This is a genomic window from Oculatella sp. FACHB-28 (genome assembly GCF_014696015.1).
In the GTDB taxonomy this organism is placed as follows: Bacteria; Cyanobacteriota; Cyanobacteriia; order Elainellales; family Elainellaceae; genus JAAUTN01.
The window spans coordinates 113,339-169,184 of the sequence record NZ_JACJPJ010000060.1; the positions used below are offsets into that span (position 1 = coordinate 113,339).

Below are 55,846 nucleotides of genomic sequence, written 5' to 3' on the forward strand. Positions count from 1 at the left end.
TTGACTGTCGTAGGAGTTGTTGCGGTTGTCTCCCAGGACGGCATAGGAATTGGCAGGAATTGTAACTGGACCCCAGATGTAAGCAGGTGGCTCGGCAATATAGTCTTCCTGAATCGGCTGGCTATTGATGTAAACGCTGCCCTCTCTCACTTCGATGGTTTCTCCAGGTAAACCAACGGCTCGGGCAATGAAGGGAACATCTGGATCAGCGGCACCTTCGGCAATCATGGTATCCGTGGGGCGAAACAGGATGATATCTCCCCGTTGAGGCTGCTCTGTTTCGTAAATGGATAGATCTGCAAAGATGCGATCGCCCACAGCGAGTGTCGGAGCCATTGACTCTGACGGAATGTAGAAGCTTTTAACCTTACTTGCACAAGCAGGAAGTAACCCCAGGCTCAGCGACAGACTTACCCAAGCAATGAGCCGACTTTTATTGAAGCGCGACAGCATAATTTGATTTGCAGCAACGTAGCTCCACGACGTTAGCTCGGTGAAGCGGGTGAGTCAAAGGGCTGGGGCAGTTTATCAACCTGGAAGTATTGGTAAAATTTTTCGGTCACCTGTAGCCAGTAGGATCGCCCGTCAGCCTGTCTTCGTTTGCGAACGAAGCCTAGTCCCACCAGTTCTGGAACGTGCTGATAAACTCCAGAGCCGCGCAGTTCGACCAGTTCGGTTTGGCTGATCGGTCCTTTTAGAGCGATCGCCGCCAGTGTCCGCAAAGCTCCTACTCCTAAGTCCAGCGGAATCAGACTTTGCACTAGATCGTGAAATGAATCACGTAGCTGTAGACAGTAGCCTTCTGAGGTTTCTACGACTTCCAGGGCGCTGTCTCGATGAGCATAGTCGGTGATTAGCTCGATCAGGGCTTCTTCGATCTCTTTGCGATCGCACCCTGCATATTCAACAAGTTTGGCGATTGGCAGGGGCTGAGCTTTGAGATAGAGAATCGCTTCGATTTTGCTGGCGAGACGAGGCATGAGGGAAAAGTTTTGAATTTTGAATTCTTACTACCCTACACGCTCGTGCAGCTTCGTTAACAGGTTTAATCTAGATTCCGTCCGGTTAGTTCAACGAAGATGTCTTCTAAGTTAGAGGGGCGGATCATCATGCCGGTTTTGTCGGGCTGCTGTTCGAGGTAGGTGTTGGCTTGATCCATGTCAGGAAAAAATTTGTATTCCCAGCGATCGCCAATCTGCTTCATCAGTAGTCCTTCACCGTGTTTTTGGCGCAGTTCTGGTAGGGTGCCGATTTCGATCAGTTTGCCGCTGTCCATGATGCCGATGCGATCGCACAAATACTCAACTTCTTCCATGTAGTGGGTGGTTAGCAGGATGGTCATGCCCTGTTGGTTGAGTCCTTTGATGATTTCCCAGAGGCGACGGCGGGTTTGGGGGTCGAGTCCGACGGTGGGTTCGTCTAGAAATAGGATTTGGGGCTGGTGTAGTAAGGCTCTAGCGATCTGAAGTCGTCGTTTCATGCCGCCGGATAGGGTTTTGACCAGGTCGTTGCTGCGATCGATTAACTCGACGTATTCTAGCCAGCGGTTGATTTCGTGTTGCCGTCGAGCGTTGGGAATGTGGTGCATTCGGGCATGAAATTCCATGTTTTCCCAAACAGTTAGGTCACCATCAACACTGGTTTGCTGAAGGACTACGCCAATCTGTTTTTTCACGCCGAAGGGATGTCGTACTACGTCACATCCAGCGACGACGATTTCTCCCTGGGTGGGTTGGGTGAGGGTGGTGAGCATTCGGATCGTTGTGGATTTGCCTGCTCCGTTGGGGCCAAGTAGTCCAAATATTTCGCCTGATGGGATGGTTAGGGTGAGGTCGTTGACAACGGAGGTGTTGTTGTAAACTTTGTGAACGCTCTGAAGACAAACCGCAGCGATCATAGGGGTTGAATGTAAAGCAATGCTAATTTCGGGCTATTTCAAACTTACATCAGCTTGATTGATATCGTTTGAATCTTGGCTTGAATATGTTTGCTAATTCTGTGTCTCAATTGAGATCTCTTTCAGGGGCTTTGCCCCCGAACCCCCACTGGGGGACGAAGCACGTCCCCCAGACCCCCTCTGCAAGGGTTTGAGGGTGGGTGGCATGACGCGCTTCGCATTGGTTAGGTGGCGAGGGTACTTCGATCGCTTTTGTTTACTGGGGACTGATTTGATTTTTGTGTAAGTGCAGGCATTTTGCCTGCACTTACACAAAAATCAGAATGTTCATTGGGGTAGGTTGGCGATTTCTACGGGTTCTACGGGGTCGGCTAGCTCGAAGCCGAAGACTCTGGAGTAGAAGTAGAGTTCGGTGTCGAGCGATCGCTTGATATTTTCGGCTTTTCTGAAACCATGTTGTTCACCCTCGAAGAGGACGTAGGCAACGGGGATGCCTTTGGCTTTGAGGGCTTCGACCATCTTTTCTGCCTGGTTGGGGGGCACGATTTTGTCTTCGTCGCCCTGGAAGAAGATGACGGGGCAGGAAAGCTGGTCGGTGTGGTGGATGGGCGATCGCTCTCGATATAGGTCTTGACGTTCGGGGTAAGGGCCAATCAGTCCGTCGAGGTAGCGGGATTCAAATTTGTGGGTGTCTTCTGCCAGGGCTGCGGCATCGCTGACGCCGTAGTAGCTGGCTCCGGCTTTGAAGGTGTCGCGAAAGGCAAGGACGGCAAGGGTGGTGTAGCCTCCGGCGCTGCCGCCATCAATGGTGAGGCGATCGCCATCGACTTCTCCTCGTTCGACTAAATATTTTGCGCCGTTGACGCAGTCATCGACATCGACGATGCCCCAGTTGCCTTTTAGCCGTTCTCGGTAGTCGCGTCCGTAGCCTGTGCTGCCGCCATAGTTGACATCGAGAATGGCAATGCCGCGACTTGTCCAGTACTGAATGCCGAGGTTGAAGGTGGCGGAGGTGGCAGCGGTAGGACCACCATGAATTTTGACGAGCAGCGGCGGACGTTCATCGGCGGGAGCCTGGCAGTCTCGATTTTTGGGTGGGTAGTAGAAGGCGTGGGCGGTTAGTCCGTTTTCGGTGGGAAACTCAACGGTTTCAGGGACGGAGAGGTAGCCCGGATCAACTTCGGTTTCGCTGGAGCGACGCAGGACTTCGGTTTGACCTGTTTTTAGATCAAGACGAGCAATTACGCCGGGGGTGGTTGGGGAGCCTGCACCAAAAACGGCTTGTCCGGCTCCAACCTGAATGCCGCCGATGCTGGCGAAGGGGGTTTCGATTTCGCTCAGTTCTAAGGATTGGGTGTTGAGACGGGCAAGGTGCTGAATGCCGTCTTCGGTGTAGGTGCAAATCAGGCTATCGTGGTCGAAGCCGTAGGTGAACATGCCAAAAACCCACTGAGGCAAGCCAAATTCGGCGGCCTTTTCGCACAGTGGCTCGACCTGCCCATTTTGCCAACGATACAAGTTCCACCAGTTGGTGCGATCGCTAATAAAGTAAAGTACTCCGTCGGGCGACCATTCGGGTTGAAAGACGGATTCGGTGAGTCCACCTGCGACTAGGTGGCGATCGCCCAATTCCCCAGTCTCTTTCACTTCAGCGACCCATAACTCTGTGCCATCCCAGGGCATGTTGGGATGATTCCAGGTCAACCAGGAAAGTTGTGTTCCGTCTGGGCTAAGGCGTGGTGATGAATAGAAGTCGTTGCCGGAAACCAGTACTTCTCCTGCTGTTGGAGAATCATTCGATAAACTGACTGCCACAACGGTATTAACGGCTTCTCGCTCTGAATTAGTGTGGTCTTCTCGAATGCAGATCAGGCGATTTCGCTGGCGATCGATTACGGCATCGGCGTAACGCAAATCGACTTCTGGCGTAAGCGGCTGCGGTTCACTGCCTACAGCCTGACGATAAAGCCGCTGGTCGGCAAAGTTAGAGAAATACGCCGTTTCGTCTGCCACAATGTATGACCCACCGCCATATTCATGCACACGAGTGCGGACATTAAACCCGGTTGGGGTAATGTCTGTTGTGGTGCCATCAGGAGTGCGGCGCACGACAACCGATCGCCCCCCTTCTAACGGGCGACCTTCACTCCAGTAAATACCATCACCATCTAGCCTGATTTCACCCAGTCGAACGGTTCCTTGCACAATCAGGTCGGAGGTGATGGGTGATTTCCAGGAGCCATAGGGGGCAAGTGAGTCAGTCATGGGTAACTATTAATAAGAAGATCTCTAGCTTGAGCATAAATGCTTCTTGCTAATCTGATCTAGTAAAGGGGCGATCGCCCCTTCACCCGCACTTCAGCCCACCCACTTGAAAGTCAACTAAAACCATAGCGACATGATGTCAGAAGTTTCTGTGTTGATGTCAGAAGTTTCTGTAACCATGTCGGAAGTTCTTGAGACCAAGTCAGAAACTTCTGTGACCAAGTCAGAAATTTTTACAGTGACAACGACTTAGAGTGTTAGACTCTGGCTAGCAATGCTGAGAAGGCTCTGCTTCGTTCTGCTCGTGTTTATCTATTGTGGGGATGTGGGGGCGATCGCCTTCAGCACGCTGGCATTGGAAAGCCCATAATAAGCTAGTAAAAATTCTGGAAAATCTAGATAGTTCCTCTGAGTAGAGGTTGAGATGCGAAGAATTACAGTTTGTCTAATTTCTTGAATTTTCCAGTTGAATTGAAGGTTTCCATCTAATTGCAAAATTTTCAATTGAATAGAAACAATCTAACCAATCAGGCATTATAAGGGTATTAGATTAAAAGAATTACTCTAAATGATATTGTTAAGTGGTTAAACTTGTAGTGTCATAACATCTTTACTAGATACTTCAATGTTTGATCCTGCAAACCCCAACACCATCCTTACTATTCAGGATAAGGATTTATTACTACTTCCAAGTGCTGAGGATGACCGATATGAATATAAGAGTAGTGCAACTAAAGACTCAGAACTTGCAGAGAAGATTGCCCAAGCAGCCTCAGGGTTTTGGAATAGTGGGGGTGGATTGTTTGTAGCAGGAGCAAACGGGCAAGGACAACCTGATGGTGGGTTATCTCTTAATGTAGGACGACAGGCAAGACGGGATTGGATTGATCAAGCAGTTTCACGAGTTACACCTCAAGGTTTTTATGTAGTGCACAGTGTTGAAGACAATGGGACTGGTTTGAATATCGCATCTGGAAATGCAGTGTTTCTGATCGGATTTGGTGAAAGCGAAGTCGGTCCTCACATGGCTCCTGATAAGCGTTACTATATCCGAGCTGGAGCACATACTATTCCAGCCAGCCACTTTCTCGTTGAAGCCATTCATGCTCGACGAGGGTTGAGAACCCCATTACTTCGGCATGTTGTTCGCCGTAAGCCAGGAAATAGTCGTGTGATCCAACTCGGTATTATTACCCTGAGCAATGTACCTGCAATCAATGTCTCTATTGAACTTAACCCATTGCCAACTTTGCTCCATGCATGGTCAGCTGAGAAGTTTCCCCTTCAGGTTCCTATTATTTCAGAGCAATTTCCTTTCTTCTTTGATATTCATCAAATGAGTATGGGTGAAAACGATCAACCATCCTTTTGTATGAGTTTGACCTTTTTTGATGTTGCAGAGCGAGAGTACAGCCAAGTTTTTGAAGTTGACGTTGACCGACAAATGGAACCGAATTTAAGTAGTGAAAGGGGGAATGAACGTATTGAAAAAGAACTTGGCGAAATTAAAAAAGCAGTTACCAAGGAGCTTGATGAAGTTAAAAAAGCAATTGGTAGGATTGCAGATACTATCAAGAATAAGCGATGAGGCAAAACCACCTAACAATGCGCTTAGAGTGAACTGTTAAAAGATTCTGTGAATTGTGAGAGTTAACTTATCGCTGCTTAAGCACACCATTAGACTGCGAGGTTATCTGTGAGGTTGGTACTTGAAGCTTGTTCGTTGGTTAGGCTTTAATTGCTTGTTGGGTAAACCATCTACTGTGTCCAGAATCAAATGATTGGCATTATGTAGTATAGCTATGGAAGGTTTCCCAAAGTTCTCTAACTCTGCTCAGAAGGGAAAACTAGGTGTCGCTCATGTTCCACGTTTATCTCCTCAGTGCGATCGCCAACCTCGCAGGATGCGTCATGACGCACCTTTGATTATGTATAGCCACAACTAGATCAAGCGTTAAACATTCAAACATTATTAATTGTTGCGTTTATTTAGCAGCAACGCATCTTACTCCGACTCAAGGAATTCAAAAGTAGTTTCTTGCCTAGATTATAATTTTTCTAGTCTGAGTTATTAGGAGGTTAAATGCTAGTAAGTGTTGAAGGAGTTTACCGCAATGGTCGTGTAGAACTCACAAAAAATCCTAACAATATACCTGAGGGAACTTCGGTAATTGTTACTTTTGTCAAATCAAATGAGATTGACCTTGAATCTCAAGGAATCGACAAAGAGCAAGCTAAGCTTCTGCGAGCAAATCTTGCTACCTTCTCTGAGGATTGGGATAGTCCTGAAATGGGTATTTATGACGACTACGATGCAGCCAAAGCCAACCTTTAAGCGAGGCGACATTGTTCTCGTACTCTTCCCTAATTCCAATTTGAGTTCTGCTAAAACGCGACCTGCCCTAATCGTGCAAGCGGATAACTTACAGACGGAACTCTCGCAAATCATCGTTGCTATGGTTACTAGCCAAATGTTTCGGGCAAGGCATCCCAGTCGCGTGACTATTTTGCTGAACTCTCCAGAAGGAAAACATTCAGGTTTGCTGACAGATTCAGTCGGGATGACAGATAACTTAGCAACGATAGTGCTTTCAGCAGTTCATCGTGTAATTGGTTCACTGCCAATGCAAAACATTGATGTGGCATTGAAACATACGCTGGGGTTGTAGTGCGATCGCCAACCCTTTAGGCCACGTTAATTCAGTCGGTTGGAAATGGAAGAACGGATACCGTCATTGGAAGTTTGGGAGCGGTGAGGTGAAGAGGTTGAGTGACGAGTTACGCTGCGCTAACGCATTCTGCGAGGTTGGCTTCGCTTTGAGTTGGATCTGTACAGAGAGTTTATCGGTCAGATGCGAATGTTAAGCTTGACCCAGGTACACCAGGAAAGTGAGCGCTATGACTTCTATCACAATTGACCTTTCAGATAGCCAATTCGGAAAGCTACAAGAGTTGGCAGAAGTGTATGGAATTGCGCTCGAAGTTCTATTGAAGGCAAGCTTGGAGGATTGGCTCAGTTCCCAAAAGAGCGAGTTCGTTGATGCGGCGAATTATGTGCTGACGAAGAATGCTGAACTGTATCGACGTTTAGCCTAATGCGCTATTTGACGTTAATTGAAGTGTTAGAACTCCATCGTAGAGTTATTGACCAGTCTGGTGGAGCATTAGGTATCCGAAATATGAGTTTATTGGAGTCACGATCGCGCAACCCCGAATGACCTTTGGTAGAGAAGAGTTATACCCAAGTTTGCTTGAGAAAGCAGCAACATTGGGATTTTCTATCATCATGAATCATCCGTTTGTTGATGGAAACAAGCGTACAGGTCATGCTGCAACGGAGACTTTGATTGTCCTAAATGGAATGGAAATTGACGCTTCTGTGGATGAACAAGAGAGTGTGGTGTTGGCGATCGCATCGGGCAAACTAGGGCGCGAGGCATTTGTAGAATGGTTACAACAAAACACAACCGCCCGCTAACAATTCATTGGGGCGGCGACCGAACTTCTGTCTTCATTACAATGATATTGGTCACTGCTCAAATTAATCGTTAGTGCGATCGCCATCTTGTAGCGTCATGACGCACCTGTGATCATATATAGACACAGCCAGATCAATCATTAAACATTCAAACATTATGAATTGGTGCGTTTACTTAGCAGCAACGCACCCTACTTTTACTAAGGACAAACAGCTAAGTTGATATCACAATAATTAAGAGACAAAATAATTATGGAATTCAATCCAAACAACAATGTTGTCAAACTCTGTCTTCAAGGTATGGGCATGGAAGAAAAAGGCAAACCTGAAGAAGCAAGTAAGCTATTTCTTCAAGCCTGGGACAAAGCGACAAACGACCTTGAAAGATTTATTTCAGCTCATTATGTAGCCCGACATCAAAAAAATATTTCCGATAAATTAAAATGGCTCGAAACGGCTTTGAAGTTTGCATTAAAAATAAATAACGACACTGTTAAGAGTGCTTTTCCTTCTCTATATTCAAACATTGCTAAATGCTATGAGGACTTAAGCGAACCTGACAAGGCAAAAAAGAATTATGAATTAGCAACTTCGTTTGAGGATAAACCTTCTGACAAAGGACCTTTTTATCATGGGACGAAAGCAGATCTGCAGGTTGGCGATTTGCTGACAGCGGGGGGCAATTCTAATTACAAACCTGAACTCAAAATGAATCACATTTATTTCACAGCCCTTGTTAATGGGGCGGGACTAGCTGCTGCATTAGCAAAAGGCGATGGACGTGAACGTGTTTATATCGTTGAACCGACAGGGAGTTTTGAAAATGACCCGAATGTTACAGACAAAAAATTTCCGGGCAATCCGACACGCTCATACCGCTCGCAAGCACCATTAAAAATCGTTGGCGAAGCAACTGATTGGGTAAGACAAACACCCGAGGAACTCCAAAAATGGCGTGAAAAGTTGGCCAATAACAAAGGAGAAATTATTAATTAACTTCTGAGATGCCCATACCCTGCTCATAAAACAACGAACCGCCAATCCTATAAGATGCATCAGCATAACGCCTCACTTAGTTAAATCAATACCCCTCCTCATCTGACAACTTCATTTTGGTTCAACCCCAAACTGTCAAACGCGAGGCATTTAAACATCGAGACGGCTTTGTCATTCTTGAGGATGTGACGATTGGTGTTTGTGATCCTTGTGGCAATCAATATTACTCAGCCGCGATTCTTCATGCAGTTCATGCCGTTACAACTGGCGCAAAAGCACCTGAGAGAACCGAACAAATTCCGGTTTCTCATTTAGAATCAGCGTAGCCAAAGCAGTGCGATCGCCAACCTTTTGGGATACGTTAATCCAATCGATTGGAGAATGGAAGAACGGATACCGTCATCGTGAAGTTTGGGAGTGGTGAGGTGAAGGGGTTGAGTCATGCGTTACGCTGCGCTAACGCATCTTACGAGGTTGGCGATCGCACTGGATTAAACCAACCACATTTGAGCGCAAGCAGGTGTGGTTGTTAGCATATTCTTAGCAACTAGTTCAACAGGTGTATGAAAATCAAAGCGATTATTCATCCAGCAGAAGAAGGTGGTTATTGGGCAGAAGTTCCCGCACTTCCCGGTTGTGTTACTGAAGGGGACACAATCGACGAGGTGATAGCAAATTTGAAAGATGCTATTGAAGGCTGGCTCGATGTTGCCAACAGTCGTAATGCAATCGAGTCAACCGATCAAGTTGTTGAAATTGCTGTATAAGTCCATTTCTGGCAAGCGGTTGTGCAAGATTGTGGAGCAAAAAGGCTGGGTTTTGCGGAAAATTACTGGCAGTCATCACTTTACGAAAACCCTGAAATAGAGCAATTTTTGTCAATCCCCGTTCACCGCAATCAAGATTTGAAAATTGGAACCTTGAGAGCTTTGATGAAAATAGCTCAGCTATCAGAAGAAGATTTAATTTGAGCGTAAATTGTTGAGGTACTCTAAGCGATCGCATAGAACTAATAAGTGCGATCGCCCCTCTTCATCCTTCAAACAATCCGCCGCCTCCTACCTTGACGAGATACCGCTTACTCCGGTATGCTGTCACGCTAAGGTTGTTATTTTTACTCACGGCAACCGCACTACCCTCAAAGACCTAGCGCCGCTCAAAGCTGTTGCGACCAGCAATGAGCGACTGACCCCCAAACTGTACTAGGCAGTCTGGCGGCTAATGGTGAATTTTAACACTCCCTTAGCCACCCCGACTTGTCATGTCAAAGAAAGCGTTGCTTATCCTTTAGAACATGAAAGGGGCTATCAACTCACTTTTTGTTCTCTCACTCACTGCAACGTGTGAACTGGTGCGGGGTGGCTAGGTTTTTGGGTTTCCTCAAAAAACCCTAAGGAGTCCCAACTCACGTCTCACTGTTTTCTAGATCCCAACGCTCCCACTGTTGAGAGAGTTTCTGCACCCCAAACCCCTGAGCGCGAACGCTTACGAATTCTAGTCATTGGCTCTCGTGATGGCGTAACCGAAACCATTTATGACCTGCATCGGCGCGGCTTTGCCGAAGTGGGACTGTGGAGTCCATTGTTACCTGCTCCCGGCTCTAGTGAGGTAATGAGTATCTTGACCCGCGATCGCCGACCAGGAGAGTAAGAAAAAGGGATAATGAGAGGGGCGATCGCCCCTCTCGCCTCACCAAGCTTTAGTGCGATCGCATTACTGTAGGGTGCGTTCCCAAATACGACGACTACTCCACCAATAAATGCCCAGGAACGCACCTTGTTTATGAATTCTTGCAGCAAATCATGGTTCAAGAACACTCGTGCATGGGCGATCGCCGAGAAGTTAGTAGACACTGATAAAATTAAAGAAGGGAAAAGTAGGTGGATTCTAATGGCTAAGAATACTGTGAAAGTAGATATTTCATTTGAATCACTGCTGCAAGCAATTTCATCACTTGAAATTGCTGAAAAGCATCAGCTCTGGGAACTTTTAGAAGCTGAGTTATTCCCTGATAATGAGGATTCTCCAGAAGATATCGCTGAAATTCAAGCTGCTCGAGCTGACTACAAATCTGGTGACTACACTACATTTGACTAATACGTAGCACAGCGAGCAAATCAATCGGCATGACTTACACCATAGTCGCGCCTAAGGCTGTGCAAAAACAGCTAGATGCTTTGCCTAACGACATTTACGAGCGTATTGCTATTAAGATCCAACAACTTGCTGAAAACCCACATCCTGATGGAGTGGTCAAAATGAAAGGTGCTAACGATCAGTACCGTATTCGTATTGGTGATTATTGCGTTCGTTATGAAATTGAGATAAAGAGTTAATTATTCTCTTATTACAATCCAAACATCGGAGAGATGTTTACAGGGAGTAATAGATTTGGTCTTACTCCTTTCCAGACACACTCAACTTTTAGCTGACAAGTTCTATTAGTCAAGCAGGTTCTTATACTTGGCAGTTAGTTCTCTCGTGCTCGACGAGGTCGATTTAACAACACTGATATTGATTTCGTTTAAAAACGAATTCATGTATAAAAGAACTGCATAGATAAAAACAGTAATGCCTATCATCTCTAAAAGCTCCTCAACAGTTATGATAATTTCTGCTGTAAAGCCTGACCCGTGGCAAATATTTGAGAGATGATGTACACAAGCTAACTCAATACCAAGAGCGCCCAAAACAAAAAGGCTACCGGCTATAAAAAACAAACGTTGAATTTTTACAGGAAGACGTAGAAAAAAATTGATGTACGCTAAAACGAAAATAGAGATAAGCACTGAATTCAAGATGTCCCAAGGACCGCTCTGCCAAGATTGTAAGTTTTCGCCTAAATTTTTATTGATAGTCTCATGAATGCTGAGCAATTCATCGAGAGATAAATATAGAAATAGTATCGATAGACCTCGCCAATGATTAGTAAAGCGGTCATTTTGTCGTTGTTTAGCTGAAGCAACTAGAAAAAGCAAAATCGAGGCTAGAAAAAGGATGAATGCAGCAAACAAAGTAGGTATGTTGTTTTCATAATCCACATTAAAGAGCCCTGTTAACCCCCAGAGCCTCCCTTTCCCAAGAAAGTATTTAGCAAATTGTCCAGCAATGCTGATTAAAGCAAGACTGGTTGCTGCAACAGCAAGGATTTGAGCAACTCGTTTTGGTTGAACTAAAACATTCATGGTGAGGTTTTGCCTAAAGTTCGAAATTTCGTCCAACCAGGAGAGGCTGTTAGACAGCTTTTGGAGAACGCTGACAGAGGGAGCTAATCCGTCAAAGCATTTATACGCTGATTTAGTTTAGAATCCCGGCAATCTAATGTTAACTTGTTCTTAAAATTTTATTAATGTCGCTAGCAATCGCGCTATAGGCACGCTAAGCCTATGCACAAACCTCTGACGAACAATCCATCCAACTGCTATCACTCTTCATTCCATCGATGCGATCGCTGGTCGCATAGGTTAGGTGAAGCAGAGCGGCACCGTTAAAATCTTGTAAGTGCCAGGCTCCGCTGCACCTCACCTAGGTGCGAGCGCCATCTCTATAGAATGTGTTCTCAAATACAACTACTCCAGCAACAAACTTCCAGCAACGCACCGTGTCCATGAATTCTTGCAGCAATTTACGGTCTGACAATACTCGTGTATGGCGATCGCCAAGAAGTTATCTGTTGGAATTCAAAGATTATCTATGATGGCAGGTGATGGGCAACCTTATTTACTCTAGCTGTCTTAAAGGTTATAAATATGGATTCAAATTTTTGGCTTCAGAAATGGCAAGACAACAACATTGGTTTCCACAAAAGTGAAGCTAACCTAGCACTCGTGAAACACGTTGGAGAGCTTTCCCTACCACACAGTAGCCGTATATTTGTGCCTTTATGCGGCAAAACTCTAGACATTGCTTGGTTGCTCTCCAAAGGCTATCGCGTAGCTGGCGCTGAATTGGTCGAACTAGCCATCGAGCAACTGTTTGAAGAACTCAAAGTGAGTCCAAAAATATCAAGAGTCGGAGAAGTAAGTCTGTATAGCGCTAAAGACATCGACATCTTTGTGGGCGATATCTTTGATGTATCTGGCAAAACCTTGGGCCCAGTAGATGCAATCTATGACAGAGCAGCTTTGATCGCTTTACCGGAAGAAGTGCGCAAGCGATATACCGCACACTTAATGGGGATTACGGATAAAGCGCCACAGTTATTAGTGACTTGCGAGTACGACCAAAGCCTGATGGAAGGACCTCCCTTTTCAATCAGCCAAGAAGAAGTAAACAAACACTACAGTGACAACTACAGTTTGTCTCTTATCTCAAGTACTGATGTTGTTGGTGGATTGAAAGGAAAATATGATGTGAAAGAGAGCGTCTGGCTGTTGCAGAATTAACTATGAGTATACTCATGTAGGTGAAAGCTAAATTGACGCACATTCCACCCAATGCAGTCCTCATCATCATTGATGTGCAAAAGGCGATCAATCATCCTAGCTGGGGAAGACGTAACAACGAGCAAGCTGAGGCAAATATTGCACAGTTGCTAATGGCTTGGCGTGAAACTCAGCGCCCAGTGGTTCATGTTCGTCACCTTTCAACCGAACCAGACTCAACTTATCGTCCAGGACAGGAAGGATGTGACTTCAAAGACGCTGTGCTTCCCAATGCAGGTGAAAAAATTGTTAGCAAACAGGTGAATTGCGCTTTTATTGGCACTGATTTAGAGCATTGGTTAAGAAACAGTGGCTATCAAACCTTAGTTGTGACAGGTGTGATCACAAACAACTCTGTTGAGACAACAGTTAGAGTAGCAGGCAATCTTGGCTTTGATACATACGTTGTTTCAGATGCCACAGCGACGTTTGACAAGATGGATCTAGAGCAGAAGTTGCACCCAGCCGAGCAGGTTCATGCCCTTTCCTTAGCTAACATGCATCAAGAATATGCAACAGTGATTGATACACAAACCCTGCTACAAAGCCTGTAGCTGTCGCAGCTCTAACCTCCACACAGCGGGCAAATAAGAGCCACTAGTATTGAATTTAAGGTCATCTACTGCTGCTAAGTTGAAACCGTTATCCCAATTTGATTTGAGTCGCATAGAGTAAATTCTGCAAACAACTGTAGGGGCGTTTTGCGAAACGCCCCTACCCGATCTGTTGCCTTATTTTAGAGAATTTGTATTACCGTATCGGCAATAACCGTCAGGCAACTCTTTGATAAAATTCCTCAAAACCATGCAGGATTGGTGGCGGAGCAGACTGAGACGTAACCCAGCGCAGACGCGGAATTTCACTGCTGTTGTAAACCCGGAATTCCCGCTCGACGGTTGCATTCTGGGTGCGAACAGCTTGATTCAACACAAGTGAACCCTTGGGGTCAGACTCAGAGCGATGGAAGGTGCCGGGGGGAATTCGCAAAATCTCCCGATTTGCTTCTAACCGGACAATGTGAAAGGGATGTTTCCACTCAAAGTTGACCAGGTAAAAGGTTCGTCCGCCTGTCAACGCCAGCAAATTATCTTCCTGATGGGGATGGAGATAAAACTGCCAGTGTCCAGTGGCACTGTTGTTTGGGCTAATGGCAGGCCCTTCATGAAAAACTAGATCTCGTGCATTAGAATTAGCAATCGTAATGTTAAAGAAACGAACGCTTGGAGTATCTCGAAACTTTTGGTAAGGCAGCAATTCAAACATAGGTTCAGTCTTGAAAAACCAGCGTGTTGGATGAGCTATTCATCAGCTTTTCATACCTTAACTTTGAGTCATGCTGTGGATCAAAACCGATAGCGGTTCGTGTCTATGCAGAATCTGAATAGATGGATTCATAGATGAATTCGATGAACATTGCCCATTTGCAAATTTTTTTGGCGGTTGTGGAATACGGTAATTTCTCTACAGCAGCTTTGAACCTGGACATTTCGCAGTCGGCAGTGAGTCGGGCGATCGCCTCCTTAGAAGAAGAACTGGGCGTTTCCCTGCTCTCACGCGGTCGCTTTGGCGCACGTCCGACCTTGATTGGCGATCGCGTCCTACACTACGCCCGCCAAATCGTGCAAGCGCGAGAAGACATCGAGCATGAAATTAATCTAGAAAAAGGGCTGCATGGTGGACGAGTTCGCATCGCCTCCTTTCGCAGCGCTGCCACTCACCTATTGCCGCCAAAAATTGCCCGCTTTAGTCATCGCTTTCCATCGGTGGAAGTAACACTCACAGAGGACGATCCAACCGGAGTTGAGCAAGCATTGCGAGAAGGGCAGGTCGATATCGGACTCGTCCCTCTTCCTCGTTCCGAAGAGTTTGATACCTGGGAAATCGCCAGAGACGAATACGTTGTGCTGTTACCCCAATCCCCAGAACCGCTGCCCAAAACACTAACTTGGGAGGAGTTATCAACGCACTCCTTCATCCTGTACAACTATGCCGAATGCACCTCAGCCGTCCGCGATCACTGGCTAGAGTGGGGACAGTCGCTCAAAGTTGCTTACGAAATTAAGGAAGATTCCACCATTGTCAGCATGGTAGCTCAGGGATTAGGCGCAGCAATTTTGCCTCGTTTAGCAGCTTTGCCGATTCCAGAAGGCGTTCAGGTCAGGTCGCTGCCCGTTCCCCTGGTCAGAATCATTGGCGCAGCTGTTCTCACTAATGTGCTGTTTTCGCCTGCTGTACTTACCTTCCTGGATGTGCTAAAAGGGACAGGGATGTTTGCAGGCAAGCGTGATACACCTGAAGTTAGGCAAGGTCTGACTTAAGACGAGCAAGCTTTGCCTATCTTATTACTCATCAAATGAGCACAAGTTAATACTCTTTAGATCGTCCTACTGGTACTTCAAGCAAGAAGTTGGGTTTCGTTGCACTTCACCCAACCTACGCAAATGACAGATGATACCGTAGGTTGGGTGGAGCAGAGCGGAACCCAACGCCTTAGACCTGCTGCGCTATTACGTTTGTCTTGCGTTATCACCTACAGTGAGCAACTGGACTTGGAGTGGGCGATCGCTGAATCAATCGAGCAATTAGAACATTAAATCGCCAGGTAAAAATCACAGAGGCACTAAGCAAGCCCAGAGCTAACCCCCACCACAATCCAACACCATCTAAATTGAGCTGAAAGCCTAGCACGTAGCCGCTGATTAACCCTACAACCCAGTAGGAGAAAATGCCAATTAGCATTGGCGTGCGAGTATCTTTTAAGCCGCGCAGCGCGCCTGCGGCAATGATCTGAATTCCGTCTATAAGCTGAAACATTGCCGCAACGCCCAGCAGCGCTTTTGCTACTTGCACCACAGCGGCGTTTGCCGGGTCGCGAACGTCAATGTAAACCGAGGTAATCGCTTCCGGGAAAATCCAAAAGGCGATCGCCATCAGGCTCATAAACGTACCGCCCAATCCTAGACCTACGTAAGCGGCTAGCCGTGCTCCTTGCGGGTCACCCTGCCCAACCAGTTGTCCAACTCGTACGGTCGTAGCATAGGAAACTCCCAGCGGAATCATAAACGTTAAAGCGGCGGTTTGCAGAGCAATTTGGTGTGCTGCCAGAGTCGTTGTACCCAGATGTCCCATCAAAAAAGCAGTAATAGCAAACAGCCCGGTTTCAACCCCAAACAGCACACCAATTGGCCAACCTGTCTGCACCAATTCCCAAAAAACAGCGCCTTCAAACCGGACACGGTGGAAAACTTGATAGACCGCAAAAAACCGCTGGCTCAAAATAAAGCTAACCAGCGCGATGAACATACCCCAAAGAGAAATGCTGCTAGCCCAACCAATTCCCGCTAAACCTAACGCTGGAAAGCCGAGTTTGCCAAACATCAGCACATAGTTGCCGATACCGTTGAAGACTAGCCCACAGAGCATGATCACCATCACAGAACGGGGACGTGAAAGCGCAGCAACAAAGTTTTTGAGGCTAGCAAAAGCGATCGCCGGAAAGAATCCCCACATTACTGCTCTTAAGTAAGACCCCGCCAAAATCGCGTTGTCTGGCTCCTGTCCCAGAGTCAGCAAAAGCGAATCTCCATTCCAGATCAGCAACATACAGGGAAGCGACAGCACCAGCGATAGCCATATTCCTTGTTGGGCAATTCGTCCGATCGCCTTGGTATTACCCGCCCCGTAAGCTTCTGCAACCAGTGGACCTACTGCCGAGACAACCCCGGTACAGATCAGCAGCAAAGTAGAAAAAACAACTGCTCCCAAACCGCCTGCGGCCAAAGTTTGGCTGCCCAGCAAACCCATCATCACCGTATCGATAAAGGCAGTCCCCGCCTGAGATAGCTGCGCTGCGGCGAGAGGCACTGACAGCAGCAAACAGGCCCAAAGTTCAGATAGAATTCTTGATTTTGAATAGACGGTGAGTGCATTGCGACCCATAGCCATTCTTTGATTCACCCCTTCCATGCACTACCACTCACCGTCAAGCCAATCCCTAGTGTCTTCTGACATGACATCCCAAGGACTTGAATAACGGCGATCTGTTAAATAAATTACATTTTGTAATGGCGATCGCACCTCCTCCACTTGCATCACCTGAATGGAGGAGGTTCAATCCCCGATCACTCACTTAAAGCTGAGCCGCTCGCACAGCCGCACCCACCAACCCCACATGGGGATCGAGAATGATGTGAATCGGCACTTTTTTTAGCAATGGGCTGACCCGCCCCTTATCCAAAAAGGCTTTGAGGAAGGTGCCATCTTGCATCAAGCTGAGGTTTTTAGCAGCAATTCCGCCTGCTAAATAGAGCCCACCATTGGGTAACAGTTTCAAGGCCATATTGCCTGCCTCTGCCCCATAAGCAGCAACAAAAATTTCCATCGTTTGAACGGAGAGGCGATCGCTTCCTTCCAGAGCTGCCATCGAAATCGCCGCTGCCGGATCGACCGTCTTTTCACTCAGACCTTTTTCGCCCTCCCATTTGCGAATCACATCGCCAACCTCTGGAGATTCTTCAGCGTAGTGGCGATCGCGCAAAAACTGATAGATCGAAACAATTCCCTGACCAGACACCACGCGCTCAACCGAAATTCGTCGGATATCGTGCTTATCCAACAGATACTTCAACAGTTGAAACTCCAGTTCAGAGCGAGGAGCAAAATCTGCATGACCGCCTTCGGAAGGGTAGACGTGATAGCCATCTGGCTGCTTCAGCAAAAAGCCTTCTCCCAAACCCGTTCCCGCCCCTAAAACGGCAATCGGTGCATCTGCTACAGGCTCAACTTCCTGAAGCGTATGCAAATCTGATTCCTCTAAGCCCAAAATGCCGTAGCCAACTGCAACAAAGTCATTAATTAAGGTGATATTGGCGATCGCCAACTCTTTCTCTAGCCGTCTAGCATCGAGTGACCAAGTCAGGTTAGTCAGGGCAGACGTATCGTTAACTACGGGACCAGCGATCGCAAAACAAGCTTTTTCGGGGTTAGGCTCCTCTCCCAACACCTGCTGCGCCGTACTCAAGAACTTGCGTACCATCGGCGCTAAATCAGGAAACTCTGGGCTGGAATAGCGGGCTTCATAAAGAGTATGCAGTTTTGTGGTTGCCGTTATCGCACCAGCCTGCGCTACCAACCGCAAGATAGTTTTAGTGCCGCCAATATCCCCTGCCAGTAGTTGTGTCATGTTTTCAGAACTTACCCATTGTCAATAACAGTTTAATTTCCGCTGTCTCTCACAGTCTCGTTCTTGAGGCAGTTCTTCAGCAAATTTACAGGGGATTTGCAGCCGTTAAATCAGATGTAGCGAATATTTTGCTCAGTTCGGCTGAGGTGAGAGATATCACCGCTCAACTCCATCAGCCATTCATCCCCCTGCTTGACCAGCTTGAACAGTCCGCAAAGTGGGCAACTGACATGAACGGGGTCTTCTAACAACCCTCTAGTTGCCCCCAAGACAGAAGCTCCATGTCCTACCAGCAGCAGGTTTTGTGGAAACTCGGCCGCTAAGTGTCGAGCAACTTTTCCTGCCCGCCGCAAAGCCGTCTGCTCCGTTTCAGGAAACTCGGCAATGACGCGGGAAGTATAGCTGCGATCGACTCTCGGAAACAGTTGGGATAGAGAATCAAGCGTTAAACATTCAGGCGTTGAAAAAAACCAATTAGGGTTAAGAAACTCACTCAGCCCAGACTCAACCTTAATAGAAAGGTCTAACGCTTCTGCGACATAGTGAGCAGTTTCTACAGTACGCAAGAAAGGGGAGGCAAAAATATGGGCGATTTTTTTCCCTTGAAGGCGCTTTCCTAGCTCCTTTGCCTGCAAAATTCCATCGGCGGAAAGCCCCGGATCAAAAGGTCGTTCGGCAGTGCGATGCCAGCTAGAGTCAACAAAGTCCTGACGGTTTCCGTGCCTTGCAATCCAAACAGTCTGGCTCATCAACTGAAACTGAGTTAGCTAAAACTTCATCTCATCTTACTCCCTGCAAACGAGGGTCACTATAGCAATTCTAAATAGGTCGAGGAGATACACCCCTCAACCCACTTAACTTGTATAGGTTTAAGCAGACAGGAGCAACGCAGCAGACTCGATTGGATAACCAACTGCCTTCCAGGCTGCTACACCGCCTCTCAATTCAGAAATGTTTCTATAGCCTGCTTGCCGGAGCTGTGCTGCAGCCTCAACCGTTTCATCGTCTGTTTCGCCGTAAATGTAGATATCGCGGTCAAGCTCTAAGCTTGTCATGGCACGGTGAGTCAACTCGTGAATGGGCATACAAACTGCCCCCATGATGTGGTGCGAGTTGAATTGAGTGCGATCGCGCACATCAACAATCGTCAGCGCAGGCTCTCCCCAATCCAAACGAGCCTTAAGGTCGTGCACACGCGATCGGGACTTGAGTGACGGAGGAGTTGGGAGAATACCGAAGAATTTCATGAGGAGCTACCGCGAGGAGGTGGGTTGCTTGCAATGTAACAACTAATCTTAAGGTTTGCAAATTTTTATAGGTCGAATCTTTACTCGGAAGCGGTTTTATGTATTGAGATTTCACAGCGCCACTTCTTGAATCTCGGCGAGGGTAAGCAATTCCTCAGAAACGGGGGTCTCGGGCTGATGACGTTGGCAGCGAACATCGAAAGTACAAAACCCACACTGATCTTCAGCCGCTTCTACTTGTGGAAACGGCGTTCCTGCCTGATAGTCCTTCAGCCATGCGGTCAGTTGATCCAGTAGCCCCCCCAACTTTGAGCGAATTGCCTGATGTTGGCTGGTGCTGTAGTTAAATCTCAGACTTTGTGGCTGAAGTTTTGTCTCACTTGTCTTTAAGTTTGATCTCTCTGAGTCTGATATCTCTGAGTCTGATGTCTCTGAAGCGGATTGGGTTGCCCGCACAAACCAGTAGGTAATCGAAATGTCTTCGGGTGAATAGTCACTGGTTTCCGCTAGCACAAAGGGGTATAGCCGAGTTTGCCAACTTTCTGCCAACCAGCGCTGGTTTTGAGGCAGAGGGTAGGTTTTCCAGTCTAAAATTTGCGCCTGCTGCGGGTTGAGAATCAGCAGGTCATACACCACCGTCAGCAAATAGCCCTCAAGCTCCAGGGTACGACGATGTTCACTCTGGCGAAAAACCGCTTGCTGTTGAAATAGCTCTGGTGCAGCCTGAATGAATGCATCTACCGAGTTTTGCAGCAACGGATCGGTCGTGTCCGTCAGCAGGGGTAGTCCCAATTCACGCTGCTGCATCAGCAGGTGAAACCGGCTGCCCCAGTTCATCTGATCTTGCTGTTCTGAGGCGATTGGAGTACCCAGCTGATCGAGGTAAACCTGCTGAAACTTGCGGGGGCAGGTTTCTAGCAAGTTGAGTTGAGCTTGAGACAGGCGGATAAGCATAGCGTTCGGCAAGTGTTTCTAGAAAACTGGCAGATATTTCAGGCAAATCAATTTCTGGTCAGCACAAATACACTGCCCTCATTCCCTCGCCCAATCCGCAGATCGTCATCCAGGTAGGTAATGTCTAGCCAGCCTTGCTGATCTCGGTTGGTGATATTGAAGTCGATCGCCGCAAATTTCTGACCTGCCTCGATCGCCTCAATAAAGTGAACGGGAGACTGATAGTCAATTAGGCGTTGCAACCCTAGAATCGATCGCTCAAATTTCACCTGAACGCGGCGATCGCTCACCGCCTCAAACCGAGCCGCAACACTCACCAAGCCTTCCAGATAAGGCACCCCGTAGACTTCAGCAATGTTGTAGATCTTCGCTTCTCTCGCCCGAACATATTGATAAATTTGTCCCAGCTTAAACAAAGGTAATTGCTCGATTCTCAATAGATCCTGACTGGTGGTGTAAAGCAATCGCCAATTACCGTCAAGCTTGTTGGGCACTTGAAGGGGGCGCGGGTTAGGGTTCTGGTCTTCTACCTGAGCAATAACAGATAAAATGGCTTGCTTGTCTGATTCGGTCGTCAGCAAACCTCGATTTTTACCCGCGATCGCCTCCAGCAGTTTAGCTTTCGCAATCATTTAATTGACCTCCACATAAGATGTAATCGTAAGAAATTTGAACGCTAGAAATTCCAGTTATTTCAATACCGCTTGTTGAGTTCTTAACTGTTTAACGATGGATTGTTTAAACCATTTCGCTTTGAGTAAGACACAACCCGCCAATTTCAACCTAAAGATGTCTTGACAACTTTCTTGACCTAAGATGAAATTTGAGCTAGCACTATCAGGCGTACTAAGCAGGGGTAGGGCGGTTGATCAACCGTTTACTAAAACTTCATCTATATAAGGTTTTACCTACGCTGAAGTTTTACCCACATCTTAGAAGCTTGACTCTAAGATCTAGCAGTTGCCATCTGAATTTCCTCATTCCAATGAGGGAGTTGCCTAAGAGTTCGATTGTGTAGTGATTTAATCTATTACCAACATTTGCTAAGTAGTATGTACAATCCCGCGCTTCGTCAATATCCTCGTAGTCAACCCGCTCCTGTAATTCCACCTCAACAGGATGCCTCGATTTTAGATTGGCTCGAGGGAACAGGTCGGCTCCTAGCCCGTGAAGTGCAAGAGCCGGACTATCGCGAAGAAGAAGAAGAAATCAATGAACTGATGGCAGGCGATGATAGCAGCTTTGATGATGATGACGATGATGATGTAGTAGAGCTAGACGATTAACACAGATTGAGGGATAATCCCGGCAGTGGTAAAGAACGATTAAGCTGGATCAACTCACAAAGTTTGATCCTGATGAACCAGAGGCAATTTGTAAGTCTTTGGATATACCTGGTGTGGAGTGAAGTGAGACAGTTGTGGACGCTAAGCTATTTTCTGACAAGCCTGTAGGGTTTTCCGGCGTGGGTTTGTTTTTGACTTTAAGCATTGCTCTCAGCGGTGCATCTCTTTGGCTAGATTGGTTGGCGGGGCGATCGCTCGGTTTAGGAGCTTCTTTAACAGCCCCACTTTGGGTCTGTACCCTAGCAACCGCAGCCCTCGGATACTGGGCGATTCCGCTCTTACGACAACTAAAGGCAGGGCAGGTCATTCGTGAAGATGGACCTCAAGCTCACTTGAAAAAGGCGGGAACGCCAACGATGGGCGGCATCTTCTTTGTCCCCGTTGGGGTGGCGATCGCCCTGCTCTGGTCAGGCTTTGCCTCGGAAGTCGTCGCTGTCTCTGCACTCACCCTCTCCTATGCGGCAATTGGTTGGCTCGACGATTGGCAAATTTTACGTCGCCGCTCCAACAAAGGCATTTCTCCTAAGCTAAAGCTCGCTTTGCAAATCGGCTTTGGCGGTCTATTTTGCCTCTGGCTGCTGTGGAGCCAACCCTTTAGCATCACAAACCTAGCGCTGCCCTTCGGATTTTCTTTGCCGTTGGGCTTTTTGCTGTTTCCCCTGGGCTGGTTTGCGCTCGTTGCCGAAAGTAATGCCACCAACCTCACCGATGGGTTAGATGGGTTGGCGGCTGGCACGGCGGCGATCGCTCTATTGGGGCTAGGCGTATTAGCGGCTCCAACTTCTCCCGCACTGATGGTGTTTTGTGCCTGCATGAGCGGTAGCTGTCTCGGCTTTCTGTCCTACAACCGCAATCCTGCCAGTGTGTTTATGGGCGACACAGGCTCTCTGGCATTGGGGGGCGCACTCGCAGCGGTTGCTCTGCTCAGCAACAATTTGCTAGGGTTGCTCATTCTTAGCGGCATTTTCTTTGTCGAAACCCTTTCGGTCATTGCTCAGGTCAGCTACTACAAAGCCACCAAAGATACAAACGGCATCGGCAAACGTCTGCTTAAAATGGCTCCACTCCATCACCATTTAGAACTGACGGGCTGGTCAGAGACACAGATTGTTGCCTGGTTCTATACGATTGGCGGCATCCTGGCAATGTTGTGTCTGGTGCTATACCCGGTTTTTGGATGAAGGTAATTACCCCAGCATCAACTCAGTATTATGACTGGCAAGGCTTCCGCTGTGCCTATGAAGTTCAGACTCGTAGGGCGGGAGTTGATGCTGGACAAATTCCGTTATTGCTAATTCATCCGATTGGGGTGGGTCTGTCCCGGCGCTTTTGGGATCGGTTCTGCCAAAGCTGGTTTGAGGGTCAGCCCAATTCGCTGTACTTGCCTGACCTGCTGGGCTGCGGGGAAAGCGCTTTGCCCCACGTCACCTACACACCTGAAGATTGGGCGGCTCAGCTTCAGCACTTTTTGCAAACGGTGGTACAGCAACCCGTGGTAGTGGTAGTCCAGGGGGCGCTGCTGCCAGTAGCGATCGCCCTCACCCAATTGCAGGCTTCACCTCAGTCCAATTCGTCTAACCTCGTTCGGGGGCTGATTCTAGCTGGACCACCTGCCTGGAAAGTCATGACTCAGGCAACTTCACCCTGGCAGCAAAAATTAAGCTGGAATCTATTTGACTCACCGCTAGGTAATGCTTTTTATCGCTATGCTCGACGGCGCGAGTTTTTGCGTTCTTTTTCCACCAAACAACTTTTTGCCACTGCCGATGCAGTCGATGCAGAATGGCTGGATGAGCTAATTGCTGGGGCAAAAGATCCGGAGAGCCGCCACGCTGTTTTTTCATTTTTGGCAGGGTTTTGGCGGAAAAATTATGAGCAGGCGATCGCCTACCTCACTCAACCCACCCTGGTCGTCATCGGCAACACCGCCTCCAGCATCAGCCGCTCTGGGCAAGCAGAAACACCAGAGCAGCGCATGGCAGACTACCTGAAACGGCTACCTCATGCTCAAGGCATTCAGCTAGCAGGTCGTAACGTGTTGCCTTACGAATCAACCACAGAATTTGTTGAGGCGATCGCCCCTTTTATTCAGAGTCTTGGGAGCGAAGCGGAAGCGATCAGCAAGTAAGCAAATTGCACCTGTCGGAGCTTTAGAGAGTATTTGAAAAGCCTTAATCTGTCCGAGAGATTCGTAGGGGAAAATCCTTTGAGCAACGATTTTTCGTTATTCCAAATATTGCTGGACGAATGCTTCGACTCACGCAAGGCATTACCTACTTCTCAAACATCCTCGTATATACTGAAGCATTATTTGTTGAGCAAACTGTTAGTAACGGTTTAGTCAGATCAACTTTTGTATAACCCAAACGAAGCTTTTAACTCATAAAATCCGCGATCGAATAGAACGGCCATCAATAAAAAGTTTGTGTTGCGTTATACATCTGCTCTTAATTTTTATTGCAAGTCATAAACGATGTGTTACCAAATATAACTGAAGTTTCTTAACACTTAAGACCCAATGGCATGATGGGGTGAGTATGAATTGAGCTGTGTACAAATCCTAGATAATTCAAACATTGGTCAAAGGGGTTGACAAAGCATAATAACCATAGCAACCTTGAGCGACCGATTGACTAATTCCGTGGTGCAATTCTTTCAGTAGCCAGAGCAATTACCCAGAGTGTGCTTCTACAACCCGTTTAGGATTGCGATAGATACAGGTGAGGAGCGCGGTCAGCTGAAAATGAATGAATCGCAATAGGTGCAATTGCTATCTACCTCAAAATAGTAACCTTGCCTGATTCCGGGGAATCACCAATGCCAATCGTTAGTCTCCGTGCCGGTTCTCAGAGTTGGCAATCTAAACTACGTCACTACCAAGTGCCCCTTCAGCTTGTTTTAGTAGCACCCTTCGTGCTGGGGATCATGACGGCAACGGGGACAATTTATTTTCTCTCCTGGAGCAGTAATCAGCAAATTGACCTCTTTACTGCTCTACTGCTTGGTTTGATTACTTTAGTAGGAGCGATCGCCCTCAGCCTGGTCTTTGCCTGCCTGGTGGTTAAACCCATTGTGCAGCTCAGCAAAGCGTCAAAAGCGATCGCTGATGGCGAAGACCAGCAGATTCCCACCCGTCTTCAGATTCGCGAACTGGAGACGATGGCTCAGGCTTTTAACCAGATGGCGCAACGGTTGCAAAACTCTTTTGAAGAGGTTAAAACTGCCCTTCAGGAGTCAGAAACCAAATTTACCAAAGTTTTTCAATATAGCCCTGACCCGATGACGATTACGACTCTGGCAGAAGGGCGGATTGTAGAAGTAAACGATAGCTTCCTGGATTTTTACGGCTTCAGCCATGAGGAAACGGTTGGACGCACCACAACAGAACTCAACTTTTGGCAATCTCCAGAAGAGCGATCGCTTTTCAAAGAGCAGCTTGAGCGAGCAGGCACCGTTGACAACCTCGAATTCAACATCAAAACTGCGTCTGGAGAAACGAAAACTATCCTGCTTTCCGCCGAGGTGATGGACCTGGATGGTCAAGCCTGCGTTTTAGCAATTCGGCGCAACATTAGCGATCGCAAACTGGTTGAAAGACTCTTACAAGAACGATTTACCCTTCAGCAACAGTACCTCACAGAGTTAACTGAATGGAGAACCCGCTACGAAGCAGCAGGTCAAGCTAGCGGGCAAATCTTGTATGAATGGGATATTAATGCTGAACGCATTACTTGGGGCCCCAACACAAAAGAAATTTTGGGCTACACCATTGCCGAGATGCCACAAACCCTGGATGGTTGGATGGAACTGCTCGACCCAGAACATCCCGAGATTTTGCGGTCTGAAATTGAGAATGCGATCGCCCAGGACGATTCTTACCTGGCGGAATACCGAATTCGCCGTCAAGACGGAACATACATCTGGATCGAAGACAAAAGCCGATTTTTTACCGATAGCTCTGGAGAATTGGTCAGGGTAATTGGATTTATTGCTGACGTGAGCGATCGCAAACTAGCAGAAACAAAACTGCGCCAGAGTGAATCAGCCCTACTTGCGGCTCAGCGAGTGGTTCACGTTGGCAGTTGGGAAGCTGACATCGAAAATTTCAGCGGCAGTTGGTCAGAAGAACTGTTTCGCATCTTTGGGCTTGACCCCAACCAGCCGCGACCCACACGGGCTGAGATGCTCCAGTTTGTCCACCCCGACGATTTAGAAAAAGTTCAACAAGCCGACAATCGCACCCTTGCTGAAGGAGCGCCTTACCAAATCGATCACCGAATCATTCGACCCGACGGCTCAATTCGCTATGTAGAAGCCAGAGGAGAAGTCACCCTCAATGACCGGGGAAATGTGGTTAAGCTGTTTGGTACGGTTTTAGATATTACCGATCGCAAACAGACCGAAGCCATCATTCGAGAAAATGAAATTCGCTTTCGCGTCATCTTTGAGCAGGCGGCCGTCGGAATTGGTGAAATATCGTTAACGGGAAGATATCTCAACGCTAACCCGCGCTACTGCGAGATTTTAGGCTACTCCAAAGCAGAACTTTTAGAGCGAACTTTTCACGAAATCACTTACCCCGATGACCTGGACAAAACGCTAGAACACTTTCAGCAACTATTAACGGGTCAAGTCTCAATTGCTTCAATTGAAAAGCGGTACGTCTGCAAGGACAAACACACCTGTTGGGCAAACGTATCCGTATCCCTCGTGCATGATGAAGCCGGAACCCCGCTTTATGCAATTTGTGTCATTGAAGATATTACAGAACGCAAACAGCTTGAGTTAGCGCTGCAAGCCTCTGAAGCAAAACTAGATAGCATTCTCAATAGTGCGATCGCCTCGATCCTCAGCTTTCGCCTATTTCCTGACCGAACCTGGCAGTATGATTACTTTTCCGCAGGCTGTGAAACGATCTTTGGCTACACTCCAGCAGAACTGATGGCAAATCACACCCTCTGGATCTCCCGCGTTCCGCTAGAAGATCAGCAAACGGTAATCATTCCGGCTTTTGACGCTTTATTTACCAAAGAGATCGCTCACAAAGAATATCGCTTTCAGCATAAAGATGGTTCATTGCGCTGGATTCGCAGCACAGCTATTGCCCGCCATGAAGCAGATTACTGGAGGGTAACGGCAGTAGACACTGACATCACAGAGCGCAAACAGCTTGAACTCGCCCTGCAAGCTTCTGAAACCAATGTAAACAATATCCTCAAGTGTGCGATCGCCTCAATCATGCAGTTTCGCATCTTTGCCGACCGTACCTGGCAATGCGATTACATTTCCCCAAGCTGTGAGGCAGTCTATGGCTACACCCAGCAGGAGATTATGGCAAACCCTGACCTCTTCTACTCAGAAGTTGTGCCAGAAGATTGGGAAACTGTGCTGGCACCATTGTTTGAAGACATTTTTGCTGAACGTTCCTCTCAAGCAGAATATCGCTTTCGAGACAAAGCCGGGAACCTCCGCTGGATTGCAGTGAGCTTTACCTCACAGCGCGATGAAACGACTGATTCCTGGATTGTCACTTCTATTGAGATCGACATTACCAATCGCAAGCAGCTTGAGCTTGCCCTACAAGCAACCCAAACCAAACTTAGCGACCTGATTGATAGCGCGATCGCCTCAATCACCAGTTTTCGCGTATTTCCTGACAAAACCTGGAAATACGATTACATCTCTTTGGGCTGCGAAGCGATTTTTGGCTACAGCAATCAGGAGTTAATGGCAAACCCTGACCTGTGGGCGGCAAACGTAGACCCCGAGGATCAAGAAAATATCCTGGTTCCTTTGTTTGAAGAAATTACTGCTGAACGGGTAGCTACAGCAGAATATCGATTTCTCCACCCAGATGGAAGACTCCGCTGGATCTCATCCAATCTATCTTCTCGTTGGGATGAGACAACAAACTCTTGGGTGGTGACGACCGTTGCAACCGACATCACTAAACGCAAGCAGCTTGATCTGGCACTTCAAGAAAGCGAAAAACAGTTTCGCGAAATCACAGAGAATATCCACGATGTTTTCTTTGTTGAAACCGCTGATGCAACTCAAACCCTTTATACTAGCTCTGCCTTTGAGGAGATTTATGGTAGTAGTCGCGAGCGCCTCTACGACGAATCTCAAGGCTGGATAAACTTGGTTCACCCAGATGACCGTGAGCTTGTCTTAGCAACCCTGTCCGAGCAGCAGCTAGGACAGCGAACTTCAAAGGAATACCGAATCGTCAAACCAGATGGCTCTGTTCATTGGATTTTTGCCCGGACTTTTCCAATTTTTGATCAGCAGGGTCACCTCCTCCGGCACGTTGGCATCTCAGAAGATGTAACTGAGCAAAAAGCTATAGAAGAGACTTTGCTGAAACAGCAAGAAATGCTCCGCACCATTTTCGATAATGTACCCGTCATGTTGACGTTTTTCTCGGCTGAGGGTCAGCTAATTTGGGCAAATCATGAGTTTGAAACGGTCTTAGGCTGGAGCGTTGAAGAATTAAGAGAACGTCATAACCCAATGGCAGAATTTTATCCTGACCCAGAATATCGTCAGCAGGTGATGGATTCTATTCAGCTAGCAGACCGAAGCTGGAGAGATTTTAGAATTCGCACGCGATCGGGCAGAGTGATTGAGACAACCTGGGCCAATGTAAAGCTGTCTGATGGCAGCAACATCGGGATTGGACAAGATATCAGCGATCGCAAACAAATTATCCTGGCGCTAGAAGAGGCAAATCGAGAGCTACACCATCTTGCCAACTTGGATGGACTGACCCAAATCGCCAATCGTCGCGGCTTTGACGAACATCTCCAGCGTGAGTGGAATCGGCTGACCCGTGAAGAAGCTTCACTGTCACTCTTACTGTGCGATATCGATTACTTCAAGCTCTACAACGACACCTATGGACACATCGCCGGGGATCAGTGCCTTCGCCAAATTGCCCAAGCGATCGCCGAAATCCTAAAACGCCCTGGAGATCTAGTATCTCGCTATGGAGGTGAAGAATTTGCTGTGATTTTGCCAAATACCACCGCTGAGGGAGCTATCCAGGTCGCCGAATTCATTCAATCCAGAGTTCAGCAACTCCAGCTTGAACATAGGCGATCGCCCGTTTTCCCCTACCTCACCGTCAGCATTGGAATTGCTACTACCGTTCCTGTACAGCAGGTCTTGCCGGATGCCCTGGTTGCTGTTTCCGACGGAGCGCTGTATCAAGCAAAAGCCCAGGGACGCAATACCTTTTGCCTCTGCGCCTTGTGAATATCAAGATGAATATCGAGGTGAATATTGAGCCTATAAGAGCTACTCTGTCTCAACCAGCGGCTCATCCTTAGCCTGCTCACTCACTCGCCGCAACACGCCGTTGACAAACCGATAACCCTCTTCACCGCTGTAACGCTTTGCCAACTCAACCGCCTCATTAATCGCAACGCGATCGGGCACGCCCAAAAACAGCATTTCGGTCAGTGCGATTCGCAAAATATCCCGGTCAATTCGAGGCAGACGGTTGACCTGCCACGAAACCATCGCTTCTCCTAACCGCTGGTCAATCTCCTCACGATGCGCTTGCACGTTGCTCAGCAGCTCCATCGCATAAGCTCTAACTTCTTGCTGGTTGGCAAGCTGAATAAATTCGGGTAGCTCAACTGCTGCACCCAGACGATTGATTGCAGTCTGCGTCAAATCAATGGACTCATTCACCATTGCCTTTGCACTTTGCAAGTCACTCGTCCGCGTTTCACTAGAGAGGAGGCGATCGCTACTCCGCTTTAGCTCTGCTGACGCGGTTTCTAGCAAATCATGGAGTTCTGTGGTCAGCGTGCGTACCGCCGCTAAGACAATACTTTGCAACTGCTGGGCTTGCAGGCGCTCCTGCTTGGCAGAAAGTTGGCTAATGCTCAAGAGAGCCAGTTCACGGGCAATTCGGCGAGCTTGCATAGCAAATTAATTGGCAAGGTTCAATAAAAGTCTAATCAGAAAAATTGTAGGTTGGGTTGAGGCATAAAACCCAACTCACTAGCACGTCGAGAAAAACCGTAGGTTGGGTGTAGCACAGCGGAACCCAACAAGGCAAAATTCCTGGTAGTGTTGGGTTTCGCCAAGCTCCACCCAACCTACTCATCCCTAGTCTTCCTCAGAGGGAAGCACGGAATAGGTTTGCCGTTTCGCCTCTTGCTTCATCTCAGGTAACGGCTCCAGCACAGGTTCCAGCTTTCGCTCTTCAAAGTTTGCAGGGGGAAGCGCGGTGCTAGATGAGCCAGGTCCAACAATTCCGCCTGAGATGACGACTTTGAAGGCATCTTCAATCGACATCGAGAGATTAACCGCGTCTCGCTCTGGAACGATCGCATACCAACCCGTCGTTGGGTTTGGAGTCGTGGGAATAAAGACGCTCAGCATCGTCTCGGAAAACTGAGGCTGAATTTGCGGACTGAGAGTGCCTGTGACGAAGGCAATCGCCCATATTCCACGCCGAGGATATTCCACCAAAATCACCCGCCGAAACTTGCCGTTTGTATCCTTGAGCAGCGTTTCCAGCAGTTGCTTTAGCGTCTTGTAAACCGAACCTGCCAGCGGAATCGCCTGCAACAACCGCTCCCCAAAATCGAGCAGCCAGCGTCCAGCGATATTGCGCGCCATCAAGCCAATCAGCAGAATGCAAAGCAGCGGCACAGCCAGTCCAACTACCAGATTCAGCAGATTTCCTAAAATTGGGTTGAGGTCATTAAAGGGATTGACCTGCTTGGGGATCTGTGTCAAAAAATTGATCACCCAAGTTGCAACGGTGATGGTTAGCCAAATTGTAGTTGCCAGCGGAATTACCACCAGCAAACCCGCAATCAGGTCATTTTTCAGGTCTTGTTTGAAGCGTTGGATCACAGATAGCCCACTCTCCTTTGGCTGTTCGGGAAAATAACGCTGCTGCCTTCACAAACTCCACCTCATCAGGGGAGCGCTGAGATAGCCCGCGCTTGTACAGAAACTCCAGTCACCGTATTTGATCCCATGCCTCCAGGCTACACATTTTGACTAAAAATGATTGGGCAGGATTACCACACTCTCTATTTGTAAGGCTTGTAAAGAAATGTTTCAACCTCTAAAGCCAACTTTACACGACTTCATTAGATTTCTTGCAGATAAGATTCTTTGATGAGCATGAAGTAGGATTCTGCTATTTTCGCTCATTACAAGCAGTCTATTTCTGATTTACAGAAGGTTCAGAGTGAGGCGATCTCCTAAAGCAACTGACTAAAGGATTAGTATCCCATTTAACATTCCCGTTTGATCCCCTAAGGTTGCGTAATCTCTAAAACCGTTTGTCTTACTCAATATTCCTGTCTCTGTGTTCAGTCGTTAGCCAGAGGAGAGGGTGCGTTCAGGTTTCTAAGATGAAAGCAGTGTTGGGATAAAGACAATGCTATTCAAAGATCGCACTGCGGCAGGACAACTGTTAGCAGAGCAGCTTAAAGAGTATGTAGATCGCTCAGATGTGCTGGTTTTAGCCTTGCCACGCGGTGGAGTGCCAGTTGCCTTTGAGATTGCAAAAGCGCTAAATGCTCCTCTGGACGTGTGTCTAGTCCGAAAGTTGGGCGTACCTGGGCAAGAGGAGTTGGCGATGGGCGCGATCGCCTCGGGTGGTGTACGAGTCCTCAATCCTGATGTGGTGCGAAACCACCGTTTGTTTGAGGCAGCAATCCACAAGACGACCGTACGTGAGCAGCGAGAATTGGAGCGGCGAGAAAAGCTGTATCGGGGCGATCGCCCTCCTCTGAATTTGCATGGAGCTACCGTCATCGTGGTAGACGACGGACTGGCAACTGGAGCCACCATGAGAGCGGCCATCATGGCTATTCGACATCAAGATCCGGCTCGTCTGGTGGTCGCTATACCCGTTGCTGCGGCTGAAACCTGCCACGATATGGAGGCTGAAGTTGACCAGGTTGTCTGTGCAATGACACCAGAGCCTTTCTACAGCGTTGGGCTTTGGTATGAAAGCTTCCCACAAGTAAGCGATGCAGAAGTGGGTAACTTGCTCAAATTAAAATGTGCAGTTGGTTCAACCAAAAGCTGATAGCCTAAACCCATTCCTGTTTTCGCAATTCTGTTTGGGTTACTCGGTTGAAGACTCGCTCTAGCTATTGGCAACTGTTGCCTTACCTGCGTCCCCACTGGCGGGCGATCGCTCAAGCCCTACTTTGCACCCTGGTGTTTACTGCCTGCTGGCCCATTCTGGCATGGCTAGCAGGCGAAGCATTAGGCTTTCTGGTACAAGGAAATGTACCTTCTCTTGCACGCCTTTCTGGAGTCCTGGCAGGTATCTTTCTTGTGCAGAAAATTGCTCAGTACGGGCAAGATTCTCAAATGGCAAAAGCAGCACTGGCGATCGCCCTCGACCTGCGAAAGCGAGTCTATGCTCACCTGCAAACCCTTAGCCTCAGCTACTTTGAGACTTCTCAAACGGGAGATTTGTCCTACCGCCTTACCGAAGACATCGATCGGGTTGGAGAAGTCGTCAACAAAATTTTTCATGACTTCACGCCTTGCGTCCTGCAACTGATTGCCGTCTTCGGCTACATGATTTACCTCAACTGGCAGCTTACCCTCGCCAGTTTGGTTGTCGTGCCGCTCATGGGTGTGTTGATCAGTTGGTTTGGCGAACGAATGCTAGTCTTCTCTCGCCGCAGCCAAACCCTGATTTCAGACCTATCCTCCCAACTTACTGAGGTATTCAGCGGCATTCGACTCATTCGAGCTTTTGCCGCCGAAGAGTACGAAATTGAGCGCTTTGCTCAGGAAGCTGAAAAAAATCGACGCGCAAAATACGCCGCTGCCTGGTTAAAAGCGGTGCAGTATCCAGTTGTTGGTTTCCTATATGCCCTTAGCGTGCTGCTGCTGCTGTTGTTGGGCGGGTGGCAAATTTCTCAAAACAACCTGACGGGCGAAGAATTTGGCAGCTATGTGTTTGCGGTCGCCATGCTGATCGATCCGATCGCCCATCTAACTGACAACTACAACGAATTTAAGCAAGGGGAAGCTTCCTCCGATCGCATCTTTGAACTGCTAGCCCTTCGCCCTGCGGTGGTTGAGAAACCCGGTGCGATCGCTCTTCCCCCCGTCACGGGCAAGGTGGAATACCGCAACGTCAGCTTCAGCTACAAACCTGATCAGCCCGTGTTGCAGCAATTGAGCCTACTGGCATTTCCAGGAGAAGCGATCGCCCTAGTTGGCACTTCTGGTGCAGGCAAAACTACGTTGGTGAATTTGCTACCTCGCTTCTACGAACCCCAGGTCGGACAAATCCTGATCGACGGTACCGATATTCGAGATGTGACGCTTCGTAGTCTGCGTCGTCAAATTGGCATTGTGCCGCAAGAAACCATTCTCTTTTCTGGCACGATCGCCCAAAATATTGCTTTTGGTCAGCCCCAGTTTGACCTCAAAGCCGTTCAGGAAGCTGCCAAAGTTGCGAATGCCCACCAGTTCATCACTCAATTTCCTGATGGCTACCAAACCTGGGTCGGGGAACGGGGTGTAAACCTATCAGGTGGGCAACGGCAGCGAGTGGCGATCGCTCGTGCCGTCTTGCTCAATCCCCAAATCCTGATTCTGGATGAAGCTACCTCTGCCCTAGATTCCGAATCAGAAGCACTGGTGCAAGAAGCTCTAGAACGACTGATGCGCGATCGCACCGTCTTCATCATTGCTCACCGCCTCGCTACCGTCCGTCGCGCTGACCGCATTCTAGTAATGGAACAAGGGCGAGTCGTGGAGTCGGGAACGCATGGAGAGTTGTTGGAGAGGGGCGATCGCTACGCCCGTTTCTATGCCCAGCAGTTTGAGAAGTAGCTTAAAATTGCTCCCCCCCTCTCGTTGTTACCCTTGGAATATGGAGAGTGGCTTTGAAATCATTGGCGATCTGGCAGATAGTTCCACAGAGAGCATTTGGAGCAAGCACCGCGTGGAGTGAAGGGAATACCATGACACCAGCATTAGAAAAACCAAGATCATCAGAAGACAAGGTAGCCGTCTACTACGATCGCACTTGGGAACAGTTCAAATGGATTCAAAAGGGCTTAGAAGGACATCCAGGTGTGCGCCTAAGCTTTTATGAAGGAGTCGTTGAAGTATTCATGCCAGGTCAACCGCACGAAATTTTCAAAAAAGTGATTGCGGCTCTCCTCGAAGCTTTCTTTTTTGAGTGGAACATCAGGATCATTCCAACTGGCTCTGTCACTCAGGAGCAGAAAGGAGTAGCTTCTGTTCAGGCGGATGAATCCTACTGTTTTGCGGAGGCGAAACCTATTCCAGACCTTTCCATTGAGGTCGTTTTTACAAGCGGTTCTGCTACGAAGTTAGAGCGTTATCGAGCGTTAAGCGTCCCTGAAGTTTGGCTCTGGGAGGATGGACTTCTGACCCTGCATCGTTTGGGGGAGAACGGATACACGCAAATTGACAGAAGCCAAATTCCTGAACTGGCGAATTTGGACATTGAGCTATTTTCTCGCTGTGTTTTAATTGGCGAAACAGATTGGCTAGAAGCGATGCGAACATTCAAGAATGCGATTTCAAAAGGCTAGTAGACAAAGATGAGATGCCTTGTCTTTGCGTGCACTTAATACTATGCAGATTATTGATTTACAGCCTGACATGGAAGAGGCGATCGCCCAAACCGCCACACTTCTAATTGAAGGATTTAGACAGCATTGGAAAACTGCCTGGACAGATCTAGATAGCGCCCTAACAGAAGTAAGGGAATCGTTTGGGGAGGATCGAATTAGCCGAATTGCAGTAGATCAGTCGGGCAAGGTGCTGGGCTGGATTGGGGGAATTGAGCAGTATGACGGCAAGGTGTGGGAACTGCATCCCTTAGTGGTTGACGCAGCGCATCAAGGGCAAGGAATTGGGCGATCGCTCGTCACCGACTTAGCAGAACGCGCCAGAGAACGAGGCGGGTTAACGCTGTGGGTAGGCACTGACGATGAGGACGACATGACCACTTTGGCAGGCGTAAACCTTTACCCAAACGTGTTGGATCACATCGCCCGCATTCAGAATTTGAAGGGGCATCCCTATGAGTTTTACCAAAAGTGCGGTTTCGTCATTATGGGAGTGGTGCCGGACGCGAACGGATTGGGGAAACCCGATATTTTAATGGCGAAATCACTGGTTCGCGGCGGCAGTAGAAGTAGGAGTTAGCGGTTTAATTTTGCCTTGCCCAGTTGAGGTTGATTTTGCGGCACATGGCAGTTGTAAGACAAAGGTTTTCTTAGAGCCAGCCATTTTAGATTTGGGGCAGGTTGCCGTACTAAACTAAGTCTTGGCATCTCGGTGTTTGACACAGGTTGTTTTACCTGGAGAATGCCTCAAATTGCCCTGTCCATTAAATGCCCTCATGAAGCTTCGTACTTTTTTCTATGCTCTGGCTGGTAGTGTGCTGGTGCTGCTGCTGGTCGCCGTTGGCGGATTCTTTTGGATCGCGGCACACAGCCCGCTGTCGCTGTTGCAGGGCGGAGGGCAAGCAAGTCCGGCAGCGGCGATGTTTGTTCCCAAGCAGTCGCCCCTAATGGTGTCGCTGCTGGTCAAACCCGATCGCCTGGAATCTTTTCGGCTGGCGATCGCCCCCCAGTCAGAGCGCAGACGGGCACGGACAGAAATCAATCAGCTTAAAAACAGCTTGCTCACCAGCACGGGCTTAGACTACGAGCAAGACGTTCAGCCCTGGCTCGGCGACGAAGTGACTTTTGCCGTCACTACGCCCGACTTTGACCGAGACGACGAAAACGGAGCGCAAGTTGGATATCTCGTCGCGATCGCCACTCAAGACCCAGAGCGATCGCGAGAATTCCTTCAGCTTTTCTGGCAAAAACGGGCGATCGCCGGAATGGATCTAGTCTTCGAGCAATATGCCGGAGTTAAGCTAATCTATAGCCAACCGTCCCCAACCCCCAATCCCCAATCCCCAACCCCTGACCCCCAACCCTCCCTTGCAACTGCTGTGGTGGGCGATCGCTTCGTCCTTTTCGCCAACCATCCCAAAGTGCTGCGAGCTGCAATTAATAATGTTCAGGCTCCTGGATTGAGTCTGAGCAACAGCAAGTCTTACCAGCAGGCATTACAACGGTTGCCCGATAGTCAAATTGGTCTAGCGTTTGTCAACTTGCCCCAACTGTCGCAGTGGCTAGACGGGGAACGCACTACCGAAACCGTTTCTCCCTACGAAGACTTGGTCGTGGCACTAGAGCTAGATCGTCAAGGATTGTTGGCGGAAACCGCACTGTTAACTTCACCGGGTGAGAAGCTAACGCCTGCTAAACCTGCTTTGTCGAAACCCGTTGGGGCGTTAGATTTCATTCCTGCAACCAGTCCACTCACAGCAGCGGGGACTGATTTGCAGCAGTTTTGGAATGAACTGTCTAACAGCGTAACGGCTTACGATCGGCTGTCTAATTTGATCAATCAGCCCCTTGCTGAGCTACAAGCCCAGTGGGGAATTGACCTGCCAGAAGAGGTGTTTAGCTGGGTGAAGGATGAATATGCGTTAGGTCTGTTGCCTCGCGCTGATCAGCCGCAACCCGACTGGTTTTTTGTTGCAAAAAAGGCGGATGGTGCAGCAGAAGCGGTTGATCACCTGGATGCGATCGCCCAGCAACAAGGGCTCAGCCTTGGCACTTTGACTCTAGGCGACCAGCAAACTTCCGCTTGGACAAAACTTACAACCACTGCCGCCAGTCGCCCCAACCGCAAACGCAATCGCGATGCAGAAGCCGTCACCTTGAGTGCAGAAGTGCAGGGAATCCACACAACCGTAGGGAACTACGAAATTTTTGCGACCTCAGTAGAGGCGATGAACCAAGTACTTCAGGCAACCGAAAATCCTTTACTCAATGACTCAGAGTTTCAGCAGGCGATCGCTCCTCTCGCAGACGCAAACGACGGCTACCTTTATCTCAACTGGCAGTCTGTCCACGAACTGGTCGAGCAACGTTTCCCAATCGTGAAGCTAGCAGAACTGGCAGGCAAATCGTTTTTTGATCATGTGCGATCGCTCACCGTCAGCAGCTATGGCAGCGAAGCTAACCTGCGGCGTGGAGCCGTCTTCGTTCGGTTGAAATGATTGCTTGAGCCTCTTAACCTCATTCCCAAGTAAAACTGGGAACGCCCACGGTAGTGGCGCAGCAAGTCTCAAGTGTTGGGTTTCGCCCTGCTCCACCCAACCTAGAGGTCTACTATATGCAGGTTATGTATGTTGGGTTCCGCTGCGCTTCACCCAACATTCTAAGCTTGATGCGCTAGTAAGGCTCTGCCTCGTAAACAGGGCTAAAGACAAGAGAATGTCTTGTAATAAGCAAAGATCTCCGACTTCTTAAAGAAATCGGAGATCTAATCTTTAAGGCAGTGCCCTAGTTCCTAGCCTTCCTTTTTCCGCTCTTCGGTGAACTCAGCGATGCGCGAGACAACGTTGTATTCACCTGAGCTAACGGGGTGATCGTCAGTGCCAGTTCCTTCAACTGGTCCACCAATTTCTGTCCAGGCATCCATGCCGCCCTTCAGTTCGGCAACCTTCTCGAATCCAGCTTGACGCAAAGCGTTAGCAGCGGCAGCCGTTTCTTCATCATTCGCGCCATATATGTAGATGTCGCGACTGTGCTCCAGACTAGATTCTGCTCTGTCTGCCAGCGCATCCATTTGCATGGTGATTGCGCCCATGATGCGGCAAGCGTTAAAAGAATCGCGATCGCGCACATCAACGATGGTCAAAGCAGGTTCGCCCCACTGCAACCGTCCTTTTAACTCGGTTGCGGTTGCTTGGGGATGAAAGCCAGGGGGGGTAGGTGTTACATCTGGAAGTTTATCTTTAGCGTTTGCAATAGCGTCTTGTAAGTCTGCCATAAAAAATTAACCTCTCTTTTTTCAAAGATGTTTCTTACAGCAACCTAACAAGCCAATTAAAACTGACCGTCCCCCCTGAGGGAGAACGCCCACCAGAATCTTTCTTTAGGCACAACCCATTCTGAAATATTCAGATTTGACTGCATAAAAAATGAGCTCAGAGAATTCTAGGCTTCTCACCTTAGATAGTAGAGTCTGGTAGATCAGCTCGCATTCACTGAATTAGATCTGCCGACCTAAACTGGATGCATGACATCCAGAATTCAAACTTTACCGACAGAGGTTGTGCATCTGATTGCGGCTGGAGAGGTGATTGACTCCTTAGCTGCGGTTGTGCGAGAGCTAGCCGAAAATGCAATCGATGCTGGGGCAACCCGAATTACAGTCTCACTCTGGCTTGAGCAATGGCGAGTTCGAGTTGCAGATAATGGTACTGGAATGGAGCTAGCCGACTTGCAGCAGGCAGCCACCCCCCATAGCACCAGCAAAATTCGCGATCGCCAGGACCTCTGGCAAATTCACAGTTTGGGCTTTCGAGGTGAAGCGCTGCACAGCCTATCCCAACTTGCCTCTCTAGAGATTTGCAGCCGCCGAGCTGAGGCAAATTCAGGCTGGCGAATCGCTTATGACACGCAGGGAGAACCTGTGCAGGTTGAAGCTGTAGCGATCGCCCCCGGCACTATTGTCACCGTCAGCGACCTATTTAAAACTATCCCCACCCGCCGCCAGGGATTGCCCACTCCTGCTCAACAGCTCCGCGCCGTTCAAACCACAATTCAGCACATTGCCCTTTGCCATCCCCACATTACCTGGCAAGTCGAGCAGAGTGACCGTCCCTGGTTCTCCATTTGGGCAAACCGCAGCCCTCAGCAAATCCTGCCGCAGTTTTTAAGAGAAGTGCAGCCGGGAGATTTAAGAGAGAGCGAATTTAAGGGGGTTAGGGGCTGGGGGCTAGGGGCTAGGGGTTCGGAAGAAGAGGGAAAAAATTTAGAACGCAAAGATCAGAATTTGGAGTTTCGAGATCAGGATTCAGCATTTCCAGCTTTGGATTTGACACTTCCAGTTCAGACCTCGGAGTTTTTAGGTCAAAACGAGAACGTTCCTGTTCAAAATGAGAATGGTTCTGTTTTAAGTGAGAACGTTCCTATCCAAAACGAGAATGTTCCTGCTCAAAACGAGAATGTTCCTGTTTTAAGTGAAAGCGTTCCTGTTCAAAATGAGAACGTTCCTATCCAAAACGAAAACGTTCCTGTTTCAAACGAGAATGCTCCCGTCCCAACCTCGAAACTCGAAATTCAAAACCCAAAACTCAAAACTCAAACTTCCTCTCCAACCCCTAACCCCTCCTTCCCTCCCCTCAGCCTCTCCTCCCTCCTCCTGCTCGGACTCCCCGATCGCTGTCATCGTCACCGTCCCGACTGGGTGAAAGTGGCAATTAACGGGAGAGTCGTCAAAGTGCCAGAGCTAGAGCAGACTATTTTGGCAGCATTCCGCAGAACCCTGCCGCGCGATCGCCATCCCGTTTGTTTTTTGCACCTTCAAGTCGCCCCCCAGCAGATCGACTGGAACCGCCACCCCGCCAAATCAGAAATTTACCTGCACCAGATGACCCAATGGCAGGAGATCGTGACCGAGGCGATCGCCCAAACCCTTACCCTCACTCCCAATGCCCTCGCTGAAACCGCCCATTCCCAACGAGTCACCCACCTCCTTAAAACAGCCGAAGCCCAAGGCGCTTACAACTCCAACCCCCAACCCTCAACCCCAACTCCCCAATTTCAACCCCTCACTCCCCTTAAAGCGATCGCCCAAGTCCACAACATGTACATCCTTGCCGAGCATCCCAGCGGCATGTGGCTGATCGAGCAGCACATCGCTCACGAACGGGTGCTGTATGAACGGCTGTGCGCTCGCTGGCAGATTGTGTCCCTGGAGCCACCCGTGATTCTGAATCAGCTTTCTGAGCTTCAGCGAGAGCAGCTTCAGCGACTTCAGCTAGAAGTCGAGCCATTTGGCGAAAATCTTTGGGCTATTCGCACCGCACCAGAGCCTTTGGTCCTGAGAGAAGACCGTGCAGAAGCGTTGATTGAGCTAAGTCTGGGCGGCAATTTAGAATCTGCCCTGGTTGCCACTGCTTGCCGCACCGCCATTCGCAACGGCACCCCCCTCGACCTCGCCGAAATGCAGACGCTCCTAGACCAGTGGCAGCAGACCCGCCATCCGCGCACCTGCCCCCACGGTCGCCCGATCTACCTTTCCCTGGAAGAATCGAGCCTGTCCCGCTTCTTTCGGCGGCATTGGGTGATTGGTAAGAGTCATGGGATTTAGAGAGTTGTCATTTGTCCTTGTTCTCCTGTGGAGCAGGCATCTTGCCTGCTGAATTTGGACGGGCAAGATGCCCATTCCACATGGGACTTTGAAGAAGTTACACATTCCGTCACCAACCAACAACCAATGACCAGTAACCAACTACCAATCCAACCGCAAGCCCTGATCCAGGAAATGCTGCTGTAGCTCTGCCATGTGCTGTTGAGGAATTTGGGCAGGGGTGAGGGTAGGCTCTGCCTGGGTGACGAGCCAGCCAGCAGTTGATCCAGCAGCAGCACCAATGCTCCATTCGCTGTGATGAATGCGGGTAAGAGCATTGACAATGTGGGTAACGGCAATGCCCTTGCTGCCAATGATCAAATTGTCTACACCTTGCGGAATCAGACTCTCCAGTGGAATCACGACTGGTCGCACCTTAAATTCACGGGCGGGAGCACTGCCTGCTTCCCAGGAAGGCTCCCAGTTGCGGTAGCGGCAACCGTGAATATCAATGTCGTAGTGAGTGATGGCGATCGCCGTCGCCCCAAACTCACGCCCACCCGCCTGGTCCATTCTCAAATCAGACTCGCGCATCATAAATTCATCCTGACCATAAGCCTGTCGCCCTAAAATCCGACGGCCTTCACGAATGTAAGGCACCATACTCAATCCTGAAACAGTGCCCATTGGTGCATCAACTCCCGACAAATACGCTAGCGGAAAGTCTGGCTGAGATTGCGTTTCCATCAGCCATTGAGCAAATAGCAGGGCGTGATTTTCGGCGTGTTTGAGAGCGATCGGCGAAATTCCTCCCAGCCAGTTTTGGCGTTGCCCAGAGGCATCCAGTTCCGCGTCAGTCAAGATCAAAGGCGGATTCATCCACGTCCAGTCGTTGCCCCGATTCCAGTTGACCATTGTGATGTCACCGGGCGCAGGCGTTGTGGTGAAAGGATCGTTGCGCGTCGTGCTAACAATCCGACGATAGTGAAAAAAACTGCGCCCCGAAAAGACTGGGAACCCTTCCAGAGCAAATTCCCGCCGGTGTTCTTCACGGGAATATTCTGGTTGCACTTGAGCTAGCGATCGCAAGCTTTCACCCTGATCATCGTGAAGGGCGATCGCAAACGGATAGGTAAACGCCTGGGTACAAGCCGCATTGTCTCGCTCAGAAGCATTCGCCTCCCCAGTAGTTGCCCGTGACTCAGATCCCAGCCGATGGGGAATGTCCGCCCAGCCAACCAACTCTCCCGTATCAGTAGCATCAATCACGATCAGCCGCTTGCCTGCTGGAGCCTGGAGCCGCAGCGGAATTTTGCTAAACGCCTCACTGTCTGACCAGGAATACCAGTCTGCGATCTCCTGCGAGAATCGCCCTTGGGGAACATAACGAGAATCTTCGGAAACTCGCTGCACCGCATAGATAGCAGTGATTTCTGTTCCCGTCTCATCAAACTCCGCTCCCTTAAAAGCTGTAGAAGTCTGCCAGCGGCTACCTGGAGCCTGCTGCATGGAGCTTTGAAGCAACTGCTCTGCCGCCATAGCACCTGCCTTGGGCGGAAAACAGAGCGTCCCCACCCAACAGCGATTGATGTCTGCAACTTTTTGCGGCTGCGGCAGATTTGTCCATTCGGGCAACGTGACCGGCTGCTGTTCAATCAAATCCTTGAACTTAAACCAGCTTTGGGAAAAGTTTTGCTCTGCCCGCATGGTCAGCGATTCATCAATCGCAGAAACAGCTTGAGCGCTAATCTGTCCGCCCAACCAGGGAGCAAGTTCAATCAGGCAAGTGGTTGCGCCCGACTGCATCGCATGAGCCGCTGCTGCCACCCCACCCAGGGAACCACCCACGACGACCACTTCACATTCCCACACCGCCTCAGCGGTTGGAAGTGGATTTAGCTGCGGTCTACCATTTGCTGGATTAGAAGACGAAACGTCTGAGGCAGGAGTGGGTTGAACGTCGCTTGAATCGGAGTCAGATTGGCTCTGAAAGCGTTGAGGAAACCCTAGCAAGAAACCTGCGATGCCTGCTATGACAAGAAAGCCTAAGGTAGCTCCCAAAATCCGCTTTGAAGAGGATCGTTTCACGTCGATTTCCTATACGTCACCGCAAGGTTTTTAGCACGCTCTGCGGGTAGGCTGTCAACTTTGGTCGGGGGAAAGGAAATGTTCTCGTTTTGAACTGGAGCATTTTCATTTTGGATAGGAACGTTCTTGTTTTCATCTGGAAGTGCCTCACTTTGAACAGGAACGTTCTCGTTCTGACCTAAAGGTGTTCTTGTTCCAACCTAGAAGCTTCGGGTTCTGAACTGGAAGTTTCAAACTCAGAGCTTGAAATGCCAACCTCTGAGCCTGAAACTCCGGGTTCTGGTCTTCGGGTTTTCAGTTTTTATCTTCTACTTCCGAATCCCTTGCCCCTGACATTCCACTTTACAAAACAAAGTTTTGAGGATTGAGATCAGTTGCGATCGTATTCTGCAAGATGTTGAGCAGTTTGAAGGAGGTGCCTGAGCCATCCAGATCAATTCGCACAACGGTATCTGCTCCATTCTGCTGAAGCTGAATCAGGTTATTAAAGGAAGTTGAGCTAGAGTAACCCTCTTTAACTAAGGCTCTTCTCAAATTGATTACATCTTCAGCGGGGTCGAAGTCGATGATGGTGTCACCTCGTTCAGCGGTGCTGTGGTAGACGAAGCGATCGCGCCCAACTCCACCCTGCAATAAATCGCGGTCTAACCCGCCGATCAGCGTATTGTTGCCTTCCCCACCAATCAGTTCGTCGGCTCCATCCCTGCCTTTGAGAATATCGTTGCCTGCTTTACTGGTGAGGCGATCGCCCAGCACTGCCCCTGTTAAAACATCATCCCCCGTTGATCCCGCTAGCCCTAATGCTCCAGTTGAACTATCTGTCCTGGCAACAACTGTTTCCGCACGAGGGGATGCAGTTGTGCGCGAGGATGGCAATCGCCACAGCTTGATCCTGCCGTCTTCACTGGCTGTTACAACGTGCCGACTATCCGGTGAAAAATCAATGTACTCAACGCCGCGAGTGTGTCCAGGAATTCTGGCTAGCAGCTTAAAATCTGAAACTCGATATAGCCTGAAGCCTGTCTCACCAGGTGGCAATCTATCACCACCGCCACTACCCGTTGCCAAGTATCTGCCATCTGGAGAGAAGGCGACCGCTTCTACCAATGTGCGATGCCTTAACTCTCGTAGCAATTTGCCTGTGCCAAAGTCAAAGATTTTAACGACATTCTCTCTGCTGTTTGCCGTTGCCATCAACCGACCATTGGGTGAAACCCGGACTGATTTGATCGATCCTTCTCCACGAGCCGCCCTAATCGTGCGTAACAATCGACCATTGGCTGCAACAGAAACCTTCACGGTCTGGTCAGCAGCACCCGTTACGACCAGCCTGCTGCCGCGAGTGAAGTCGATCGAATTGATCTCTCGACCATGTTCAATTCGGTCTTCGTGGCGCAGCTTTAGATTGCCAGCATTGTAGACTCTGACATCCTCCCGATCGGGAGCTACAAAATACCTGCCGTCGGGCGAGTAAGCAATTCCATCTGCCCCTCTGCCACCCAGTGATTTCAGCAGTTTGCCGTTACTAGTGCGATAAATTTTGACCCCAGCGCTGTTGCCAGATGCGGCAATTTGCCGACCATCGGCAGAAAAGTAAACAGCCTCGACTTCTCCGCGCTTATTGGCTGAGGAGCCAGTCTGATAAACCATTTCCCGAATCAGCTTGCCAGTGCTAGCTCGCCAGAGCCTCAGTTTGCCGTCTCCACCACCAGAGACAATCAAATTGCCCTTAGGAGAAAACTCTACAGTTTCAGAAGTTCCATTCACACCACGAGGGTCTGCTACCGCTGTCCAAACTAAAGTTAAATTCATGATGCTCTGGAAAAAACGATCGCCATTATTTTGGCTTAAAAAATCTTTAGGTTCAGCGGATAGATTCTCTTCTGGCTGAATTTTTGCGATCGCACTCAATCCATTCCACTTGGGTCATTCGGCGCACGTTTTCGATTCGCTTGACTGCCCAATCGTTGTATTCCAGATTCAAGTCACATCCCATCCAGCGACGGTTGAGCTGTTCTGCCACCACAAGCGTTGTGCCTGATCCCGAAAATGGATCAATGACTAGATCTCCAGGATTGGATGACGCGAGCACAAATTTTCTAAGTAGCTCTTCAGGTTTTTGGGTGGGATGGGGAGTTGTTTCTCCCATGCCGTTACAGGTCGTCGGAATTTCGAGCACATCTTTGGGCTTTGCCCCTTTTGGGTTCGGCATCCAGTTATCACGCTTTTTGGTTGTGCCCTTGCCATACGCGCTGGTCACTGCTTGCGGATGTGAAGGATATTTCAACGTGTGTGCGCCGTAAGGAATGCGGATATCGTCGAGGTTGAGCCGAACCGCTTCTGATTTGCGAAAGTGAATAATGCTCTCGTGCGATCGCCCCCAATCCTTGCCCAGATTCGCCTTATTCTTATAGTGCCAAATCAACCAGCGGCACCCTTTGAAGTATCTAGAAGCCGGATACTTGAGATCAGCCAGAATTTCAGAAAAGCCACAGATGTAGAGAGAACCCGTTGGCTTAAGAATGCGGGAAGCTTCACCAATCCATTGCAGCGACCATTCGATGTACTGTTCCTGAGTTTCAAAATTGTCCCAATCCGCTTTTTTGATGTTGTAGGGTGGATCGGCAAAAATTAGATCAACGCTTTCAGCCTCAAGGAATCTCAGCCAATCAATGGAATCACCCTGATAAAGCTGTCCATGCGGATGTGAGTAGTGCAGTTGAAACCCCTGAGTGAGAGGATTTAACTGTTGCTTGAGCATTGGTTACGTGTTTAATTCGTCTGCGACTGCTGTAGATTCTATCGGAGCAATCCCGGTTTGAGTAGTCATACCGCCAGCACGGCTATGCAAATCATAGAGCTGTTTAGAATCGTTGGGATAAGGATTGACGATACGATTGAACAGCGCAAAAAGTAATGAATTTAGGCGAATCAAATTGATCGACATTCAGTGCTGTCGAGTAGTAGTCAGGTTCTAATCCTCAACCCCTAATCCCCAACGCCCCATGTGGAACCATATTGCTGAACAGATCAGCCAAACAATTGGGAAAACCTTCCAGGAGCCACAACGCCGTCCGGTTGGCGGTGGCAGCGTAAATCAGGCGTATGCACTGACCAGTGGCAGTCACTCCTACTTTGTCAAAATCAATCAGGCAACCCGGATTGCCATGTTTGAGGCAGAAGCGTTGGGGCTAAAGCAGATTGCTAGCACTAAAACAATTCGAGTGCCTAAACCTATATGCTGGGGAACGGTAGACGGCTCGGCTTACATTGTGCTGGAATGGCTCGATCTGGGTTATGGCACCCATCGAGCTTGGGAAGAAATGGGACGCAATTTGGCAGCAATGCATCGAGTGAGCAGCGATCGCGGCTTTGGGTGGGAGCAGCAAAACACAATCGGCTTCATGCCGCAGGTCAACCCCTGGACAACCGACTGGACAGAGTTTTTTGCACAGCAGCGGATTGGCTATCAGTTTCAGCTTGCACAGCGGCGAGGCGGCAATTTCCCTAACAAAGAGCGATTGCTGGCAGCGATCCCAGAACTCCTTGAAGGGCACAATCCCCAATCATCTCTAGTTCATGGTGATTTGTGGTCAGGCAACGCAGCAGTGACGCAGCTAGAAGAGCCTGTAATTCTTGACCCGGCAACCTATTTTGGCGATCGCGAAGTAGACCTCGCCATGACTGAACTGTTTGGTGGCTTCCCCAATGAGTTTTACCGCGCTTACGACAAAGCATTTCCGCTGGAGCCAGGCTACGAACGACGCAAAACGCTCTATAACCTATACCACATCCTCAATCACTTCAATCAGTTTGGTGGCAGCTACGAAGGTCAAGCAAATCGCATGATCGCCTCACTACTTGGGTAATTCCGTAGCTGTATCTATACAGGTTTCTCGGTACCGCGCCTATGGCTTCCGTCCAAAACGACTGAGCAATTCTTCACAGGATAGCTGAACCAGGAGCGGCGTAAATTTTTCAGGCGGTAGGTTGATTACGACTTGTACAACGCTAGTCAATTCCTTATCCAAACTTCCAAACCTAGCTTTGAGTAAATTTTCAACAATCTCCTGTCGTCCTTTCCTGCCGTCCTTCTTCTACAGCTTCCTGGTAGGCTCTGCTGTGTTTTATAATGTCTAGTCCTAGCATCGTCCGAATCTCCTTTCAGTTTGTAGACGGGGCACTTAGTGATACCGGTGGGTAGCAGCACCCCGTCAATGCGGAAAGCGGTCTGCTTGATCTCCACAGAGCGAAACCCATAGTTCTTAGCTTCGCTAGCGGTTTGCCCAATTAGCTCAAAGAAGATACTGGGCGATCGCTGAAACAGACGGTAGAACAGAGAATCAGTTCTCATGCCCTGGTTACTGCGGTTTCAGTAAATCTGAAGGGGTAGCTGCCTCAGACTTAGAGTTGTTTAATGACCAGCGATATTCGATGGGTAGGTCAGTTCGCCGACAGCTTTCCTCTAGCTGCTTTTGCTGAGAAAGCGCCTTTCGCAGAGTGATGATCAGTTCATGGACTTGCTCTTGCTGCGGGTTACGTTGACCGACAGCAAACACGGTTTGGCGTTCTAAGAGCTGCAACAGTAATTCGTAGTGAATGTGCGAGGGAAGAGGGATCGGCTCCATGAAATTAAGCTCAGTCCAAATAACGGTTTAACGTATGTTGATACGCTGAGTAAAACGTCTTGTCAGGGCAAGTTACTCAGAGAATAGGGTGGCGATCGCCCCAGCGGGATCAGCCTGCTTCACCAGAGACTCACCTACTAAAATTGCGTTGCCCCCTGCTTGACCAACCAGCTTCAGGTCTGCAAACGTGTGCAAGCCCGATTCGCTGACCGTCAAAATGCCACGCTCTTTTAGCACTGGAAGCTTTGCCGCCATAATTTGGCGAGTCGTCTGCAAGTCAACAGAGAAATCTTCTAAATTTCGGTTGTTGATACCCACTAGGGTAACGCCCTGTAAGGCTAACACGCGATCCATTTCGGCTAAAGTGTGAACTTCGATCAGGGCAGTCATTCCCAACGCATTGGTGATTTTAAGAAAATATTGCAGATCTTTGTCTGACAGAATAGCGGCAATCAGCAAAACCGCATCCGCTCCTTGTGCCCTTGCCATATAGATCTGGTAAGGGTAAATCACAAAATCTTTGCATAGCAGTGGCACATCAACTGCGGCTCGAATTTCCTGCAAATAGTCAAAGCTGCCCTGGAAGAATTTTTGGTCAGTCAGGACAGAGATGCAGGCTGCACCGCCCTGCTGATAGGACTGTGCGATCGCCACCGGGTCAAAATCTTCCCGAATCACGCCTTTACTGGGTGATGCTTTTTTAACCTCAGCGATCAGTGCAGGTTGAGTTTTGCCCTGGCGCAACGCTGCGACAAAATCATGGGGCGGAGGAGCGGCTTTTACCTGCTGCTGAAGTTTGACCAGCGGCAGGCGTTCGCGCATCTGGTCAACTTCAGCTTCCTTGTGCCAGACAATTTCCTCCAAGATATGGCGAGGAGCCGCATCAGGCACAGTAACCTGATAGCGCAGACTTTGGACGGCAACTGCGGGATTGGGAGGACGACGACGAATTTGCATGTTTCTTAATGAGTGGCGATCGCGCGTTTGTAGGCCTCATCCAGCACTTCGGAGAGTGTGGGATGGGTGTGAACCAGGAAGGCTAGGTCGTGAACTGATTGGCGTTTGGCGATCGCGTTGGCGGCTTCCTGAATCAGGTCAGAGGCATGGAAGCCCAGAATGTGCGCACCCAACACCTCACCTGTATCTTGACGATAAATGACTTTAGCTAAACCGTCCGTTTCACCTTCGGCGATCGCCTTAGAATTTCCCTTGAAGTAGGAGCGTACCGTCCCTACCTCAAACCCTTCCGCCTTGCCGAGTTCCTTGGCAGCGGGTTCCGTTAATCCAACAAAGCTGATTTCGGGATGGGTAAAGGCAGCGGCGGGAATGCTGCGGTAATCGACCTCACGAGAACGTCCACAAATGTTTTCTACGGCAACAACTCCTTGAGCCGAGGCAGCGTGAGCTAGCATCATCTTGCCAGTCGAATCACCGATCGCCCACAGATGCGGCAAGGGTTGACCCTCTGAGAGAACCGCCATCTGATCATTAACGCTGATGAATCCTCGGCGATCGGGTTCAATGCCAACGGACTCCAAGCCCAAATCTTGCGTGGCAGGGATTCGTCCAGTTGCCACCAGACAAGCATCCACTTCCAAAACTTCTACGACTTCTTTGGTTTTGGCATCTGCTAGCTCAATTACGACGGGTGATCCCGGCGTTACTTTCTTTGCTAGCAGCCCCACTTTTGTCTCGATATCGCGAGGAGTAATCAACACCCGTTGAGCCAGTTTAGCAATGTCAGGATCGAACCCTGGCATGAGCTGATCGAGTGCTTCAATCAGCGTAATCTCGCTACCCAGGGCAGTGTAAATGTCGGAAAATTCCAGCCCGATGTAGCCGCTGCCTACGATCGCCACCCAGGAAGGCAACCAGTCGAGCTTTAAGCCATCGTCACTGGTGAAAACGGTTTTGCCATCTAGCTCAATTCCGGGTGGCACAAAGGGCACGGAGCCAGGGGAGAGAATAATGTCTTGAGCAGTGACAACTTTTTCGCCTTCGGGAGTGGCGATCGCCACCTTCTGATTTCCAGCCAGCTTACCCCGGCCATAGATCACATCTACGCTCAGACGCTTGAGGCTGTTGGTCATATCACCGCGAATTTTGCTCACCAAGTTGTTGGCGTGGTCAGCGATCGCCTCCCGCTCAAACGACACCTGCTCAACCTGAATACCTAATGCCTTGAGGTGGTGAGCATTTCGCAACTCGCGCACCCGTCCCGAAGCCGCCAACAGCGCTTTAGACGGAATACAGCCCCGGTTTACACAGGTGCCGCCCATTTCCGCCATTTCTACAATGGCAGTCTTTAGCCCACAGCTAACGGCGTGCAGGGCGGCTCCATGTCCCCCCACACCTGCGCCAATAATCACCAAGTCGTAATCAAATCCGTGACTCACTTCCGTCTCTCCGTCCAGTCGCGCTGTATCAAGTTATCCTATTTAATTCTCAACTGGAGTCGGTCAATTAGACAACACCCAGCTCTTGGTTAACTGCACAAAGCATAAAACGGTACACTGGTCAAAACATGGCATCTTCTATATCCTGATGGAATTTCACCCCTTTTGGGAACTGCTCGACAAGCTAGGAATTTCCTTACCCAACTCACCTGCAAATCGGCAAAAGCAGCTCAATACGTCTGCTGAAAATTCGCGTCAGCGAAGGACTGCTGCGAGACCTCAACGTCACGAAGTTGAGCAAATGCTCGATTTGCTAGACGCAACCATTGAGTTTGGCGAGCTTCCAACCAGTTTGCGAGATGAAGTTTCAACTTCTAAGAACTGCTGGGTGCCGCCTGGTGAAATGGTGGAAGTGGCGGAATACAAAATTCCGGGCATGGTGTATGTCGGAGATAGCTTGCCTATGATTGGGCGCTATGGGGTAGAGCCAAGCCTTATTCGCCCAATGCTGAGAGCAAAAAGCAGGAAGCCTGACTATGAAAAGGTTCCTAAAAAATACAGCACGTCCTACACCCAACTGGAAGCAGTTGAACGAGCGGCTTACCTAAAATGGCTGTCAGAAGGACGAAACGCCCCCGAAGTTTACGGTACTTACGTTTGGCTATTTTTCTACGGGCTAGAGCGACGAGTACTGCATGATCTGCTCGATGAGCGCCCTACCATCGCACCAGAGGATTTGCCGGAATTTGAGCAAATTGTAGCTGAGGTGAAGCGGCTGCAAGATATTTACGGCAACCCGCGCGAAAACTGGTCTTTTGCAAACAAGACAGAAACCTTCCTGGAAATTTGTCGTTTTATTCGCTCCTCTGAGCTACCAGAAGAGCTGATTGATCCGATGACGGCAAAACCGTTTGCGCTACAGATTGGTCTAGGGCAAAAGGTGAAACAAGGACAGCCAATTCCGGCGGAATGGGCGATCGCCTGGTACACTCGTCTAGCAAACAATGCCCTCCCGACTGCGGCAACTCGCTGTACAGATGAATTTAAGACGCTGTTTCAACTGCGTTATCAGCAAAAATTTGGCGAGGGAATCAAACTCAAGCCCGGTAAGACCAAGCTGAAAACGAGCTACTTTCCGTCAAGTCCGTCGTTTGGGCGATCGCTTGAGATTCCTGTGGGCGACCTTCCCGACATCAGCCGCTTCACCGCTAAAGTCACACAGATTGGGGAAGTGATGCTGCAATGCCGTAAGGAACTTGACCCGCTCAGTCGCTTTCTCGCCCGCAATCCTGATGCACAGAAGGCAGCGGCGGCGATCGCTCTCCTTCCAGCCGATCTTTTGCCCCTTTATGGGGGCGATGTTCTCCAAAACCTGCGAACCTGGCTGGATAAGAACTTTGCTCAGCCTAAAACTCAAGTTGCGGTCGTTTCGGGTAAAGAGGTGCTGAAACATTGGTCAGGCAGCAATCCCGAAAAACTCACCAAAACTGAGGCGAATGGATTAGCCAATACGTTAACTCGTCTAGGCTACGGCATCGAACCTGATCCTCGGTTGACTGGCACACTGCCAACATTGAAGAATAGCTTTGCCCTTTTTCGCCGAATGCCTGACTCTGGCAATTCAAATGATTTGGAGCTGTCCGATGGTTTGTCGGAGGAGTACGTTGAGGCAACGTTGTTGATGCAGTTGGCGATCGCCGCTGCCAGTGGTGACGAAACTCCCAATGCAATCGAACAGCAGTATTTGGAAACTCACTTAGCGTCAGTAGTCGCGGTTGAGGAATGGGAGCGATCGCGCCTCAGCGCCCACCTGCATCTGCTTTTACACGAATCAAATCTGCGAGGACTCAAAGCGCGAATTGCAAAACTGAAGCCAGCCCAGCGTCAAGAGTTTGCTCAATTTGTCGTCCAGGTCGCTACCGCTGACGGACAGGCGACTCCTCAGGAAGTTCAGGTTCTGGAGAAAATTTATAAACAGCTAGAGCTTGATTCTCAAACGCTGTATAGCGATATTCATGCGGTTAGCACAAGTGGTAGCACACCTTCCCCTCTTTCATCTCAGCCCGCTAGTGAACCTGTCACCGTTCGCAAAGCTACTCCCACCCAGGGGCACAAAATTCCTGCTCCGCCGAAAGGAAATTCTAAAAAACAAGAACTCGCCCTCGATATGTCCCTGGTACAATCCAAGCTGACAGAGTCGCAGGAAATTTCTAGCATTTTGGCAGACATCTTTGTCGATGAAGAGGTTTCCCCATCTGCCAAATCGCCTTCCTCCTCCCCGACGAAAGCTAATCAGACTCGCTCCAAAACGACCCAACGCCGCAAGTCCCCCAGATCCAAATCATCCGAATCAGCAACACCCATCGTTCAAATTGCGGGTTTAGATCAGACTCATTCAGAACTGTTGTTTGCTTTGCAGAAGCAAGCGCATTGGCAACGGGAAGAACTGGAAGCGATCGCCACTCAACTCGATTTGATGTTAGATGGGGCACTAGAAGTCATCAATGAGGCAGCCTTCGATCGGTGTGCCGAAGCAGTAACTGAAGGAGATGACCCAGTCGAAGTGAATTCAGACGTGTTACGGAAACTACTTGCATGACCAATGGATTGATCAAAGCCAAAGACCGCGACACCGTGATTCAGTCTTTGCAGGCTGGCGTGGTACCGCGTCGTGGACAGCATTTGATTCAGGTCGGGCGGGTCGAGGAAACCAAAGCCGTGATTCGAGATCTGGATCGGATTGCTGAAGGGGGTTCTGCCATCCGTTTTGTGATTGGTGAATATGGTTCCGGCAAAACCTTTTTTCTGTCACTGGTGAGGGCGATCGCTTTAGAAAAAAAACTGGTGACCGCCCACGCTGACCTGACTCCCGATCGCCGTCTTCACGCCACCTCAGGACAGGCGCGATCGCTCTATGCCGAACTGATGCAAAACCTGTCCACTCGTACTAAGCCCGACGGTGGCGCATTGCCCAGCGTGGTCGAGCGGTTTGTGACCTCAGCCATCAGTGAAGGGCGCGATCGCGACATTGACCCCGAAGAGGTGATTCGAGAACGGCTAGCTCACCTATCAGAAATGGTTGGCGGCTACGACTTTGCAGAAGTGATTGCCGCCTACTGGCGAGGTCACGACAGCGGCGACGAAGCTCTCAAAGCTAGTGCCATCCGCTGGCTGCGCGGCGAATACACCACCCGTACCGATGCCCGCAGTGCCCTCGGCGTAAGAACTATTGTTGACGATGCCAACGTTTACGACCAGCTTAAGCTCTTTACCCAGCTTGTTCGGCTAGCAGGCTACTCAGGCTTCCTGATCTGTCTGGATGAATTGGTCAACCTCTACAAACTCGCTAACACGCAAGCCCGAAGAAGCAACTACGAACAGATTCTCCGCATCCTCAACGACTGCCTCCAGGGAACTTCAGTTGGCTTAGGCTTCATGCTAGGCGGCACTCCTGACTTTCTCATGGATACCCGACGGGGGCTGTACAGCTACCCTGCTTTGCAGTCTCGTTTAGCAGAAAATACTTTTGCGGTGAATGGCTTGGTGGACTACAACAACCCCGTCCTGCGCTTGGGCAACCTCAGCCCCGAAGATTTATTCGTGCTGCTAAGTAAAATTCGTCATGTGTTTGCTTCTGGCGATCCCGGTCAGTACCTTCTTCCCGATGCAGGAATTCAAGCATTTATGGCACACTGCTCTCAGCGCATCGGTGATGCTTACTTCCGAACTCCCCGCAACACAGTTAAAGCCTTCATCGATCTGCTGTCCGTTTTGGATCAGAACAAACAGATCACCTGGACCGATCTCGTTGCTCAGGTCAACATCACCACTGAAGCAAATCCTGACCTGCTTACCGCTCAAATTCAGGGAAATGGCAAAGTAGTCATATCGGCCGAAGATGACGATCTGGCATCTTTTAGGCTTTAGAGGAAGAAACCATACAAAGCAAATTAGCGCTCCTGTAAGGGCTTGGCATTGCCAAGCCCCTTCTGAAACTTAAGGTAAGACATTATGATGACGGATTCTCAACCAAGCCGCGAATGGTGGGCCCAGCGATGGGTTGATGTGCTGGAATCCTTTGGCTGGGTACGCCGCCTCGCCCGTGCCCGCAACTATGCCCGTGAAGGAAATGTACTAGAAATTGAGTTTCGTGGTGCAAAGGTGTTTGCCCGTGTCCAGGGAACAGCACCCGAACCTTACAAGGTTTCGCTTTCCCTCGATCCGTTTGATGATGAGCAGTGGCAGTATGTGATTGAATCGATGGCTCAACGGGCAATTTTCTCAGCCAAGCTGCTGGCAGGTGAGATGCCGCAAAACATTGAGGAAGTGTTTACCTCAAACGGGTTGAGCTTGTTCCCGCTGACCAAGTTTGACATTCACAGCAAATGTTCTTGTCCTGATCCAGCTAATCCCTGTAAGCACATTGGGGCGGTTTATTATCTGTTGGGCGATCGCTTCAGTGAAGATCCCTTTGTCCTATTTCAGCTTCGAGGACGCACCAAAGAAGAAATCATCACCGCCTTACGCCAAAACCGCAGCACCAGTACCGATGATGCGCCTGCTGAGATAGAGGAATCTACAACTCAAGCATCCGACTCCCAAGCCCTTAACTTACAGCAATTCTGGCAGTATAACGACCAGCTAGAATCGTCTCTGGTTGTAATTGCGCCGCCGCCTAGCAGCAACACCGTATTGGATATTCTTGGCCCAATTCCACTGAAGGAAGGGAGTGGGGCAGGTGGAGGAGGACAGGCGATCGCCGAATACCTCAAAACACTCTATGAAAAAGTCGGACAGCAAGCCGTTATTGCTGCCATGACCAGCAACAATCAAGACTCCTAGCTTGAATTACCTACTGTCCAAACTCAATTCGAGCTTGTTCAACCAACTCAGCCGTTACCGTTTCTAAATCAGCTTCTCTTGCCATTGCCTCAATTCGCTGTCGCGCCTGTGCCCGAACAAAGAAAGGAATATTTTTGAGTTTTGTCTCTGCCTCAGGAGTCCACTCCAAAGCATCCGTTAAATCAGAATTAGCCATATTAATAATTTGAGCCTCTAGCAGTGGGTAACTCGTTAATTGCCCACTACTTCAGTAAAAACTTCTGCCTAATTCTACAGCGGCTTAAATCCAGCAAATGGTTAAGAAGTTTAGCTCGCCAGCCTTACCCCAATCCAAGCTAATAAAAAAGCTCCTGCCAAGGCAGGAGCTTTTTTATTAACCGGAACCTAGCTTAAAACTAGTCAAGTTCAGGCATGGAGAGTACAGGCTCAGTTTCCCGATCGATACCCTTCTCGAAACCTGCCGCAGCCGCACGAGCGCGACCTGCATGCCACAGGTGACCTACTAAGAAGAAGAAACCGAGGACAAAGTGAGAAGTTGACAACCATGCACGAGGAGAGACGAAGTTGACCGAGTTAATTTCGGTCGCAACGCCGCCCACCGAGTTGAGTGAACCCAAAGGAGCATGGGTCATGTACTCAGCCGCACGACGAGCTTGCCAAGGCTGAATGTCATTCTTGATCTTGTCTAGGTCCAAACCGTTAGGTCCACGTAGTGGCTCCAACCAGGGACCTTGGAAGTCCCAGAAGCGCATCGTTTCACCACCAAATATGATTTCTCCAGTAGGAGAGCGCATCAGGTACTTACCTAGACCAGTGGGGCCTTGAGCAGAACCAACGTTTGCACCCAAGCGCTGGTCACGCACCAAGAAGGTGAGTGCTTGAGCCTGAGAAGCTTCGGGACCTGTGGGACCGTAGAACTCACTGGGGTAAGCAGTGTTGTTGTACCAAACCATCGTGGAAGCAATGAAGCCCATCAGAGCTAGCGCACCAAGGCTGTAAGACAGGTAAGCTTCACCCGACCAGATGAAAGCACGACGTGCCCAAGCAAAAGGCTTGGTCAGGATGTGCCAGATTCCACCAAAGATGCAAGTGAAACCAACCCAGATGTGACCACCAACGATGTCTTCCAAGTTGTTGACACTGACAATCCAGCCTTCGCCACCAAAAGGAGACTTAAGCAGATAGCCAAAGATCACAGCGGGGTTCAAGGTTGGGTTTGTAACTACGCGGACATCACCACCACCGGGTGCCCAAGTGTCATACAAGCCACCGAAGAACATTGCCTTCAGCACGAGCAGGAAAGCACCGATTCCTAGTAGAACCAAGTGAATACCCAAGATGGTGGTCATCTTGTTCTTGTCTTTCCAGTCGTAGCCAAAGAAGGCTGAGTAATCTTCCAAAGTTTCAGGACCACGAACGGCATGGTAGATGCCGCCTAGACCTAGAACTGCAGAAGAAATAAGGTGCAGAACACCAACCACAAAGTAAGGGAAGGTATCAATTACTTCACCACCTGCACCAACTCCCCAACCAAGGGTAGCCAGGTGAGGCAGCAGGATCAATCCCTGCTCATACATGGGCTTTTCGGGAACAAAGTGAGCAACCTCAAACAGAGTCATTGCTCCAGCCCAAAAGACGATCAGACCTGAGTGGGCAACATGTGCACCAAGCAGTTTACCAGAAAGGTTGATCAGACGAGCATTACCAGCCCACCAGGCGAAACCGGAGGATTCCTGGTCGCGGCCGCCTGCAACCATTGAATTACTAGAGAGCGTTACCACGTGGTAGTACCTCCTCAGGGAAAGTGAAGTGTTCATGAGGCTGGTCTTGAGGAGCCATCCAAGCGCGGATGCCCTCGTTGAGCAGAATGTTCTTGGTGTAGAACGTCTCAAACTCAGGGTCTTCTGC

At 49.2% G+C, this 55,846-nt stretch carries 54 protein-coding genes and 4 pseudogenes (1 of these 58 only partly in view); 29 read left to right on the top strand and 29 right to left on the bottom strand.

All coding sequences use genetic code 11. The annotated features are described in order from the left end of the window. The 5 genes from lepB to H6F88_RS12680 all read right to left on the bottom strand — a co-directional run. Positions 1–453: the 5' portion of a signal peptidase I gene (lepB, locus tag H6F88_RS12660; protein WP_277882172.1), read on the bottom strand. It extends 87 nt beyond the left edge of the window; only the first 453 of its 540 coding nucleotides appear in the window; its start codon is at positions 451–453; the stop codon falls past the left edge of the window. Between the two features lie 32 nt (positions 454–485). After that, positions 486–980 carry an SMC-Scp complex subunit ScpB gene (scpB, locus tag H6F88_RS12665; RefSeq protein WP_190643100.1) on the bottom strand — a complete coding sequence of 165 codons (495 nt, stop codon included), beginning with the start codon at positions 978–980 and terminating at the stop codon, positions 486–488. Positions 981–1,045: 65 nt separating this feature from the next. Next, complete coding sequence (locus H6F88_RS12670) at positions 1,046–1,897, bottom strand: ABC transporter ATP-binding protein (RefSeq protein ID WP_190643101.1); 852 nt, start codon at positions 1,895–1,897, stop codon at positions 1,046–1,048. 327 nt (positions 1,898–2,224) lie between these two features. Then, complete coding sequence (locus H6F88_RS12675; RefSeq protein ID WP_190643102.1) at positions 2,225–4,162, bottom strand: S9 family peptidase; 1,938 nt, start codon at positions 4,160–4,162, stop codon at positions 2,225–2,227. 312 nt (positions 4,163–4,474) lie between these two features. Next, the gene (locus H6F88_RS12680; protein WP_190643103.1) at positions 4,475–4,657 is read right to left on the bottom strand and encodes a hypothetical protein; all 183 of its coding nucleotides are present in this window, start codon (positions 4,655–4,657) and stop codon (positions 4,475–4,477) included. A 130-nt stretch (positions 4,658–4,787) separates the two neighbouring features. On the opposite strand from H6F88_RS12680, the gene H6F88_RS12685 reads away from it, so the two are divergent. The 7 genes and pseudogenes from H6F88_RS12685 to H6F88_RS12715 all read left to right on the top strand — a co-directional run bounded on the left by H6F88_RS12685 (position 4,788) and on the right by H6F88_RS12715 (position 8,962). Continuing rightward, a complete protein-coding gene (locus tag H6F88_RS12685) occupies positions 4,788–5,750 on the top strand; it encodes an ATP-binding protein (RefSeq protein ID WP_190643104.1) in 963 nt (320 codons plus the stop codon). 495 nt (positions 5,751–6,245) lie between these two features. Next, a complete protein-coding gene (locus H6F88_RS12690) occupies positions 6,246–6,497 on the top strand; it encodes a hypothetical protein (RefSeq protein WP_190643105.1) in 252 nt (83 codons plus the stop codon). Continuing rightward, positions 6,463–6,831 (top strand): type II toxin-antitoxin system PemK/MazF family toxin, encoded by a 369-nt coding sequence (locus tag H6F88_RS12695; protein ID WP_190643106.1) that lies wholly within the window; start codon positions 6,463–6,465, stop codon positions 6,829–6,831. Before H6F88_RS12690 ends, H6F88_RS12695 begins: the two co-directional genes overlap by 35 nt. 229 nt (positions 6,832–7,060) lie before the next feature. Then, complete coding sequence (locus H6F88_RS12700) at positions 7,061–7,258, top strand: DNA-binding protein (RefSeq protein ID WP_190643107.1); 198 nt, start codon at positions 7,061–7,063, stop codon at positions 7,256–7,258. Then, positions 7,258–7,640 (top strand): annotated as a pseudogene (locus H6F88_RS34450) (type II toxin-antitoxin system death-on-curing family toxin). The gene H6F88_RS12700 and the pseudogene H6F88_RS34450 overlap by 1 nt, the downstream one beginning before the upstream one ends. Positions 7,641–7,892: 252 nt before the next feature. Further along, on the top strand, positions 7,893–8,636 hold the full coding sequence (arr, locus tag H6F88_RS12710) for an NAD(+)--rifampin ADP-ribosyltransferase (protein ID WP_190643108.1): 744 nt from the start codon (positions 7,893–7,895) through the stop codon (positions 8,634–8,636). A 116-nt stretch (positions 8,637–8,752) separates the two neighbouring features. Beyond that, entirely contained in the window at positions 8,753–8,962 is a 210-nt protein-coding gene (locus H6F88_RS12715) for a YgiT-type zinc finger protein (protein ID WP_199333574.1), read from the top strand. On the opposite strand, the gene H6F88_RS34000 is transcribed toward H6F88_RS12715, so the two are convergent. Next, a complete protein-coding gene (locus H6F88_RS34000; RefSeq protein ID WP_277882173.1) occupies positions 8,954–9,079 on the bottom strand; it encodes a hypothetical protein in 126 nt (41 codons plus the stop codon). The genes H6F88_RS12715 and H6F88_RS34000 overlap by 9 nt on opposite strands. A 120-nt stretch (positions 9,080–9,199) precedes the next feature. Here H6F88_RS34000 and H6F88_RS12720 point away from each other — a divergent pair, with 120 nt between their 5' ends. From H6F88_RS12720 to H6F88_RS12730, 3 genes and pseudogenes are all read left to right on the top strand, one after another. Further along, complete coding sequence (locus H6F88_RS12720) at positions 9,200–9,403, top strand: type II toxin-antitoxin system HicB family antitoxin (protein ID WP_190643109.1); 204 nt, start codon at positions 9,200–9,202, stop codon at positions 9,401–9,403. Beyond that, positions 9,360–9,607: pseudogene (locus H6F88_RS12725) on the top strand (type II toxin-antitoxin system HicA family toxin). The gene H6F88_RS12720 and the pseudogene H6F88_RS12725 overlap by 44 nt, the downstream one beginning before the upstream one ends. Positions 9,608–9,614: 7 nt before the next feature. Continuing rightward, positions 9,615–9,842 (top strand): hypothetical protein, encoded by a 228-nt coding sequence (locus H6F88_RS12730; protein WP_190643110.1) that lies wholly within the window; start codon positions 9,615–9,617, stop codon positions 9,840–9,842. A gap of 326 nt (positions 9,843–10,168) precedes the next feature. On the opposite strand, the gene H6F88_RS12735 is transcribed toward H6F88_RS12730, so the two are convergent. Then, a complete protein-coding gene (locus H6F88_RS12735) occupies positions 10,169–10,489 on the bottom strand; it encodes a hypothetical protein (RefSeq protein ID WP_190643111.1) in 321 nt (106 codons plus the stop codon). 37 nt (positions 10,490–10,526) lie between these two features. On the opposite strand from H6F88_RS12735, the gene H6F88_RS12740 reads away from it, so the two are divergent. Both H6F88_RS12740 and H6F88_RS12745 read left to right on the top strand, forming a co-directional pair. Next, a complete protein-coding gene (locus H6F88_RS12740) occupies positions 10,527–10,733 on the top strand; it encodes a hypothetical protein (protein ID WP_190643112.1) in 207 nt (68 codons plus the stop codon). 29 nt (positions 10,734–10,762) lie between these two features. Next, complete coding sequence (locus H6F88_RS12745) at positions 10,763–10,972, top strand: type II toxin-antitoxin system RelE/ParE family toxin (protein WP_199333575.1); 210 nt, start codon at positions 10,763–10,765, stop codon at positions 10,970–10,972. Positions 10,973–11,077: 105 nt separating this feature from the next. On the opposite strand, the gene H6F88_RS12750 is transcribed toward H6F88_RS12745, so the two are convergent. Further along, the gene (locus tag H6F88_RS12750; RefSeq protein WP_190643113.1) at positions 11,078–11,821 is read right to left on the bottom strand and encodes a hypothetical protein; all 744 of its coding nucleotides are present in this window, start codon (positions 11,819–11,821) and stop codon (positions 11,078–11,080) included. 564 nt (positions 11,822–12,385) lie between these two features. Here H6F88_RS12750 and tmpT point away from each other — a divergent pair. Both tmpT and H6F88_RS12760 read left to right on the top strand, forming a co-directional pair. Continuing rightward, the gene (tmpT, locus tag H6F88_RS12755; RefSeq protein ID WP_190643114.1) at positions 12,386–13,021 is read left to right on the top strand and encodes a thiopurine S-methyltransferase; all 636 of its coding nucleotides are present in this window, start codon (positions 12,386–12,388) and stop codon (positions 13,019–13,021) included. Positions 13,022–13,041: 20 nt separating this feature from the next. Beyond that, the gene (locus H6F88_RS12760) at positions 13,042–13,614 is read left to right on the top strand and encodes a cysteine hydrolase family protein (RefSeq protein WP_347277694.1); all 573 of its coding nucleotides are present in this window, start codon (positions 13,042–13,044) and stop codon (positions 13,612–13,614) included. Between the two features lie 217 nt (positions 13,615–13,831). Here H6F88_RS12760 and H6F88_RS12765 read toward each other — a convergent pair whose 3' ends face one another. After that, on the bottom strand, positions 13,832–14,323 hold the full coding sequence (locus H6F88_RS12765; protein WP_190643115.1) for a redox protein: 492 nt from the start codon (positions 14,321–14,323) through the stop codon (positions 13,832–13,834). 143 nt (positions 14,324–14,466) lie between these two features. Between H6F88_RS12765 and H6F88_RS12770 the strand changes: the two genes are divergently transcribed. Further along, positions 14,467–15,378, top strand: a complete 912-nt coding sequence (locus H6F88_RS12770; protein WP_190643158.1) for a LysR family transcriptional regulator — start codon at positions 14,467–14,469, stop codon at positions 15,376–15,378. Positions 15,379–15,586: 208 nt separating this feature from the next. On the opposite strand, the gene H6F88_RS12775 is transcribed toward H6F88_RS12770, so the two are convergent. From H6F88_RS12775 to H6F88_RS12800, 6 genes are all read right to left on the bottom strand, one after another. Beyond that, the gene (locus tag H6F88_RS12775) at positions 15,587–17,005 is read right to left on the bottom strand and encodes an MATE family efflux transporter (protein WP_199333576.1); all 1,419 of its coding nucleotides are present in this window, start codon (positions 17,003–17,005) and stop codon (positions 15,587–15,589) included. A 184-nt stretch (positions 17,006–17,189) separates the two neighbouring features. Then, complete coding sequence (locus tag H6F88_RS12780; RefSeq protein ID WP_190643116.1) at positions 17,190–18,242, bottom strand: glucokinase; 1,053 nt, start codon at positions 18,240–18,242, stop codon at positions 17,190–17,192. Positions 18,243–18,352: 110 nt separating this feature from the next. Then, on the bottom strand, positions 18,353–18,991 hold the full coding sequence (locus H6F88_RS12785; RefSeq protein ID WP_190643117.1) for a histidine phosphatase family protein: 639 nt from the start codon (positions 18,989–18,991) through the stop codon (positions 18,353–18,355). 120 nt (positions 18,992–19,111) lie between these two features. Beyond that, positions 19,112–19,489: a rhodanese-like domain-containing protein gene (locus tag H6F88_RS12790; RefSeq protein WP_190643118.1), complete on the bottom strand. Its 378-nt coding sequence runs from the start codon at positions 19,487–19,489 to the stop codon at positions 19,112–19,114. Between the two features lie 111 nt (positions 19,490–19,600). Further along, positions 19,601–20,443 carry a PD-(D/E)XK nuclease family protein gene (locus H6F88_RS12795; RefSeq protein WP_190643119.1) on the bottom strand — a complete coding sequence of 281 codons (843 nt, stop codon included), beginning with the start codon at positions 20,441–20,443 and terminating at the stop codon, positions 19,601–19,603. Positions 20,444–20,490: 47 nt separating this feature from the next. Further along, the gene (locus tag H6F88_RS12800; protein WP_190643120.1) at positions 20,491–21,075 is read right to left on the bottom strand and encodes a PAP/fibrillin family protein; all 585 of its coding nucleotides are present in this window, start codon (positions 21,073–21,075) and stop codon (positions 20,491–20,493) included. A 420-nt stretch (positions 21,076–21,495) separates the two neighbouring features. Here H6F88_RS12800 and H6F88_RS12805 point away from each other — a divergent pair, with 420 nt between their 5' ends. The 4 genes from H6F88_RS12805 (at position 21,496) to H6F88_RS12820 (ending at position 29,046) form a co-directional block, all read left to right on the top strand. Beyond that, complete coding sequence (locus tag H6F88_RS12805; RefSeq protein ID WP_190643121.1) at positions 21,496–21,729, top strand: DUF3134 domain-containing protein; 234 nt, start codon at positions 21,496–21,498, stop codon at positions 21,727–21,729. A gap of 134 nt (positions 21,730–21,863) precedes the next feature. After that, a complete protein-coding gene (gene mraY / locus H6F88_RS12810) occupies positions 21,864–22,970 on the top strand; it encodes a phospho-N-acetylmuramoyl-pentapeptide-transferase (protein WP_190643122.1) in 1,107 nt (368 codons plus the stop codon). Continuing rightward, a complete protein-coding gene (locus H6F88_RS12815) occupies positions 22,967–23,917 on the top strand; it encodes an alpha/beta hydrolase (protein ID WP_190643160.1) in 951 nt (316 codons plus the stop codon). Before mraY ends, H6F88_RS12815 begins: the two co-directional genes overlap by 4 nt. A gap of 689 nt (positions 23,918–24,606) precedes the next feature. Beyond that, positions 24,607–29,046: a PAS domain S-box protein gene (locus H6F88_RS12820; RefSeq protein ID WP_190643123.1), complete on the top strand. Its 4,440-nt coding sequence runs from the start codon at positions 24,607–24,609 to the stop codon at positions 29,044–29,046. A 42-nt stretch (positions 29,047–29,088) separates the two neighbouring features. Here the strand turns inward: H6F88_RS12820 and nusB are convergent, their stop codons facing one another. After that, positions 29,089–29,724: a transcription antitermination factor NusB gene (nusB, locus tag H6F88_RS12825; protein WP_190643124.1), complete on the bottom strand. Its 636-nt coding sequence runs from the start codon at positions 29,722–29,724 to the stop codon at positions 29,089–29,091. Positions 29,725–29,910: 186 nt separating this feature from the next. Next, positions 29,911–30,666, bottom strand: coding sequence for a DUF502 domain-containing protein (locus tag H6F88_RS12830; RefSeq protein WP_190643125.1), 756 nt, complete (start codon positions 30,664–30,666; stop codon positions 29,911–29,913). Between the two features lie 535 nt (positions 30,667–31,201). Between H6F88_RS12830 and H6F88_RS12835 the strand changes: the two genes are divergently transcribed. From H6F88_RS12835 to H6F88_RS12855, 5 genes are all read left to right on the top strand, one after another. Beyond that, positions 31,202–31,858: a phosphoribosyltransferase gene (locus tag H6F88_RS12835; protein WP_190643126.1), complete on the top strand. Its 657-nt coding sequence runs from the start codon at positions 31,202–31,204 to the stop codon at positions 31,856–31,858. 47 nt (positions 31,859–31,905) lie between these two features. Continuing rightward, entirely contained in the window at positions 31,906–33,633 is a 1,728-nt protein-coding gene (locus H6F88_RS12840) for an ABC transporter ATP-binding protein (RefSeq protein WP_190643127.1), read from the top strand. 131 nt (positions 33,634–33,764) lie between these two features. Further along, entirely contained in the window at positions 33,765–34,364 is a 600-nt protein-coding gene (locus H6F88_RS12845; protein ID WP_190643128.1) for a Uma2 family endonuclease, read from the top strand. A gap of 43 nt (positions 34,365–34,407) precedes the next feature. Next, on the top strand, positions 34,408–34,983 hold the full coding sequence (locus tag H6F88_RS12850; protein WP_190643129.1) for a GNAT family N-acetyltransferase: 576 nt from the start codon (positions 34,408–34,410) through the stop codon (positions 34,981–34,983). A 196-nt stretch (positions 34,984–35,179) separates the two neighbouring features. Then, positions 35,180–36,901, top strand: coding sequence for a DUF3352 domain-containing protein (locus tag H6F88_RS12855; RefSeq protein ID WP_190643130.1), 1,722 nt, complete (start codon positions 35,180–35,182; stop codon positions 36,899–36,901). A gap of 293 nt (positions 36,902–37,194) precedes the next feature. Here the strand turns inward: H6F88_RS12855 and H6F88_RS12860 are convergent, their stop codons facing one another. Then, positions 37,195–37,677 carry a rhodanese-like domain-containing protein gene (locus tag H6F88_RS12860; protein WP_190643131.1) on the bottom strand — a complete coding sequence of 161 codons (483 nt, stop codon included), beginning with the start codon at positions 37,675–37,677 and terminating at the stop codon, positions 37,195–37,197. A 249-nt stretch (positions 37,678–37,926) separates the two neighbouring features. Here H6F88_RS12860 and mutL point away from each other — a divergent pair, with 249 nt between their 5' ends. Then, complete coding sequence (mutL, locus tag H6F88_RS12865; RefSeq protein ID WP_242050521.1) at positions 37,927–40,005, top strand: DNA mismatch repair endonuclease MutL; 2,079 nt, start codon at positions 37,927–37,929, stop codon at positions 40,003–40,005. A gap of 141 nt (positions 40,006–40,146) precedes the next feature. On the opposite strand, the gene H6F88_RS12870 is transcribed toward mutL, so the two are convergent. From H6F88_RS12870 to H6F88_RS12885, 4 genes are all read right to left on the bottom strand, one after another. After that, the gene (locus H6F88_RS12870; protein WP_347277695.1) at positions 40,147–42,072 is read right to left on the bottom strand and encodes an FAD-dependent oxidoreductase; all 1,926 of its coding nucleotides are present in this window, start codon (positions 42,070–42,072) and stop codon (positions 40,147–40,149) included. Between the two features lie 342 nt (positions 42,073–42,414). Further along, positions 42,415–43,884: a type I secretion C-terminal target domain-containing protein gene (locus H6F88_RS12875; protein ID WP_190643132.1), complete on the bottom strand. Its 1,470-nt coding sequence runs from the start codon at positions 43,882–43,884 to the stop codon at positions 42,415–42,417. 52 nt (positions 43,885–43,936) lie between these two features. Then, positions 43,937–44,833 (bottom strand): site-specific DNA-methyltransferase, encoded by an 897-nt coding sequence (locus H6F88_RS12880; RefSeq protein WP_190643133.1) that lies wholly within the window; start codon positions 44,831–44,833, stop codon positions 43,937–43,939. 3 nt (positions 44,834–44,836) lie between these two features. Next, complete coding sequence (locus H6F88_RS12885; protein ID WP_190643134.1) at positions 44,837–45,019, bottom strand: hypothetical protein; 183 nt, start codon at positions 45,017–45,019, stop codon at positions 44,837–44,839. A 58-nt stretch (positions 45,020–45,077) separates the two neighbouring features. Between H6F88_RS12885 and H6F88_RS12890 the strand changes: the two genes are divergently transcribed. Further along, entirely contained in the window at positions 45,078–45,941 is an 864-nt protein-coding gene (locus H6F88_RS12890; protein WP_190643135.1) for a fructosamine kinase family protein, read from the top strand. 302 nt (positions 45,942–46,243) lie between these two features. Here the strand turns inward: H6F88_RS12890 and H6F88_RS34455 are convergent. From H6F88_RS34455 to lpdA, 4 genes and pseudogenes are all read right to left on the bottom strand, one after another. Then, positions 46,244–46,426, bottom strand: a pseudogene (locus H6F88_RS34455) (DUF2887 domain-containing protein); the annotation flags it as partial. Positions 46,427–46,433: 7 nt separating this feature from the next. Then, the gene (locus tag H6F88_RS12900) at positions 46,434–46,700 is read right to left on the bottom strand and encodes a DUF5340 domain-containing protein (RefSeq protein WP_190643137.1); all 267 of its coding nucleotides are present in this window, start codon (positions 46,698–46,700) and stop codon (positions 46,434–46,436) included. Positions 46,701–46,772: 72 nt separating this feature from the next. Continuing rightward, positions 46,773–47,657 carry an indole-3-glycerol phosphate synthase TrpC gene (gene trpC, locus H6F88_RS12905; RefSeq protein ID WP_190643138.1) on the bottom strand — a complete coding sequence of 295 codons (885 nt, stop codon included), beginning with the start codon at positions 47,655–47,657 and terminating at the stop codon, positions 46,773–46,775. 5 nt (positions 47,658–47,662) lie between these two features. Then, entirely contained in the window at positions 47,663–49,096 is a 1,434-nt protein-coding gene (gene lpdA / locus H6F88_RS12910) for a dihydrolipoyl dehydrogenase (protein ID WP_190643139.1), read from the bottom strand. Positions 49,097–49,181: 85 nt separating this feature from the next. On the opposite strand from lpdA, the gene H6F88_RS12915 reads away from it, so the two are divergent. The 3 genes from H6F88_RS12915 (at position 49,182) to H6F88_RS12925 (ending at position 53,938) form a co-directional block, all read left to right on the top strand. Further along, a complete protein-coding gene (locus tag H6F88_RS12915; protein ID WP_190643140.1) occupies positions 49,182–51,695 on the top strand; it encodes a TerB N-terminal domain-containing protein in 2,514 nt (837 codons plus the stop codon). After that, a complete protein-coding gene (locus H6F88_RS12920; protein ID WP_190643141.1) occupies positions 51,692–53,023 on the top strand; it encodes an ATP-binding protein in 1,332 nt (443 codons plus the stop codon). Before H6F88_RS12915 ends, H6F88_RS12920 begins: the two co-directional genes overlap by 4 nt. Positions 53,024–53,110: 87 nt before the next feature. Next, complete coding sequence (locus tag H6F88_RS12925; RefSeq protein WP_190643163.1) at positions 53,111–53,938, top strand: SWIM zinc finger family protein; 828 nt, start codon at positions 53,111–53,113, stop codon at positions 53,936–53,938. Positions 53,939–53,948: 10 nt separating this feature from the next. Here H6F88_RS12925 and H6F88_RS12930 read toward each other — a convergent pair whose 3' ends face one another. The 3 genes and pseudogenes from H6F88_RS12930 to H6F88_RS12940 form a co-directional block, all read right to left on the bottom strand. After that, positions 53,949–54,134, bottom strand: coding sequence for a PCP reductase family protein (locus tag H6F88_RS12930; protein ID WP_190643142.1), 186 nt, complete (start codon positions 54,132–54,134; stop codon positions 53,949–53,951). 199 nt (positions 54,135–54,333) lie between these two features. Further along, entirely contained in the window at positions 54,334–55,719 is a 1,386-nt protein-coding gene (psbC, locus tag H6F88_RS12935) for a photosystem II reaction center protein CP43 (RefSeq protein ID WP_190643143.1), read from the bottom strand. Next, a pseudogene (locus tag H6F88_RS12940) lies at positions 55,703–55,846 on the bottom strand (photosystem II protein D2); the annotation flags it as partial. The pseudogene H6F88_RS12940 and the gene psbC, both read right to left, overlap by 17 nt.

Bases quoted from the DNA above. Each gene is read 5' to 3' on its own strand.
- H6F88_RS12930 (WP_190643142.1), bottom strand. From the start codon at position 54,134: ATGGCTAATTCTGATTTAACGGATGCTTTGGAGTGGACTCCTGAGGCA.
- H6F88_RS12820 (WP_190643123.1), top strand. From the start codon at position 24,607: ATGCCAATCGTTAGTCTCCGTGCCGGTTCTCAGAGTTGGCAATCTAAA.
- H6F88_RS12845 (WP_190643128.1), top strand. From the start codon at position 33,765: ATGACACCAGCATTAGAAAAACCAAGATCATCAGAAGACAAGGTAGCC.
- H6F88_RS12815 (WP_190643160.1), top strand. From the start codon at position 22,967: ATGAAGGTAATTACCCCAGCATCAACTCAGTATTATGACTGGCAAGGC.
- H6F88_RS12700 (WP_190643107.1), top strand. From the start codon at position 7,061: ATGACTTCTATCACAATTGACCTTTCAGATAGCCAATTCGGAAAGCTA.
- H6F88_RS12690 (WP_190643105.1), top strand. From the start codon at position 6,246: ATGCTAGTAAGTGTTGAAGGAGTTTACCGCAATGGTCGTGTAGAACTC.
- tmpT (WP_190643114.1), top strand. From the start codon at position 12,386: ATGGATTCAAATTTTTGGCTTCAGAAATGGCAAGACAACAACATTGGT.
- H6F88_RS12670 (WP_190643101.1), bottom strand. From the start codon at position 1,897: ATGATCGCTGCGGTTTGTCTTCAGAGCGTTCACAAAGTTTACAACAAC.
- H6F88_RS12745 (WP_199333575.1), top strand. From the start codon at position 10,763: ATGACTTACACCATAGTCGCGCCTAAGGCTGTGCAAAAACAGCTAGAT.
- H6F88_RS12885 (WP_190643134.1), bottom strand. From the start codon at position 45,019: ATGTCGATCAATTTGATTCGCCTAAATTCATTACTTTTTGCGCTGTTC.
- H6F88_RS12805 (WP_190643121.1), top strand. From the start codon at position 21,496: ATGTACAATCCCGCGCTTCGTCAATATCCTCGTAGTCAACCCGCTCCT.
- arr (WP_190643108.1), top strand. From the start codon at position 7,893: ATGGAATTCAATCCAAACAACAATGTTGTCAAACTCTGTCTTCAAGGT.
- nusB (WP_190643124.1), bottom strand. From the start codon at position 29,724: ATGCAAGCTCGCCGAATTGCCCGTGAACTGGCTCTCTTGAGCATTAGC.
- H6F88_RS12900 (WP_190643137.1), bottom strand. From the start codon at position 46,700: ATGGAGCCGATCCCTCTTCCCTCGCACATTCACTACGAATTACTGTTG.
- H6F88_RS12855 (WP_190643130.1), top strand. From the start codon at position 35,180: ATGAAGCTTCGTACTTTTTTCTATGCTCTGGCTGGTAGTGTGCTGGTG.
- H6F88_RS12685 (WP_190643104.1), top strand. From the start codon at position 4,788: ATGTTTGATCCTGCAAACCCCAACACCATCCTTACTATTCAGGATAAG.
- H6F88_RS12920 (WP_190643141.1), top strand. From the start codon at position 51,692: ATGACCAATGGATTGATCAAAGCCAAAGACCGCGACACCGTGATTCAG.
- H6F88_RS12890 (WP_190643135.1), top strand. From the start codon at position 45,078: ATGTGGAACCATATTGCTGAACAGATCAGCCAAACAATTGGGAAAACC.
- H6F88_RS12775 (WP_199333576.1), bottom strand. From the start codon at position 17,005: ATGGCTATGGGTCGCAATGCACTCACCGTCTATTCAAAATCAAGAATT.
- H6F88_RS34000 (WP_277882173.1), bottom strand. From the start codon at position 9,079: ATGACTCAACCCCTTCACCTCACCACTCCCAAACTTCACGATGACGGT.
- H6F88_RS12720 (WP_190643109.1), top strand. From the start codon at position 9,200: ATGAAAATCAAAGCGATTATTCATCCAGCAGAAGAAGGTGGTTATTGG.
- H6F88_RS12695 (WP_190643106.1), top strand. From the start codon at position 6,463: ATGACGACTACGATGCAGCCAAAGCCAACCTTTAAGCGAGGCGACATT.
- H6F88_RS12740 (WP_190643112.1), top strand. From the start codon at position 10,527: ATGGCTAAGAATACTGTGAAAGTAGATATTTCATTTGAATCACTGCTG.
- H6F88_RS12770 (WP_190643158.1), top strand. From the start codon at position 14,467: ATGAACATTGCCCATTTGCAAATTTTTTTGGCGGTTGTGGAATACGGT.
- H6F88_RS12780 (WP_190643116.1), bottom strand. From the start codon at position 18,242: ATGACACAACTACTGGCAGGGGATATTGGCGGCACTAAAACTATCTTG.
- H6F88_RS12675 (WP_190643102.1), bottom strand. From the start codon at position 4,162: ATGACTGACTCACTTGCCCCCTATGGCTCCTGGAAATCACCCATCACC.
- H6F88_RS12835 (WP_190643126.1), top strand. From the start codon at position 31,202: ATGCTATTCAAAGATCGCACTGCGGCAGGACAACTGTTAGCAGAGCAG.
- H6F88_RS12765 (WP_190643115.1), bottom strand. From the start codon at position 14,323: ATGTTTGAATTGCTGCCTTACCAAAAGTTTCGAGATACTCCAAGCGTT.
- H6F88_RS12860 (WP_190643131.1), bottom strand. From the start codon at position 37,677: ATGGCAGACTTACAAGACGCTATTGCAAACGCTAAAGATAAACTTCCA.
- H6F88_RS12785 (WP_190643117.1), bottom strand. From the start codon at position 18,991: ATGAGCCAGACTGTTTGGATTGCAAGGCACGGAAACCGTCAGGACTTT.
- H6F88_RS12875 (WP_190643132.1), bottom strand. From the start codon at position 43,884: ATGAATTTAACTTTAGTTTGGACAGCGGTAGCAGACCCTCGTGGTGTG.
- mutL (WP_242050521.1), top strand. From the start codon at position 37,927: ATGACATCCAGAATTCAAACTTTACCGACAGAGGTTGTGCATCTGATT.
- H6F88_RS12790 (WP_190643118.1), bottom strand. From the start codon at position 19,489: ATGAAATTCTTCGGTATTCTCCCAACTCCTCCGTCACTCAAGTCCCGA.
- H6F88_RS12750 (WP_190643113.1), bottom strand. From the start codon at position 11,821: ATGAATGTTTTAGTTCAACCAAAACGAGTTGCTCAAATCCTTGCTGTT.
- H6F88_RS12795 (WP_190643119.1), bottom strand. From the start codon at position 20,443: ATGCTTATCCGCCTGTCTCAAGCTCAACTCAACTTGCTAGAAACCTGC.
- scpB (WP_190643100.1), bottom strand. From the start codon at position 980: ATGCCTCGTCTCGCCAGCAAAATCGAAGCGATTCTCTATCTCAAAGCT.
- H6F88_RS12850 (WP_190643129.1), top strand. From the start codon at position 34,408: ATGCAGATTATTGATTTACAGCCTGACATGGAAGAGGCGATCGCCCAA.
- trpC (WP_190643138.1), bottom strand. From the start codon at position 47,657: ATGCAAATTCGTCGTCGTCCTCCCAATCCCGCAGTTGCCGTCCAAAGT.
- H6F88_RS12925 (WP_190643163.1), top strand. From the start codon at position 53,111: ATGACGGATTCTCAACCAAGCCGCGAATGGTGGGCCCAGCGATGGGTT.
- H6F88_RS12880 (WP_190643133.1), bottom strand. From the start codon at position 44,833: ATGCTCAAGCAACAGTTAAATCCTCTCACTCAGGGGTTTCAACTGCAC.
- H6F88_RS12800 (WP_190643120.1), bottom strand. From the start codon at position 21,075: ATGATTGCGAAAGCTAAACTGCTGGAGGCGATCGCGGGTAAAAATCGA.